Annotated in this window: 61 protein-coding genes and 1 tRNA gene; 42 read left to right on the top strand and 20 right to left on the bottom strand. The window is 30.2% G+C overall.

Going from position 1 to position 53959, the window contains the following annotated elements; translation table 4 throughout:
* Positions 1-61: 61 nt before the first annotated feature.
* Genes A6V39_RS05245 through A6V39_RS05200 form a run of 10 tightly spaced genes read left to right on the top strand, consistent with a single transcriptional unit; the run spans position 62 to position 15658 of the window.
* The gene (locus A6V39_RS05245; protein ID WP_222702670.1) at positions 62-6208 is read left to right on the top strand and encodes an ABC transporter permease; all 6147 of its coding nucleotides are present in this window, start codon (positions 62-64) and stop codon (positions 6206-6208) included.
* The gene (locus A6V39_RS05240; RefSeq protein ID WP_187150619.1) at positions 6201-7031 is read left to right on the top strand and encodes an ATP-binding cassette domain-containing protein; all 831 of its coding nucleotides are present in this window, start codon (positions 6201-6203) and stop codon (positions 7029-7031) included. The genes A6V39_RS05245 and A6V39_RS05240 overlap by 8 nt, the downstream gene beginning before the upstream one ends.
* A complete protein-coding gene (locus A6V39_RS05235; RefSeq protein ID WP_187150618.1) occupies positions 7021-7926 on the top strand; it encodes an ATP-binding cassette domain-containing protein in 906 nt (301 codons plus the stop codon). The genes A6V39_RS05240 and A6V39_RS05235 overlap by 11 nt, the downstream gene beginning before the upstream one ends.
* Positions 7910-9046, top strand: a complete 1137-nt coding sequence (locus A6V39_RS05230; RefSeq protein WP_187150617.1) for an energy-coupling factor transporter transmembrane component T family protein — start codon at positions 7910-7912, stop codon at positions 9044-9046. The genes A6V39_RS05235 and A6V39_RS05230 overlap by 17 nt, the downstream gene beginning before the upstream one ends.
* Positions 9046-12123, top strand: coding sequence for a hypothetical protein (locus A6V39_RS05225; RefSeq protein ID WP_187150616.1), 3078 nt, complete (start codon positions 9046-9048; stop codon positions 12121-12123). Before A6V39_RS05230 ends, A6V39_RS05225 begins: the two co-directional genes overlap by 1 nt.
* A 13-nt stretch (positions 12124-12136) precedes the next feature.
* Entirely contained in the window at positions 12137-12334 is a 198-nt protein-coding gene (locus A6V39_RS05220) for a large ribosomal subunit protein bL28 (protein ID WP_187150615.1), read from the top strand.
* Positions 12334-12948, top strand: a complete 615-nt coding sequence (gene rpsD, locus A6V39_RS05215; RefSeq protein ID WP_187150614.1) for a 30S ribosomal protein S4 — start codon at positions 12334-12336, stop codon at positions 12946-12948. The genes A6V39_RS05220 and rpsD overlap by 1 nt, the downstream gene beginning before the upstream one ends.
* A complete protein-coding gene (locus tag A6V39_RS05210) occupies positions 12948-13604 on the top strand; it encodes a tRNA (adenine(22)-N(1))-methyltransferase TrmK (protein ID WP_187150613.1) in 657 nt (218 codons plus the stop codon). The genes rpsD and A6V39_RS05210 overlap by 1 nt, the downstream gene beginning before the upstream one ends.
* Positions 13597-15060: an iron-containing alcohol dehydrogenase gene (locus tag A6V39_RS05205; protein WP_187150612.1), complete on the top strand. Its 1464-nt coding sequence runs from the start codon at positions 13597-13599 to the stop codon at positions 15058-15060. The genes A6V39_RS05210 and A6V39_RS05205 overlap by 8 nt, the downstream gene beginning before the upstream one ends.
* Position 15061: 1 nt before the next feature.
* Positions 15062-15658, top strand: coding sequence for a hypothetical protein (locus A6V39_RS05200; RefSeq protein WP_187150611.1), 597 nt, complete (start codon positions 15062-15064; stop codon positions 15656-15658).
* An 18-nt stretch (positions 15659-15676) separates the two neighbouring features.
* Here A6V39_RS05200 and A6V39_RS05195 read toward each other — a convergent pair whose 3' ends face one another.
* The 4 genes from A6V39_RS05195 to argS all read right to left on the bottom strand — a co-directional run bounded on the left by A6V39_RS05195 (position 15677) and on the right by argS (position 19188).
* Entirely contained in the window at positions 15677-15988 is a 312-nt protein-coding gene (locus A6V39_RS05195) for a hypothetical protein (RefSeq protein ID WP_187150610.1), read from the bottom strand.
* Positions 15989-16182: 194 nt separating this feature from the next.
* Positions 16183-16578: a hypothetical protein gene (locus A6V39_RS05190; protein ID WP_187150609.1), complete on the bottom strand. Its 396-nt coding sequence runs from the start codon at positions 16576-16578 to the stop codon at positions 16183-16185.
* A gap of 14 nt (positions 16579-16592) precedes the next feature.
* Positions 16593-17537: a ribonuclease HIII gene (locus A6V39_RS05185; RefSeq protein WP_187150608.1), complete on the bottom strand. Its 945-nt coding sequence runs from the start codon at positions 17535-17537 to the stop codon at positions 16593-16595.
* The gene (argS, locus tag A6V39_RS05180) at positions 17527-19188 is read right to left on the bottom strand and encodes an arginine--tRNA ligase (RefSeq protein WP_187150607.1); all 1662 of its coding nucleotides are present in this window, start codon (positions 19186-19188) and stop codon (positions 17527-17529) included. The genes A6V39_RS05185 and argS overlap by 11 nt, the downstream gene beginning before the upstream one ends.
* A gap of 26 nt (positions 19189-19214) precedes the next feature.
* On the opposite strand from argS, the gene A6V39_RS05175 reads away from it, so the two are divergent.
* The 27 genes from A6V39_RS05175 to A6V39_RS05045 all read left to right on the top strand — a co-directional run bounded on the left by A6V39_RS05175 (position 19215) and on the right by A6V39_RS05045 (position 41547).
* Positions 19215-19290 (top strand) — tRNA-Trp (locus tag A6V39_RS05175).
* An 8-nt stretch (positions 19291-19298) separates the two neighbouring features.
* The gene (locus tag A6V39_RS05170) at positions 19299-19508 is read left to right on the top strand and encodes a YneF family protein (RefSeq protein WP_187150606.1); all 210 of its coding nucleotides are present in this window, start codon (positions 19299-19301) and stop codon (positions 19506-19508) included.
* Positions 19501-20052, top strand: coding sequence for a ribosome biogenesis GTP-binding protein YihA/YsxC (gene yihA, locus A6V39_RS05165; RefSeq protein ID WP_187150605.1), 552 nt, complete (start codon positions 19501-19503; stop codon positions 20050-20052). Before A6V39_RS05170 ends, yihA begins: the two co-directional genes overlap by 8 nt.
* Positions 20052-22385: a valine--tRNA ligase gene (gene valS, locus A6V39_RS05160; protein WP_187150604.1), complete on the top strand. Its 2334-nt coding sequence runs from the start codon at positions 20052-20054 to the stop codon at positions 22383-22385. The genes yihA and valS overlap by 1 nt, the downstream gene beginning before the upstream one ends.
* Complete coding sequence (locus A6V39_RS05155; RefSeq protein ID WP_187150603.1) at positions 22375-22971, top strand: hypothetical protein; 597 nt, start codon at positions 22375-22377, stop codon at positions 22969-22971. Before valS ends, A6V39_RS05155 begins: the two co-directional genes overlap by 11 nt.
* Positions 22972-22992: 21 nt before the next feature.
* Positions 22993-24021, top strand: coding sequence for a ComEC/Rec2 family competence protein (locus tag A6V39_RS05150; RefSeq protein WP_187150602.1), 1029 nt, complete (start codon positions 22993-22995; stop codon positions 24019-24021).
* A complete protein-coding gene (locus A6V39_RS05145) occupies positions 24021-24935 on the top strand; it encodes a hypothetical protein (protein WP_187150601.1) in 915 nt (304 codons plus the stop codon). The genes A6V39_RS05150 and A6V39_RS05145 overlap by 1 nt, the downstream gene beginning before the upstream one ends.
* Positions 24935-25954, top strand: a complete 1020-nt coding sequence (locus A6V39_RS05140) for a hypothetical protein (RefSeq protein WP_187150600.1) — start codon at positions 24935-24937, stop codon at positions 25952-25954. Before A6V39_RS05145 ends, A6V39_RS05140 begins: the two co-directional genes overlap by 1 nt.
* On the top strand, positions 25954-26547 hold the full coding sequence (locus tag A6V39_RS05135; RefSeq protein ID WP_187150599.1) for a hypothetical protein: 594 nt from the start codon (positions 25954-25956) through the stop codon (positions 26545-26547). The genes A6V39_RS05140 and A6V39_RS05135 overlap by 1 nt, the downstream gene beginning before the upstream one ends.
* On the top strand, positions 26540-27106 hold the full coding sequence (locus A6V39_RS05130; RefSeq protein WP_187150598.1) for a hypothetical protein: 567 nt from the start codon (positions 26540-26542) through the stop codon (positions 27104-27106). The genes A6V39_RS05135 and A6V39_RS05130 overlap by 8 nt, the downstream gene beginning before the upstream one ends.
* 62 nt (positions 27107-27168) lie before the next feature.
* Complete coding sequence (locus tag A6V39_RS05125) at positions 27169-27654, top strand: hypothetical protein (RefSeq protein ID WP_187150597.1); 486 nt, start codon at positions 27169-27171, stop codon at positions 27652-27654.
* A gap of 74 nt (positions 27655-27728) precedes the next feature.
* Positions 27729-28445: a FoF1 ATP synthase subunit A gene (locus A6V39_RS05120; RefSeq protein WP_187150596.1), complete on the top strand. Its 717-nt coding sequence runs from the start codon at positions 27729-27731 to the stop codon at positions 28443-28445.
* 6 nt (positions 28446-28451) lie between these two features.
* Positions 28452-28709 carry an ATP synthase subunit c family protein gene (locus tag A6V39_RS05115; RefSeq protein ID WP_187150595.1) on the top strand — a complete coding sequence of 86 codons (258 nt, stop codon included), beginning with the start codon at positions 28452-28454 and terminating at the stop codon, positions 28707-28709.
* Between the two features lie 37 nt (positions 28710-28746).
* A complete protein-coding gene (atpE, locus tag A6V39_RS05110) occupies positions 28747-29004 on the top strand; it encodes an ATP synthase F0 subunit C (RefSeq protein ID WP_187150624.1) in 258 nt (85 codons plus the stop codon).
* Positions 29005-29046: 42 nt separating this feature from the next.
* Positions 29047-29313, top strand: a complete 267-nt coding sequence (gene atpE, locus A6V39_RS05105) for an ATP synthase F0 subunit C (protein ID WP_245633526.1) — start codon at positions 29047-29049, stop codon at positions 29311-29313.
* Between the two features lie 18 nt (positions 29314-29331).
* Positions 29332-29631, top strand: coding sequence for an ATP synthase F0 subunit C (atpE, locus tag A6V39_RS05100; RefSeq protein WP_187150594.1), 300 nt, complete (start codon positions 29332-29334; stop codon positions 29629-29631).
* Positions 29632-29636: 5 nt separating this feature from the next.
* Complete coding sequence (atpE, locus tag A6V39_RS05095) at positions 29637-29930, top strand: ATP synthase F0 subunit C (protein WP_187150593.1); 294 nt, start codon at positions 29637-29639, stop codon at positions 29928-29930.
* Between the two features lie 15 nt (positions 29931-29945).
* Positions 29946-30563 (top strand): ATP synthase subunit B family protein, encoded by a 618-nt coding sequence (locus A6V39_RS05090; RefSeq protein ID WP_187150592.1) that lies wholly within the window; start codon positions 29946-29948, stop codon positions 30561-30563.
* Positions 30564-30565: 2 nt separating this feature from the next.
* Positions 30566-31117 carry a F0F1 ATP synthase subunit delta gene (locus A6V39_RS05085; RefSeq protein ID WP_187150591.1) on the top strand — a complete coding sequence of 184 codons (552 nt, stop codon included), beginning with the start codon at positions 30566-30568 and terminating at the stop codon, positions 31115-31117.
* 2 nt (positions 31118-31119) lie between these two features.
* Positions 31120-32637, top strand: coding sequence for a F0F1 ATP synthase subunit alpha (atpA, locus tag A6V39_RS05080; protein WP_187150590.1), 1518 nt, complete (start codon positions 31120-31122; stop codon positions 32635-32637).
* The gene (locus A6V39_RS05075) at positions 32630-33496 is read left to right on the top strand and encodes a F0F1 ATP synthase subunit gamma (RefSeq protein ID WP_187150589.1); all 867 of its coding nucleotides are present in this window, start codon (positions 32630-32632) and stop codon (positions 33494-33496) included. The genes atpA and A6V39_RS05075 overlap by 8 nt, the downstream gene beginning before the upstream one ends.
* A gap of 6 nt (positions 33497-33502) precedes the next feature.
* The gene (gene atpD, locus A6V39_RS05070) at positions 33503-34930 is read left to right on the top strand and encodes a F0F1 ATP synthase subunit beta (RefSeq protein WP_187150588.1); all 1428 of its coding nucleotides are present in this window, start codon (positions 33503-33505) and stop codon (positions 34928-34930) included.
* The gene (locus A6V39_RS05065; RefSeq protein WP_187150587.1) at positions 34931-35386 is read left to right on the top strand and encodes a hypothetical protein; all 456 of its coding nucleotides are present in this window, start codon (positions 34931-34933) and stop codon (positions 35384-35386) included.
* Positions 35379-36086 carry a UMP kinase gene (pyrH, locus tag A6V39_RS05060; RefSeq protein WP_187150586.1) on the top strand — a complete coding sequence of 236 codons (708 nt, stop codon included), beginning with the start codon at positions 35379-35381 and terminating at the stop codon, positions 36084-36086. The genes A6V39_RS05065 and pyrH overlap by 8 nt, the downstream gene beginning before the upstream one ends.
* Positions 36086-36628, top strand: coding sequence for a ribosome-recycling factor (locus A6V39_RS05055; RefSeq protein ID WP_245633525.1), 543 nt, complete (start codon positions 36086-36088; stop codon positions 36626-36628). The genes pyrH and A6V39_RS05055 overlap by 1 nt, the downstream gene beginning before the upstream one ends.
* Position 36629: 1 nt before the next feature.
* Positions 36630-37451, top strand: coding sequence for a phosphatidate cytidylyltransferase (locus tag A6V39_RS05050; RefSeq protein WP_187150585.1), 822 nt, complete (start codon positions 36630-36632; stop codon positions 37449-37451).
* Positions 37438-41547, top strand: a complete 4110-nt coding sequence (locus A6V39_RS05045; RefSeq protein WP_245633524.1) for a PolC-type DNA polymerase III — start codon at positions 37438-37440, stop codon at positions 41545-41547. The genes A6V39_RS05050 and A6V39_RS05045 overlap by 14 nt, the downstream gene beginning before the upstream one ends.
* Positions 41548-41814: 267 nt before the next feature.
* On the opposite strand, the gene A6V39_RS05040 is transcribed toward A6V39_RS05045, so the two are convergent.
* The 11 genes from A6V39_RS05040 to A6V39_RS04990 form a co-directional block, all read right to left on the bottom strand.
* On the bottom strand, positions 41815-42192 hold the full coding sequence (locus A6V39_RS05040) for a hypothetical protein (protein ID WP_187150584.1): 378 nt from the start codon (positions 42190-42192) through the stop codon (positions 41815-41817).
* Between the two features lie 172 nt (positions 42193-42364).
* Positions 42365-42721, bottom strand: coding sequence for a hypothetical protein (locus tag A6V39_RS05035; protein WP_187150583.1), 357 nt, complete (start codon positions 42719-42721; stop codon positions 42365-42367).
* A 333-nt stretch (positions 42722-43054) separates the two neighbouring features.
* Positions 43055-43417: a hypothetical protein gene (locus tag A6V39_RS05030; protein ID WP_187150582.1), complete on the bottom strand. Its 363-nt coding sequence runs from the start codon at positions 43415-43417 to the stop codon at positions 43055-43057.
* Between the two features lie 9 nt (positions 43418-43426).
* Complete coding sequence (locus A6V39_RS05025) at positions 43427-43792, bottom strand: hypothetical protein (RefSeq protein WP_187150581.1); 366 nt, start codon at positions 43790-43792, stop codon at positions 43427-43429.
* A 28-nt stretch (positions 43793-43820) separates the two neighbouring features.
* Positions 43821-44171, bottom strand: coding sequence for a hypothetical protein (locus A6V39_RS05020; protein WP_187150580.1), 351 nt, complete (start codon positions 44169-44171; stop codon positions 43821-43823).
* A gap of 474 nt (positions 44172-44645) precedes the next feature.
* The gene (locus A6V39_RS05015) at positions 44646-45035 is read right to left on the bottom strand and encodes a hypothetical protein (protein WP_187150579.1); all 390 of its coding nucleotides are present in this window, start codon (positions 45033-45035) and stop codon (positions 44646-44648) included.
* 179 nt (positions 45036-45214) lie between these two features.
* The gene (locus tag A6V39_RS05010) at positions 45215-45574 is read right to left on the bottom strand and encodes a hypothetical protein (RefSeq protein ID WP_187150578.1); all 360 of its coding nucleotides are present in this window, start codon (positions 45572-45574) and stop codon (positions 45215-45217) included.
* Positions 45574-45945: a hypothetical protein gene (locus A6V39_RS05005; protein WP_187150577.1), complete on the bottom strand. Its 372-nt coding sequence runs from the start codon at positions 45943-45945 to the stop codon at positions 45574-45576. The genes A6V39_RS05010 and A6V39_RS05005 overlap by 1 nt, the downstream gene beginning before the upstream one ends.
* 6 nt (positions 45946-45951) lie before the next feature.
* Positions 45952-46320 carry a hypothetical protein gene (locus A6V39_RS05000; protein WP_187150576.1) on the bottom strand — a complete coding sequence of 123 codons (369 nt, stop codon included), beginning with the start codon at positions 46318-46320 and terminating at the stop codon, positions 45952-45954.
* Between the two features lie 3 nt (positions 46321-46323).
* Complete coding sequence (locus tag A6V39_RS04995; protein WP_187150575.1) at positions 46324-46641, bottom strand: hypothetical protein; 318 nt, start codon at positions 46639-46641, stop codon at positions 46324-46326.
* On the bottom strand, positions 46634-47032 hold the full coding sequence (locus A6V39_RS04990; protein WP_187150574.1) for a hypothetical protein: 399 nt from the start codon (positions 47030-47032) through the stop codon (positions 46634-46636). The genes A6V39_RS04995 and A6V39_RS04990 overlap by 8 nt, the downstream gene beginning before the upstream one ends.
* A 102-nt stretch (positions 47033-47134) precedes the next feature.
* Between A6V39_RS04990 and A6V39_RS04985 the strand changes: the two genes are divergently transcribed.
* From A6V39_RS04985 to A6V39_RS04965, 5 genes are all read left to right on the top strand, one after another.
* Positions 47135-47566 (top strand): hypothetical protein, encoded by a 432-nt coding sequence (locus A6V39_RS04985; RefSeq protein ID WP_187150573.1) that lies wholly within the window; start codon positions 47135-47137, stop codon positions 47564-47566.
* Positions 47567-47613: 47 nt separating this feature from the next.
* Positions 47614-48294 (top strand): hypothetical protein, encoded by a 681-nt coding sequence (locus A6V39_RS04980; protein ID WP_187150572.1) that lies wholly within the window; start codon positions 47614-47616, stop codon positions 48292-48294.
* Positions 48295-48331: 37 nt separating this feature from the next.
* Positions 48332-48967, top strand: a complete 636-nt coding sequence (locus tag A6V39_RS04975) for a hypothetical protein (protein ID WP_187150571.1) — start codon at positions 48332-48334, stop codon at positions 48965-48967.
* Between the two features lie 87 nt (positions 48968-49054).
* Positions 49055-49702: a hypothetical protein gene (locus A6V39_RS04970; RefSeq protein ID WP_187150570.1), complete on the top strand. Its 648-nt coding sequence runs from the start codon at positions 49055-49057 to the stop codon at positions 49700-49702.
* Positions 49692-50273, top strand: a complete 582-nt coding sequence (locus A6V39_RS04965; protein ID WP_187150569.1) for a hypothetical protein — start codon at positions 49692-49694, stop codon at positions 50271-50273. The genes A6V39_RS04970 and A6V39_RS04965 overlap by 11 nt, the downstream gene beginning before the upstream one ends.
* Positions 50274-50634: 361 nt before the next feature.
* On the opposite strand, the gene A6V39_RS04960 is transcribed toward A6V39_RS04965, so the two are convergent.
* The 5 genes from A6V39_RS04960 to A6V39_RS04940 form a co-directional block, all read right to left on the bottom strand.
* Entirely contained in the window at positions 50635-50877 is a 243-nt protein-coding gene (locus A6V39_RS04960; RefSeq protein ID WP_187150568.1) for a hypothetical protein, read from the bottom strand.
* A gap of 344 nt (positions 50878-51221) precedes the next feature.
* Entirely contained in the window at positions 51222-52397 is a 1176-nt protein-coding gene (locus A6V39_RS04955; protein WP_187150567.1) for a restriction endonuclease subunit S, read from the bottom strand.
* 13 nt (positions 52398-52410) lie between these two features.
* Complete coding sequence (locus A6V39_RS04950; protein ID WP_187150566.1) at positions 52411-52605, bottom strand: hypothetical protein; 195 nt, start codon at positions 52603-52605, stop codon at positions 52411-52413.
* Positions 52606-52733: 128 nt separating this feature from the next.
* Positions 52734-53153, bottom strand: a complete 420-nt coding sequence (locus A6V39_RS04945; protein ID WP_187150565.1) for a hypothetical protein — start codon at positions 53151-53153, stop codon at positions 52734-52736.
* Positions 53154-53177: 24 nt separating this feature from the next.
* Positions 53178-53959, bottom strand: a 782-nt coding sequence (locus tag A6V39_RS04940) for a restriction endonuclease subunit S (protein WP_187150564.1), incomplete at its 5' end; no start/stop codon positions are given.

The following is a 53959-nucleotide window of genomic DNA, read 5'->3' as shown; positions in this document are numbered from 1 at the left end:
ATCCTCATCCTCATCCTCATCCTCATCCTCATCAAAACTTGAAAAAATACCAAAAAGCTTATTGACCATACCTATAGGCGATGCTTCAGATCCTAAAAATTATGGATATGCCAATGCCAATGCCAATCTAATATGTTGAACATCTGATACTTTTCTTCAAAACTATACTAAAGAAGTTTCCTTTTTAGATAGGAATAAAGCTTCTTTAATACTTACTGGTAATCCAAGAGAGGATGTATTTGAAGAAGCAGATCTTAAATCTGTAAATATTCTTGAAAATTGTGGATATGACAAAACAGCCCACAAACACACTAATAATTTCAACACATATTTCGCCAACCTAGTTGGTTACTTTAAAGAGATAATAAGTACAGACAAAGACAAAGGAAACCAAGATCAGAACGGACGTATTTTAACAGCAGAAGAAATTTATGAGGCGCACGAAAAAAAGGCGTTTAATCCTAAATATTTTTTCAGATCACATCAAAATGGAGGCCGAGATGAAAAAGCAATTTTTAGTTTTCGACAGTTGTTTGAAAAAGATTATTTTTTGGAATTCAATATTTCTTTCAAAAATAAAATTGGAGCTAAAGAAATAACAAATGATTTTCAAATTCTTATTGATAGTATTAGGGCAACTCCTCAATACTACAAATTAGACGAACAAACTAGACAAAGTATAGACATCTTTAGGAGATCTGACATTTTTAAACAGATACCTACAAAATTTTATGTTTCTTCTTTCAGTAAAGTAGTTGATGAATTTGAAGCTTGGATACCTATGGTACCAGGGCTTTCTTATTCAGAATCACTTATTTTACTTATTAAATTGATGCTATGAGATCATATTAAGGACGCTACTTACAGCAAGGATTGATGAAAAAATAAGCAAGAGCCAACAAAAGAATTAAAGGAACTTTTTGATGAAGCCAAAGCCAAAGCCAAAGATAACCTTAATAAATTAATTGATTCAAACATTAAAGACATTAAACAACATGATCCGTTTAAGTTTCCAACAGAATCATCCACTTCCCAAGAATTAGGGGATTATTTATTTAGTACTGTAAGAGGAACTGATTCAATAAGTACCTTAAAAAATACCGATCAAGCCTGACAAAAATTATCGGGTTGTGATACTAATTTTGAAAGCGGAACATTAGCAAGTGTTTGAAAGAGTATTATTAATAAATGAATAGATGGCGATTACAACAAAGATAATAAATGTACTATTTCTGCTTATTCAAAAGATTCAGCCCCAACTAATTTTAAGCCTCAACCAGATAGCTTTGATCTAGTTTACCAAAAGCTTAAAGAAGCCCTCCAACAGGCTATTAAGCAACATTTAATATTGATTGAAATTAATAACTTATCAATAGTTAAGAAATTCATTAACAACTACAACTTATTTACCCTATCTTTCTTACTTTACAACTTTAAATATGAATATCCTTCAACAATACTTGATGACAGAAAAACATCAATTAGATTAGCTTCCGCTCCTACTTACAGTATTCAAACACAAAGGGCTGAAGAACAAGACTGAAGCATTTCATCTCAATATCACAAATCAGTAGTAGTTACTAACCCAGCCAATATTTCTTCCAAACTTAATGACACTTCAAAAACGGGCCATTCTTTTAAAGTAATCACTAGAGAAGTCAAAGACGACTCCTCTTTGAACAGAATGAAAATCATTAGTGGTAATGATTTATTTACTTCTCCTCAAGACAATATTGAAGTAATTAAGAGAATTAATACATTACAGAGCCCAGACCCTAACAAGATGGTAGTCTCTCATATGTATGCAGATACTTTCAAACTCTTAGCAAGAGCTAAGTATTCAAAACCAGAATATTCACATCTATTTCAGCAAGTATATAGATACTACTCTACTAGTATTCCAGATACTTGAAAGAAAGGTATTTTTTTCTCATGAAATGAGATGCAAAAAATTGAAAAATATATTTGACAATTAATGGCTTATGCTAGAGAACTTAAGACAGAAGGATCTAGAGCTATTCTTGAATTTACTGACTATGAAATTATTAACTTTACTAAGACTTGAAGATTGCAACATAATACATATACATTCCAATCACTTGGATATATAGACCAATTCACTTCTGCTTTTGGTTTAGTATCTCCCGAGTACGCTAAGAAGAATAATATAGTTCCTATTACTCAAGAGGATTACGATAAATTTAAAGACTTAATTCAAGATGAATTCTTGACACAAGAAGATTGAGAGAAAGAATACCATGCATTTTTGATGAATCCCAAAAATGCTGACAGCATAGTAAATATTAATGGTAATAAGATAATTGTTGTTGGTACCGCTCTTTCTCCTGACTTCTTATTACCTACTCATACTTTCCTTAATTTAGTACCAAATACAGATAGAGAAGGATTAATATACATGGACAATTATGGCTATCAAAATATAGCCTACAATTGTCTTTCTTCTTGAAATGAATATTACTTAAGTCTTGCTTATCCTCAAGCAGTTAAAGATTATGGCTTAGAGGAAGACTACTATAGACAATTAAGAGAATATATCGATAAATTCTTAACACCAAGCACTGAAATTAAAGTAAGTTCAGATACTTTAGATTATGAATTAAAGAAAGTAAGTGATACACCTAGCACTCCTTCATTAGTTTATTTAAGAAGTAATTATGTAAATGGCTTTACTAATGCTGTAGATTTAGTATCCTACATCCTTTTAGGAATAGTAGGATCCATAATCTTCTTTACAGTATGAACTTTAATTAAGAAATATATTAACTCTAGCTTAAATACCTTTGGTATATTTGTAGCTAATGGTATTCCTAGAAAAGAAATAGTAACTACTTCCTTTAGCTTTATTTTCTTCCCTGCCGTAGTAGGAGTAACATTAGGATATTTTGGATCTCTAATATTCCAGCCAGCTATCTTTTCTTTACTCTCAAATATTTGATATTTAGATCCAATCTTTAATTCCTTTAACTTATCTAAATTTATTAACTATTTAATTACTATTGTTGGAGTACTTATTCCTATCTCATTTATTCCTTCATTCAAATTACTAAGGCCTAATGTCGGTAATTTGATGAAGACAAGTTCAATGTTTAGATCTAACGCCTTTATTGATTTTTTTAATAGATTATTAAGACAAACTTCTTCTGTATGGAAATTTAGATTCTCTGTAATTCTTAATACTATTAATAGAGGTCTAATATTAGTGGTTGCCTCCGTTTTCTTATTCCTATTTAGTAGTTTCTTATTTAATAATATGGGACAATTCTCTAGAGTAAGCCAATATGAATTAGCAAGCAAGAATTATGGTTTTGAGATGGATTTTCAGACTCCTTCTGAGCAGTCTGGACAATTCTTCTTAAGTTCTTACAAAAACTTAGGCAATACTTTTTTAAATAGAATACCTCAAGTTAAGAGAGTAATACAGAAGATAAATGGATCAAGCCCAACCGATCCTAAATTTGAAATTAAAGAAATAAAGATAAGTAAGGATAACCCAGAAGTTATTTCATCTGGAATAGTATCTCCATTTCACTACAATGACCTAGCTGAATTCTTAGAGAAGTGTCCAAATGAAGATATTGAAGCACTTTACAAAAAACTAGGTGTTATGGATTTAGATTTCCCAAGTAAGCTCATAACAGAGAACGCTTACAACGTTTATTTATTAAAGAGCACTTTAAAGAGCAAAAATAATGGAGCTTCAAATACTTGCGACTTATCTCAATACACAACAGAGGGATTTGCCATGAGAAATGTCAAACATCTTGATGGTCAGATATTTTCAAGTTCTACTAAAGAAGCCATTGAAGCCATAAAGGATTTACAACAAGAGAAAGAGAAAGTATTTAATCCAACAGACGATTCCGAGAACTTGAAAGATTTTCAGTTATCTGATTATGTTCCTGTTGAAGGCGAAATATGAAATAAGTCTACAAAACCAGACGAACAACAACAACAACAACAACAAATGCTTAAATATGACAATGAGCCTTTATTTAAACCACTAATAGATGCTTACAAAGATAAGAAGGATTTTCCAACTATTAGTAAGAATTCAAAACATTCTGGAATTTCTGGGGCGCCACAATCTTGAAATTTTCATGATGTTTTCAACGGAACCAATACAGTAAGACCAAGCTCTGGCAATGTAAAAAATGAAAATTCTAAAGTTGAAGGAGATTTTAGGACTTTCCAAGACAAAGATTCACAAAAAAATTATCACCCAACGCTTTCAAGATTATTTAGAGATCACTCTAACTACTGATTGTTTACACACAAAGATGTTGAGTTTGTTCAAAAAGACCCATTTTTCTTTAAGAACAAAGTAGTTGTTTCTTTACTGCTTAATCACGATTGAAACTTCAATTTATTTGGTAAATCAGTTCAAATTAATCCTTGAAAAGAATTCAGCGATTACTTTTCTAAATACTCTCCAGAAATGGTTGATGCCATGGATAAGAACTATTTAGATTTTGTAGAGGCAATAATTAAATCAAGATATGGAGAATTCTTTGTTAAGAGATTTATGACTAGACATAAGCAGTTAGGCAATAATGCTAAGGATGATATAGTTCCAGGAACTGTAATTAGTGGAAAAAAATCATGATCAGTAAAGCACTCAAAAATGAAGCCAACCTTTAGAGACAAAGTAATTGAAGGAACTTATTATTTAGATCCATCCAAACTAATTTACTTCTACGACAAATTACAAATGAGTTCAGATGAAACAGCTGATGCATCCAAACAAACCGAAGAAGAGCGAAAGCACCCCGATAGATTAATTATCTTTAGACCAGACTTTCTTTATTTATTCTATGCCTTGCTTAATGACCCAGAGTTCTTAACGCCAGAAATAGCGCCAGTTAAGATTGCTTTCCACCAAAACCTATATGCAGTTGATTATAGTAAACAGTATACAGAGGATTGACAAGTAACTGGAGATGTACAAGCCGATTCAAAATATGGACTTACGTCTTCATCTACAAGTCCTAATTATGAAGCTACTCCAAATGGGGATCAAACTTATACTTACCTTCAAGGTAGTTTGAATGATCTAAAAGGTCTTAAAGTATATGGACTTAAACAAGATTCAAGAGGTAGCTATATTAAATTAACTAGAGACGGCGAGAATATTAATAAGAAACTGTACTTAGAAAAAGAAGGAGATATATACCCAGTAATTATTAACCATTACACAGCAAAACGTTCTAATTTAAGTGTAGGATCTACATTTAAATTTAAAGTTCAAAACACCTATGATAGATTCACTAAACAAATGAATGATAATAAAGAGCTTAAAGAAGTAACCTTTAAAGTAGTAGATATATTTGATTCTTATTACCAAACAGCTCTATATACAAGTCAACAATATGCTAATGAAATACTAGGATTAGATTCTGATTATGGATACAATGGAATAATTACTAAGAAGTTTACTGATTCAAAAGCTTTACCTTTCCAATTTACAAAAGGTGTATCAGGCTTCTCTCCTTCAGGTATTTACACAAAAATTAATATCAATAAATCAGGAGATAAATTCTTAACTTTCTTAAAGAATAATGGTTTTGATAATGCTAAATTAAGAGATAGTAAGTTTGTACAACCTCAAAATTATGAAGCATTCAAGCTTAAATACAACTTACAAAAAGTAAGTAAACCAGAAGATTTAGCTAACCAATTAGAGAAAGTTTATGGTAAGGGATTTTCACTACAACCAGCCATCTCTAATGTTAATAATATGAGTGTCTTTAATGACTTTGTATTTAGTACTGTAAGTGATTTAGTATTATCAGTGATAAATCTATTTATGTCCATACTAGCTCCATTACTAGTATGTTCATTATTAGTGATTACTATTCTTATTATTGAAGACTTAAAAAATTTGTTAACTATACTAAACTTACTTGGATTCTCATATGTAGAGAATTCAATGACTATTCTTCTTTACTTAGGTTTAATATTTGGATTCTCTGTATTAATAGCAGTACCAGTAACACAAGCTCTATTAGCTATGTATGTTGATAAAGTATTTAATGCAGTATCTATATTCTTACCTATTTACTTAAGACCAGATTATGCTATAGCTTCTTGCTTTATGTTATTAGGTATGTTTGGTTTTTCATACTTTAGATCTATGAAAAAAATAAAATCTCTTTACTTACCAGTGGCTATGAAATCTTTAAATGAGTAGAGGACAATACTCTATTGAATTAATAGATTTAAATTTTGGCTATACAGAAGGTAAACCTATACTAAAGAATCTAAATTTAAAGCTACCCTTTAATAAATATATATGTATAGTAGGTCATAACGGCTCAGGAAAGAGCACTCTTTCTAAACTCCTGATAGGATTAGTTAGAGCTTGATCTGGCATTATTAAAGTCTCAGATATAGAGTTAAACGATGAGAATTACAAGAAAGTATTACATAAATTAGGACTAGTATTCCAAAATCCTGATAGTCAATTTGTAGGTTTAACGGCTGAGGATGATATAGCTTTTGGATTAGAGAATAGGAATATACCTAGATTATTAATTAAGAAAATAATAGATCATGTTAGTAAGTTCTTAAATATTGAACACTTATTAAAGCTTAATTCTTCTTTACTTTCGGGAGGAGAGAAACAAAAAGTAGCTATTGCTTCTACTTTAGCTCTTAATCCTGAAATAATTATTTTTGATGAATCTACTTCAATGTTAGATATGAATAGTAAGAAAGATTTACTTAATATTATGAGGAGTTTAGTTAGAGAACAAAAAAAAACAGTAATATCAATAACACATGATATGGAAGAATTATTAGTGGCAGATGAAATGGTATTAGTTAAAGCAGGAACTATATTAGCACAAGGCTCTCCAAAAGAATTATTAAAGGATCTAGAGCTTCTTAAATCCTCTAATTTAGACTTACCCTTTACACATTGCTTAGCCCAAGCACTTAGAGAAAAAGGATTAGATTTACCTGTATTTGAGGATGAAGATGATTTAATTAAGAAATTAACTAGTGTTCTTTAAGAAGTATTTAGGCGAATACAGGAGAGTTAAAGGATATAGATTAGATCCTTGAAATGCTTTTGAAGTAGAGAATGTATTTTATGAAAGTAATAATAAGACAATAGTACATCCCTTTAATTTCAAATTCAGAAGAAAAAAAGTATATGGCATTATAGGACCTGCCGGCTCGGGAAAGAGTACATTAGCCGCTCACTTTAATGGCTTAATTAAATCTCCCAAAGGTAATATCTATTATTTCAATGGAGAAAATATTTATTTTTTTAAAAAAACTATTCCTAATTTCAGAAAAATAAGACGCAGTATAGGAATGGTATTACAGAATCCTGAATATCAACTCTTTAAGTCTACAGTACTAGAGGATGTTTGTTGCGGATTAGAGATGCTTAGTATAGATACTGATAATCCAGAGGAGAAAGCTAAAGAGAAATTAAGAGAGTTAGGAATATCAGATGAATTCTTTGATCGTAATCCTTTTATGCTTTCAGGAGGCCAAAAAAAGAAAGTAGCTCTTGCTGGTATATTAGTAATAGACTCTGAAATAATTATTTTTGATGAACCTGTATTAGGTTTAGACCCCACTTCAGTACAAAAAATAGTAGAGATAATTAAAGATCTTAAAGAACAGAATAAGACAATAATAGTTATCTCTAATAATATTGATTTAATTCTGGAGCTTTCTGAAGAATTATTAGTAATGGATAGAGGCAGATTAATAATGAGCGGAAAACCCTATAGAATTTTTAGAGATAAAAGATTAAATCTTGGAACTCCTAAAATTATTGAGTTTATTGAAAAGTTAGTTAAATCTTCTGAAAAATTTGCAAAGATATGAAATTATGAGCCAAAAAACTACTATGAGTTATCTGATGCCATTCTAAATGTTCTTAGAAAATAGTTATGAACCTAAGGATACTCCTGTTCATAAATTAAATCCCTTAATAAAGTTCTTAGTATTCTTATCAATAATCTTTCTCTTATTCTTGAGGATTACTTTATTAACACAATTAGTACTTATTGGTTTTGTATGAGTAGTAGTAAAGTATAGTGATTCACAAGAATTTGTAACTAAGCAGGCTTTACCTGCTTATGGTTTCTTAATATGCTTTTTATTAACAGTAAACTTCTTTTTTATGAAGTCTCCAGGCTTTTGAACTAGTAATGTACTAAGTACTTATTACGATATCTTAGGCTCAAAAACTTATCAAAAATTAGAGGGAGATATAGTACACCATGGATGGTATTGGGGAGGCGAAATACTTGGAGGCGATAGTTCAGTAAAGCTAGGAGATACAGCTGCCTGTATAGAGAGAGAAATAGGATGAAACAAGATGCATGATTGTGGTAATCATGGAGCTATTAAGACAGCCCTTACTGCTGTAACTCAAAGTCCTAAATGAAGAATTATGCCAATCAATGTTGGAGGCCAAACTAAATATGTAGCTTTCTTACCTGCTTGATACACTGTTTCCTCTTTCCAAATAATGAACGCCTTTAGCTTAGCTAACAAAATAATCCTAGTAATTATTCTTTCTGCTATCTTTACTATGACTTCCCCCTTAACTTCCTTTACTTATGCTCTTGAAGATTTATTTAGACCTCTTTCAATACTTAGACTTCCCACAAAACTAATGGCATTAACTGTCTCAATTGCATTAAGATTTGTGCCCTCACTAATCACTGAATCTTTTAGAATAATAAGAGCACAAGCAAGTAGAGGTATAGATTATAAAAATGGAAGATTAACTGATAAAATCAATGCACTCAGGTCTCTATTTATCCCCATATTTGTAATTTCATTTATTAAATCAGATGAGCTTGCGGCAGCCATGACCGCAAGAGGCTATAGGCCTCAAGAAAATAGAACTTCCTTTAGAGCGTATAAAACAGAAAACTGGGAGCTTCTTGTAATGGGAGCTTGTATGTTCGTAATTACTATCCTTTACTATTTATTCTTTAATAAATATTATTTAAGTAGTTTTGGTAATGCAGAAATGCTTATTTCTATAGCTAGGTAATGCCAAAAACCTTTACCTCCTCGTTACGTAAAGAGCTTTATTTATATTCCTCTAAATACGTTTTCTTAATTGCAGAAAAAGAAGTAAAGGCATTAAGAATTAAGAAATCTGTAACTAATATTGGTGGTCATAAATATCAAATATTTGATTGTCCTTGAGCTGAGAAAAAACATTTATTAGTAAAGGTTGAATATGACTACGATGATCCAACAATAGAGTATGAAGGAAATGAGCCTACTACAGTAAGAATTAATGGTATTGAATGAGAATTAAGAGTTCCTTCTCCTAAAGCCTCAAAAGAAGCTACTGATAAAGAATTAAAGGTAGCACAGAAAGAACATGAATTATTCTTAGAGAGAGAAGAACAAAGATTTAGCGCTCTTAGTTCTGTCCAAACAACAGTTAAAGTTCCTCCTGCTCAAGAAAAAGAGATATTTGAACCTATTACTGCTCCTAAGAAGGACTTGGAAGTAGTAGAGATACAAACAAAAGACTTATCAGATATTCCTTCAGTTACTGAAAATGTGATTTCTTCTTCTAAAGAGTCTGTAGGAGAAGAGACATTAATATATGAAAATAATCCTAATGAAGCTATATTCCAAAGGCCTACGGATTATTCAAGAACTCCTACTTTTTGATTTACACTTAATAGTAGTTTTAAAGATACTGACCTTTTTTGATCTGACTTAAGGGAATATTGATTTACTAATGTCAAGGACTTAAATAAGAAATTAAAGATACTCTCTCCTCAAAAACCACCAGTTTTTACTAGGAAAGAAGAGTCTTTAAATCTTGAAGCTCTTCATGAAACTTTTGATGTAAAGATTAGTAAAAAAATAGAGACTTTGAGAGGAAGATTTGAAGAAAGTATTTCAAATCTAAAAAATTTAGAAGAAGAACTATTAGATAAAGGTTTAGTTCCTGTTGATGATCCTCAATATCAAAAGAAAGCCAAAGAAAAGAATGAATTAGAGAAAGCTCTTAATAGAGCCAAGAATACATTAGATAACTTTAGTTATAGGATTAAAGAGTTAGATGAGAAACATGGAGATATTAAACAAAGAGCTTATTTAGATATCCATGGTAGTGAAAGCTTAATAGCTAAGATTGATGAAGAAGTTACAGCTAAATTAATTGATTTAAATCTTGAAGTTAATTCTTTACATGACAAACATTTAGAGTTAGAGAGCACTTTAATTAGACATTTAACTAATTTAAATAATGCCAAGTTTGCTAAGGCAGAAATACAGTTTCTTGAACAACAAGAATTAATAGAACAACAGCAAGAAGAAACTAATGCTTTCTTCGATGCTATTCAAGCCTCTAAGCGTAAAGAGGCTTTGATGCATATAGGCGACTTACATGAAGCTTCAGCTAATGTTCAAGAACAAATAGAGGCAGAAAAAAGAAGAGCTCAAGAATATATTGATAACTTAAAGAGTATTCCACTTTATGACAATTACAAACAAACGTTAATTGATCATAAGCAAGATAGAGAGGACTTTAGGAGAAGAAAACTTGAATTTAATAGATATTTCTTCAAATTAAAGAATTTAGTTAATGAAAAAGAGAGGAAGTTTAATGATTTCTTTGATTGAATTAGGACTACTTTAAATGAATTTCAAAATGAAGTATCGCAAGCTTATTCAAGAAATGACATTCTTTTGCAAGAATGTGTTCAAATTTGATGAGATAGATGAAATAATGAAGCTTTACCAGTAATAGATAAGTTATTTACTAGACAAAGAGAAGTAGTTGAAGCTTTTTCTTCTATACCTAGCACATGTGTAGCCAAGATTTATTTGCAGGCTAAGAAACTCCTAGGACAAGCTAATAAGAGACAGAAAGAGTGAGAAAGAATATTTGGGGATATTCAAGAGGAATTTAAGAAGTTAGGTTATGAATTAGCCATTCCTAAGGCTTCTGAATTAGAGGGAAAATATATTAAGCAATTAGATACTTCAAAATTAAAGCTTTCTGAACATAGCCAAAGAGTTTTATTCATACCTAAAGAATCTTTTGCTTTATCTGGTGAAAAAGATAATTTAATTGGATTAGATCCTAAGACTCTAGATGATGATCAATTTGAAATTATTGACCAAGTATGATCTAAATTAACTCCTGAACAAAATGCATTACTAAAGAGCAGAAGAGATAGAGAAGAAGCTATAGAGAGAAAGAAGGGCGAAGAAGTTGCTCTTAAAGATTTAAAAGAAAACCAATTAGATGCCATTAGTAGTAAGTATGAAACACAATTTGAGCCTTTTGAACAATACACTAGAGCTTTAACTTATGAAGAAAGAAGAGAGAGATATAGAACAGTTGAGGATCAAGAGTTACAACTTTGAAAAGATGAAAACTTTACTATTTCCAATGCAGAAGGAGAATTTAAAGATACTTTATTTAATCTTTCCAGAAGGCTCTTTAAGAATAAGTCAGTAAGAGTAGTAAATTCAGAAATTGTATTTAGTGATGATGGTTTTGTAGAGGACGGATACACAGAAATATTCTCAGAAAAAGATTACTTTATTAAGGCTCCAGATACTTATGACTTTGATGATCCTACTTTTGCAGCAGATCCAAGACTTGAAGATACTGATATTCATCAAGAGCCAGATGAAGAACTACTTGATATTATGGCTAATATTGAATATCCAGAAGAAAAAGAACCCCCAAAAAGACCAAGAAATATACCTACTTTAGAAGAATTAGCTCAAATAAGCATAAAAAAATATCGAGAACAGAGAAAGAATTATGAAATAGATTCACTGAAAGAAAAGATGTCCATTCTTAATGAAGAAGTGGAACGTCTTTCTTCATTCCACGCAACACAAGAAGAGCATTTAGAGAAATTAGTTGAAGATAGAGTAGAGATATTTGATTCAATTCAAAAAGACTTAGAAGAAATTAAACTTTTCTTGAAAGGTAAAGAGGAAGAGATGGAAAAGATTTTTGTTAACTTAGAAAATGAATTAAATATTAGTTTTGCAGAAATTGATAAACATCTTTACAAAGAAGTAGAAGAAAAAACACCTTCAAAACCAACTACTTCATTCTTTGATAAATGATTTAAATAAAATTAATAAAATAATGTCAAGAAAAGATAGATTTACAGGTAAAGTTTCTAGAACAGGTAATAGTAGGTCAAAGGCTCTTAATATTACTAAAAGAGATTGACACTTTAATGTTCAAACTGTTAGTGTAATAAATAAAGAAGGAAAAAAAGTAAAAATAACTGCTTCAGTAAAACAATTAAGAACTTTGAAGAAAAAAGGATTAATTAGATAGTGTCACGCTTTACTGGTTCAATTTTTAAGAAATCAAGAAAATTAGGTATTTCTTTACTTGAAAATAATAGAGAGTTTAATAAGTGAAAGCAAAGAACTACTCCCCCTGGTCAACATGGAGCTACAGCAGACAGAAGGAAACTGTCCATTTATGGTGAGCAGTTAAGAGAGAAGCAAAAAATAGTATTTATGTATGGAATACATGATACTCAGTTACGAAGATTCTTTAAACAAGCAAGAAAAATAGAGGGTTCTTTGGCTTACAATTTGTTAATTCTTCTAGAGAGAAGACTAGATAATGTTGTGTATAGAATGAACTTTGCTCCTACAAGAAGAGCAGCAAGGCAATTGGTATCTCATGGACATGTATTAGTTAATGGTAAGAAAGTAAATATTCCTTCAGCTTTAGTAAATATCAATGATGAAATATCAATAAAGCCTAAATGTCACCACTTACCTATAGTCAATGCTCTTAAAGATGATGATGTTTTGCCTTTTGTTTCAGTAGATGTAGAGAATAAGAAAGGAGTATATTTAAGATATCCAGAAAGAAAGGAATTAAATCAACAAATTAATGAAGTTTATGTAGTTGAATGATTTAAGAAATTAGTTTAATGCATGCACGTATATCGGGCATAGTATCTATCTTTCCTACTTCAAATTATTTAATAGATGTAGGTTCAGACCATGGCTATTTAGGGCTTGAACTTCTTAAGCAGCAAAAAATTAATAAAGTACTAAATATTGATTTATCTAAAGAAGCATTAGAGAATAGTAAGAAAATATATGGGCGTTTTGGTCTAGAAGAGCATGCTACTTTTGCAAATAATGATGGCTTTAAGAACTTAAATAATATACCTCACGATGCAGTGGCTGTAATAGCAGGAATGGGTTCTGCTCAAATACTAAAAATATTAGAGAATTTACCAGATAATATTACCAAATTAATATTCTTAAGTCATACTGATTATTACTCTTTAAGAAAATGAGCTGTAGCTCACTTTTTTAATATAGAGAAAGAAAAATATATAGATGATGGAGAGTTACAATACTTAACTCTTTTGCTCTCTAGAGAAATTAATATGGATCACTATTCAGAAGAAGAATTAATTTTTGGAAAGCTATCCTTCAGAGAAAACCAAATACCGCTATTCGAAAAGTATTGAAGATTTAGAGCTTCTAGAATACTTAATATACCAGCTAAATATAGATCAAATATAGAAACAGCTACAATTAATTATCTTAAATCTGAATCCATAATACATGAATAAGAAATTTACACTTGAAGATTTAACTAAGATTTCTGATGAAAATCTTAAGGATAATAAGGAGATCTTAAAGCACTATACAGACATAAGAACAGATATTACAGTAGATAGTAATTTACATCCCTCTTTATTAAGAAATATAATTGTAAGCCCAGGTTCTCATTTGCATATTAATGATCCAATAGATTTAAATAATCTTGATTTAAAAAAAGTATTAAGTACTCCTGAGAATAAGAAAAGTAGATTAGAACAAGCTCTTAAAGAGTTTAACCAAGATAAACCAGCAAGTCTAGAAAGAACAAAACTAAATAATGTATTTATTCAAAATTCAATTACAGATGGAGACTTCGAAGACTTAATAATTAAATCTAATATTAGATGTGTATTATTAATTACAGATGGAGCTTACACTAGAAATTTACAATTCTACAGAAGGGTAATTGAAATACTAAAGAAGCATAATATACCATTCATAGAGTACACTAATGTACAGCCTAATTTAGATCGTAAATTAGTATTTAGAATTTCTGAATATGCTAATGATCATGAAGTTAATGCTATTATTACGGTAGGCTCTTTATCTACTGTAGATTTAGCTAAGATAGTACTTCCTAAATTAGTTAAACCTCACTTAATAAGACTACATAAGACAAGATTATTCAAATCTTTCTTAGCTCCTAATTACTTACTAATAAGTATTCCTACTCTAGTAGTGCCAGATCCTAAAATAAATTCTAAGTCTGCCCTTAAAAATAATATATTATTCCCTAATTTAGATTACTTTGGAGATACTATTTTCTTAAATAATCCAATAGAGGACGCAGATGCTGTATTTTACTGTGTAGATTTATTTGAAGAATTAGATAATACTAAAGTATGAGAAATACTTCATGAAACATTCTTTAGATTAATACTTAATTTCTTTGATTTTTCTATTGATGCTAAAGTTAAAGCCTCTATAGTACATAATATTAAGACTATTGATTGATATTTAGCTTATTTTGATTTTGGAAATAAACTAAATACTTATGATAAATTTAAAATACTTGAAATAATAGCTTCTACTATGGATGGTAGTAGCTTTGTAGATATACCAGATATTTGAATTTGATATAAATTAGAGGCCTCTCTCTCTTATTTAGTTAATTCTAAAAAGTGTGATGGATTAGCTCTATTTTTACCTAATTTCTTAGAGGTATTATCTCAAAGTAATGTTGAATTTAGAGAAAGAGCTATAGAGTTAGGAAATAGTCTTTATGGTTCTCATTCGGTAGAAGGTTTTGTATACAAACTTATTCTACATATTAAGAAATATAGATTACCTATAAGCTTTTTAGATATTCCTCAAGTTAAACGAGTAAGTTACAAATTCTTATTATTCCTAATTAAGAAGTCATCAAATAATCCTTTCTATAATAGAGTAACTAAAACTATAGTAAATAACTTAACTATTTGGTAGTATGATTAAAGCTAAAGATCGTTCTAGAGTTATTCAGTATATTAAGAAGGCTGCTGAAATTCAGAAAGCTTTAAATGAATGTGAAAAGAATAGAAATCACGAAGAATATTCAAAATTATTAGCACAACAAGAAGAATTGAAGAATAAATTAAGAGAAATAGGAGCTACTGATGCATTTATTAATTCCACATTTAAATTACTTAAAAAGAGCGTTAAGTTTTCAACAATTATGGTAAAGACTTTTGAAGTTAAGCCAACGAACGCAAATAAGAGACCAAAGATGTTTTCAATAGAGTTTATTAAGTATTGGAAGCTTAGTGCATTTAAGCCTGAAGAACGCCCTAAATTAATTAGAATTCTAAGAACTATTGCTCTTGTTCAAGAAATAATAAGAAGTCTAGAAATGGTTGATAATTATGTCAAGAGTAAAGAAATGTTGTATGAAAAAAGAGAAAATCTTAAGAAGAGTTTAAAGAAATTAGGAGCTATTGATGAGTTTGTTGAAAAAACTATTGAACTACTTGAAATAGATCCTAGGTACTGTGTTGATATGGTTGAGATTATTAGAAAAGGTAATGTTAAAGCTAGACTTAATTAAAGATCGCAAAAATTTTAATTATCTTAAATAATAACCAGCCCCCACTCCTGCCAATAATATTATAAAAAATAAAAAAGCTAATATTATTAAGATAATTGCCATTATTAAACTACCACCTTTAGATTTTCGACCATTATTCTGTAATATTTCATGATTTCTTGTTACTACTACCTCTGATAACTCTTTGTATCCTTTGTAAAAAAAGTATTTAGCAATTAAAGGAATAATTAACGTAATACCTAAAAAAAATTCTATAGCTCAAACAGCAAGCAATATTCTCCTTTGTCTTCGAACAAAATAATCTTCTCCACCATTTAATAATAAACTCAAAGATAAGCAGACATTAATGATAAAACATATTATTATCATTGGTATTATTAGTAGAATTCCACCAGAACCAGCAATAACTATTGCAACAATAATTAATAAAGCCTGAAAAACTCAGAACTTTACTATACGGGAACAAACACTAACGGCCTTGTCCAGTACTGTCCAGTACGATTTTTTAAGTTATGCATTTAAATTTATTTTCTTGGCATTTTTCTGTAAGTTTTTCAGAAAAAGAACTTAGTTAATATTGCTAATGGAGTAAAGCAACAGAATAAATCAATTCATAGTAATTGTTTTTGGCCCTGTACTGTTTGCGTTATACCTAAAGATTTCTCTTTCTTAACACATTTAAAGTAGTTAAAGTTAATAAGTATATTAGCAACTATAAGAAATACCTTTAAGATAACAGAAACAGTAGCAGTAGATATAAAACCAGCTTTTTCAGTACCTCCATTTGACGCTGTTGTACTTAAACAAGTAACGGCAGCTATTCAAAAAGCTATTTGACCTAATCAAAGCCAAATTACTCTCTTAGACGCTTTCTTTCAATTATCTTCTGAATTGTAGAATAATTTAAATATTTTGGACACTATTATTAATTTTATTAAGAGTTTTTTATGTACTTACACTTAGGATAGGCAGAACAACCGATAAATGGTTCATTCTTACTATTAAATTTCTTAGTTAGTTGAGAAGAGCATTCAGGACACTTCTCTTCTAACAAATCTCCTTTATTAATTATATTTTCAGCATATTTACAAAGAGGAAAGCCAGAACAACCAATAAATTGCTTTCCTGTTTTTTTGGATAGTCTATATATTAACTCTCTGTTACACAATTCACATTTTCTTCCAACATTATTCTCTCCAATAAATTCACCTATTATTTCAATAGTCTTGAAATTAGTTTTGCAAAACTCTTCTGGATTATCTCTCTTTCTTAATGCTTTAAAGGCAGTTATTACTGAATGTCTACCAGAATAAGCATTACCTAAAGGAATTCTTGTGGAGTATTTAACACTCATTTCATCCATTTGTTTTAAGTAATAATATCTAGCAATTATGGAGGCTAAAGCACAAGCTAAATATTTTTCTTCAGCTCTGCAACACATATCATCTACTTTAAGTGGTTCAATATTTAAATTCTTTAAATATTCGTAATGCTTATCTAAAGTAGTTCATCCATCCATAACTCTAAATTCTTCTTCCTTTAATTTATTCTTAAGCTTCAAATGAACATCATTATGTAGTAAGCTAAAGATTACATTCATATTTTGGTATTTGGAATATAGTTCGTTGTATTCTTTAGGATTAGTAATAGAGTATTCAAAGTTTTGACCTAATACATTCATTATTTGAGGTGTACATTTGTAAATTCAATTATCTGTACACTTCTTTGAATCTCTTATTTGATCAAAAAACTCTTCTTTCTCTAATTTCTTTAGTATCTCTTTATTTAAATAAACAACAGCTACTACTGGCCCTCCATAAAAGTCTCCTTTACCTGATTCATCAGAAGCATAACAAGATTTTTCCCAACTAGAGGACACTTTTTGGAGTTATTTTCATGATGCTTAAGCCGCTTTTAATGGTGTACTGAACAGCATTCAGAATAGCTAATCTATCATTTAGTCAAGTACCTTTTTCTTTATTTAATAATTGAGTTTCTTCATAATAAGAGTGAAATTCTTTAGCTAATTTGTAAAGATATTGAGGAATTTTGTGAGGAGAAAGCGTCTCTATAGCGCTATTTAAAGTCATTTCTCATGCTAGCAACGTATTTAGCAACTCTTTCTCTTTTCCTTCTTTAATAGTATCAAAAGTTATATTTTCAGAATAATCTTTGGGAACACCATGCTTTCTTAATAGCTGAGATATTCTAGAATAAGCATAAAGTACATAATAAGCAGGATTATTGTAGTCCTGCATTTTTAATTTTTTTAGTTCTATCTCTAAAGGACTATCAGTATGCTGAGATATTAAGAATCATCTTACTTCTTCATAACTCATAAATTCAGAAAGACTTCTTAAATAAATAATTTTTGAATCTCTTTTTGATATCTTTACTGCAGTACTATGCTCAATTAATTTAACTAATTGCATACATATGAATTTAACTTGTTCTTCTCTCTCTAGAAATACAAGAAAAGATTTAAGTCTATCCACATGTCCATAATGATCTGCCCCTAATACATTAATTATTTTTCCTTTTTCACCAATCATTCTTAATTTATGTAAGTGATAAATTAAGTCTTGACAGAAATAAGTATGTAAACCATCTTTCTTAACTAATACTTCATCTTTACAGTTCTCTAAGAAGTCTCCTGCCCTAAATCAAACAGCCCCATCTTTAAGATTTATGTGTTCTCTTAGAGAATTTAACAAATCATCTATAGTACTATCATTAACAAAACTACGCTCTGATTTCCAAACATTAACACCTATTTGATAAGCATTTAAATCTTTCTCTATTTCATTTAAGAAGTACTTAATTACTTCTGACTCTAGTTCTGAATATAGTTTAGATTTAAAGATATCATTATCTTGAAGTCATTTATTTTGATGTTTAGAGATTAAATAAGTTGCACATTCATCTATTTCAGGAGAATCATATTTGAGATTCATATTTTCAACAGAATAATAAGTACCAATAATCTTTGCTTTGTACTTATTTCAAACGGATGAAATAAGTTCTTTAATTTGATTTCCCATATCATTAATCAAGTATTCTCTATGAACATAGTAGCCACCATACTCTAATAAATTAGCTAAAGTATCACAAAAAATACCATTTCTTGCATGTCCTATATGTAATAATCCAGTAGGATTAGCAGAAACAATTTCAACAAAACATCAAATATTGTTTGGTTCTTTTTTGTAAAGATGTTCTTTGTTACTTAATACTTCTGCATAGTATTCTTTAAAGGCTTCAGTATTAAAAAATAAATTAATAAATCCATTTTTTTCTGCTCTTATTTCTTGGATGTATTTAAGCTTTCCTAATTTCTTTACTATTATTTCTGCTATTTCTTTAGGAGCTTTTTTTACTTTAGAACTAATTTGACAAGCTATATTAGTAGATAAGTCGCCAAAAGAGATATTCTTAGGAAATTCAAAAAATATATTCTCTTCTTCTTGATAATCTAAAGCCTTTAATGCTTTCTTAAATTCTTCAATTAAATAATTATTTATTTTTGGCAAGGCAATAAAAAATACAATTTTATTCTAGGAGTGTAGTTCAATTGGCAGAACGATAGTCTCCAAAACTATATGCTGCGGGTTCGAGTCCTGCCACTCCTGCCATTTTTAAAATGTGGTACTTAGCCATTGTAATACCTTTTTGTTTAGTAATTGGTTTTTTAGCTGGTTGAATATTAGCTATTAAATATTGTCGTAAGCAAATGACTGATAATCCACCCATTAGTGAACATCAAATAAGAGAATTATATAGGCAAGCAGGAAGAACATTATCCGAAAAGCAAATGCTTCAAATTATGAATAACTTGAGGCGTAATGGCTAGATTTATTACTAGTGCTATTAATCCTAAGCATTACCCCCCCTCCAATTTACCAGAATTCTCATTGGCAGGGGCTTCAAATGCAGGTAAATCTACTTTAATTAATGCATTAGCTAAAGAGAAAATAGCAAAAACTTCAAAACAACAAGGAAAAACAAGAACAATTAATTTCTATGACTTTAATTCTTTTTACTTAACTGATACGCCTGGTTATGGTTATGATAAGCATAGTAAAGAAGATAAGCTCTTAAAGATAATTAATGATTATTTAATAGAAAGACCCAATTTAATAGGCGTATTACATTTATGTTCTCCGCATGGCTTATCGGAACAAGATTTAGAAATTAAGAATTATTTATCCACCCGTTTTGATAACTATTTATTACTACTTAATAAAGTAGATAAGTTATCCAATGCTCAGAGAGAAAAAATTAAAGCAGATGTCTTAAAGGCAACCAATTTACCTGAAGATAAGCTCTTATTAGTTAGCGGCAAGAAAGGAGTCAATGTATTACAGCTGCTTAAGAAAATAAAGAGTTGAATTTAATGAAATATTTTTCGGCACTACTTCCCCCCCCTAATTTAACAGGCATTTTACATTTAGGACATATGTGAAATGCTATTCTTCAAGATGTATTAGTACGATTTAATAAACAGGAAGGTAAAGAAGTATATTGGGGTTATGGTTTAGATCATGCTGGTATTTCTTTGCAAACTAAAGTAGAATCAGAATTAAAGAAACAGGGTATTCAAAAAAGTAGTCTTACTAAAGAGGAATTTCAAACTAAGCTATGAGAATGGAAAGAGATACATGCTCAAAAAATAAGAGAGCAATATAGAGAATTAGAGTTTGATTTACCTTTTGAAGATGAAAGATTTACTTTAGATGCAGAATCAAAAAAATTAGTTCTTGAAGTATTTAAGAAGCTTTATCAAGAGGGCTTTATTTATAGAGATGAGAGATTAGTTAATTGAGATCCTGTATTAAAGACAGCTATTTCAGATATTGAAGTAATTTACAAGAGTGAAAAAGCAAAGCTATATAGTCTTAAATACTTAATAGAGGGTACTAGTAATTACCTTACTGTAGCTACTACTAGACCTGAAACTATATTTGCAGATGTAGCGCTTTTTGTACACCCTGATGATGAGAGATATCAAGATTTAATAGGAAAGAGAGTTAAAGTACCCTTTACAGAAAGATATATCCCTATATTAAGCGACTTCTATGTAGATAAAGAGTTTGGTACTGGAGCAATGAAATGTACTCCGGCTCATGACTTTAATGATTGAAAATTAGGAAAGAAATATTCTTTGCCTTTAATTAAAGCTTATGGAGAAGAAGGAATACTATTATTAGGGAGATATGAAGGGCTAAGAAAAGAAGAAGTAAGGAAAGTAATAGAGAAGGAAGTAGAGTGGGAAGAGTATACAACTAATATTTCTTATTCAGAGAGGAGTGGGGCCAAAATAGAGCCCTTACTCTCTAAGCAATGATTTCTTAAAGCAGCTCCCTTAGCAAAAGAAGCTCTTATTTATTGAAAAAAGCACAAAGAAGAGATGAAAGTTAGTAGTGAGGAGAGATTAGTTGAGTATTTAGAAAATATGGAAGATTGATGTATTTCTAGACAGTTAGATTGAGGAATAAAGATACCTGTTTGAATTAAAGATGAAGAGCATTCTTTAGATAGATTTAAAGATGCTCTTCCTTCAGAAGATGTATTAGATACTTGATTTTCTTCTTCCCTTTGACCTTTAATAGTATTTGCAAAAAAAGAAGAGTTATTCCCTATTTCTCTCTTAGTTTCAGGAAGAGATATCTTACTCTTCTGAATATCAAGAATGGTCTTTATGACTTATTACTTAGAGCACAAACTACCCTTTAAGAATATTTATTTACATGGTTTAGTACTCGATTCTCAACATAGAAAAATGTCTAAATCTCTTAATAATGGTATTGATCCTTTAGAGCTTAAGAAAGAATATGGATTGGAAGCAATAAGACTCTTTTTTTTAGGAAATACACATCAGGAAAACAATATAGCTTTTTCTAAGAATAAATTAGATTACTACTCTAAATTCGTGCACAAATTAAAGAATGCTAGTATTTTTGTAGCTTCTGAGAGTACTCAAGAAGCCTTTAAAGCATTAAATTCAGCAGAAGAGTGATTACTCTTTAAACTTCAAGAAGTAGAGCAAGAAATAAAGCGGCATTACAATAATCTAAATTTTGCTTTCTTAACAGAAAGAGTTATTTCTTTTGCTTGAGATGAGTTCTGTAATAAGTATTTAGAGCTATTTAAATTAATTAAGAAAAGCAATAGCTTTGAAAATACTAAGGGCTTTTTATTTTATGCTTGAAATAGACTCCTATTATTACTAAATCCTTTAATTCCCAGCTTTAACATTCCTATTAAGCTACCTGTAATTACTCCCACTAAGAAGCCTCTAAATATGGAGTGATTTTTTAAATATTTAAATACTTACATTTCTATTAAGAAGCAGTTAGAGTTGGATTGAGATTTAAGAATAAATACTAGATTAGTTACAGAAAAGGAATATAGTGAAGAGTTACTAGATTACTTAAAGCTACTTAATCATGAGCTTATTGAAGTAGCTAAAGAGAGAAGTAAAGAAAGAACTTTAACTTTTTTTATTGAGGATGTAATGGTGGAACTTTTTTTACCAGAAGAAAAAGTACTTAAATATGAGAAATATATAGTTCAAGTCAAAGCTAAACTTAATGAAGAATTAAAGTTCTTAAAAAATAGACTTATTACTTTAGCTAAAGCTCCTGAACATTTAAGAAAAGAAGTACAAGAAAAGATTACTAAATATGAAAATGAACTTACTTCTTACACTACCCTTTATGGCCAATAATACTGTTCCTTACAACTCAGATATATATTGAATTAGATTTTTTGTAGTTCTTTGATTCTTAATATTTCCTTGCTTATTTACATGTATCTTTATTTTCTTAAGAGATTCCTTCAAAGAAAGAGCAGTAATTATTACTTACAGGTTCTTAAAGGACTTTAGAGAATACAGCTATTTCTTTCATAACTGTTTATTCATATTCTTTATGGGAGCTATGTTCTTTAATACTTGTTTCTTTATTTACTCTATCTTTGATACTTTCATATTAAAGCTAGAGCATTTCTATAGCTGACTATGAAGAATACCAGCCACTACAGACGAAGAACAAAAAATGAATTTCTTTAAAGCTATTACACTTCCAAGCTATATTTTTCATAGCATAGCTTTCTTTGTCTATATTTACCATAATCTATATAGAACTGATTCTTACTTCGGAGAAAAGTGAAGGGCTAATATACCAAGACTTTCTAGGAAGAAATTATTTACTAAATTAGAGAGCAAAAGACCAAAACTATATAGCTTTATTCATAAATGATTTTTTGATCTTTCGCAAATTTCGCAAACAGCTAAGTTAGTAGCCATTACTTAATTTTTTCATAATTAAAGCTATGTGCTTAGTTATGAAGAAAGGCAGAAGGAGTGAGAGCAAGACAAGTCTTATTTATTCTTTGCTTTAAATTTAATTTTCATTGTTTGATGCTTTAATTCTTATTACTCTTTAATATTCTTAATTCCTTTAGTTCTCTATATACATTTATTCAAAATTAAAGGGGAAGTAATATTATGAGCTACTTTAATAGGTACTGCATTAGCTTATTTACAGCCATTAAAGTGTCCTAACACTTACTTTAATTATTTATTTGACTTTCATAAGCCTTTAAATAATTTCTTAAGAAAATATTATTCAGAAAGAGATGCTTCTTTTATAGCCCTACTACTCTTTAATTCAGGTAAGAAAGAGTCAGATACATATGAAAGTTTTAAAGAATTAGGTATAGCCCACTTAATTTGCATAAGTGGATTACACTTTGTATTAATTAAGAAAGTACTTTATTACTTACTATTTAAGAAGGAAAAAGCTTCTAAAATAGTAACGCCTATAGTACTTATTATTTGATGGTGTTTCACTAATTTTTCTATTCCTTGTTTAAGAGTAATACTTACTACTTTTCTTAATACTAAATCAAAATTAAAGAATTGAAGTTTAGCTACTATATTAGTTCCTCTCTTTAATTTTGGAATATATACAAATTATTCTTTCTTATTAAGCTTTATTATTACTCTATTATTAATGCTAGTAGAGGGTAAACATAAAGCACAAAAATGCTTTATTCTTATCTTTATTTACAGCTCTTTAATAACTCTTCCTTGAACTAATAAGCTTTATTTATTATCCTTTATTAACTTAATTATTTTCTCGCCTATAGTAACATTATTCTTTATTTATTTCTTCTTAACTTTTCCTTTACTATTTCTTGCTACTTTAAATAGTAAATTAATTGACCTATTTTATTTCTTATTAAAGCATTCTTATTTAAATAAAGCTTCTCTTAACATTTCTTGAAGTTATGAAGCAAGTACTATAGCTCTCTTATTATTTACTACTGCTATAGTAATAAACTTAAGGAGAAATAAATAGTGTTACAGTTCTATTACTCTTCAGATTTAGGCTTATTAGATGATAAAGCAGAAGAGTTTAAGAAAGTATTTCCTAAAGCAAGAAGTATTAGGAGACCTACTATTGAAGAATTAAATATATTCTTATTACAAGTAGATTTATTTAATGATGATCAGAATTATATTATCGAAGATTTTGTTGAGTCTTGTATTAAATTAGAGAACTTTTTGCGCTCTATAAAGCACGAGAATTTAAATGTATTATTTCTTCATAAAGTAGATACAGAAATCTATTTAAACAATTCATTTAAAGAGTTATTTCATAATAAAGACTTCAAAGTAGTTAAATTAACTGAGAAAACTAAGAGAGGATATATAGATAGTAAGTTAAAGAAGCATTTAGTTAAGTTGCCTAAAGAGCAACTTAAATATATTAAAGATAAGTTGCCTCCTAGCGCTTCAGTAATAAGAGATTTTGTATTTAATCTTTCTTTATTAGGAGAAATAAATCAAGAGAATATAGAGACTTTATTGAAAGATCCTAGAGAAGATTTAAATTACTACAATTTCTTTGCTGTTTATTTAAGTGGTAAAGATTATGAGTGAATGCTATTCTTAAATAAATTACAAGATGATGAAATTAAGAAGTTTATTCATCCATTTGCACATAAATTACTTGATTTTAAGTCTTATTTAGAATTGAAAATAAAGGGATATAGTTTGGAAGAAATAGCACTTAAATTAGGAACTAAAGAATATTTCTTAAAGACTTATGAAAGAATTTATGATATGAGAGGCAGTAAGATCTTAGAGTGGTATAAGGACTTTATTATTGAGCTATATTCTTTACTCATAAGTCTTAAGTATTCTTTCAATACTAATCTAAGTTTGCTTAAATTTTTTTTAATTAAAAAGAATTTAGAACTGGAGGAATAATGTACGCTAGAGCATATGTTCGTTTATTTAAATATTTAGATCAATTAGTACTTGGACGTAAATTCTTTGCAAGTGAAAGTACTAGAGCAGCTCTTAAAGATGCAATAGAGAGTTCTTTTTCACTATTAATTTGAATAGCTAATAAGAGTAATAAGAGTAGTTCAGAGGTTTATGCACTATTTGATAAGTACAAAGAGAATTACTTTGCTAACGAAGCAAAGATAGTTAATGAGAAGTATGAAATTAATAGTGATGAAGAGTTAAATGACTATGTTAATTATTTAAGAATATGTGTACAGAATGTATGTGATCTTGATTTAGATAATCTTTCTGAAGAAGAGTTAGCTAAAGAGCCTTATGAAGAGAAGCCTAATGCTACAGTAGTATACAAAAACTTCTTTAATACTTTAGATGTTAATGCTCCAGTAGGTAAAGTAGTAGATGATTTAATACTAAGAAGTCATGCTTGAGAGAGATTAAAGGAGGATATTAGGAGTGGAGCTATTTACATATACAAAACAAAGCCGAAGAGGAATGTAATAATCAAAATAATACTTAGTTATTTATTATTTTTTGGAGCTATTACTGCTTTAACTTTATTAGTATCTTGCGCTCTTACAGGAGCACAAGATAAAGCACAATTAATAATTGTGTCTTCTTTGGCAGTAATTTATTTCTTATTTGGATTGCACTATTCTAGGAAGACTTTTGCTAATGATAATTTAAAGTATTCTTTCCAGAGAACTGAGTTCTATTACACATTCTTCTTTTCATTATTCTTCACTTTTGCTTTATCTACTAATTCAGAGGGGGGAGTAGGCTCTCAAATAATTACTAAGAATTTAGATGGATGGAACAAAGGTCTATGAATAGGTCTAATAACTATCATTATTCTTATTGGTTTAATATACTTAGTTTCTTACCTTTATTTTCAACCAGAAGAGGATAAGAAATTAATGGAAAGTACTCTTGAAAAACATTTAGCTGATATTTCTAAGACTTCTACTTTAAATAGTTAATGTTGCAGAGGAAGCTATATCTGCACTTTCCTCTGCAGAAACACTTAGTTTTCTTATTATTCTCAGCTATAGCTTTAGATTGCCTTTACGTTTATTTACCTATATTTGAAATGAAATTATCTTTTGTAAGTATTCCCCTAATAGCAATAGGATGAATATATGGAACTCCTATAGGGTTCTTATCTGGGTTAGTAGTAGATCTTATTTCTTTGAGCTGAGAAAGCTCCTTTTCTTGATTATTTTTATTACAGCCTGCTTTAATTGGTTCATTAGGGGGCATAATGAAATATTTTCATTATGCTTCTTTAGCTTGACTTAATGTGTTATTACACTGCATAGCAATTTATTTTTTTAATCCTTTCTTTGTCTTAATTAGTTTACTAATAAGTTCTTTATTAGCTATTAAATACAAAGAAGCTTTCAATGTACTATTACTTAATGCAGTAATAGTATCTTTAATATATGGTACTTACTGTGCTTCACAATATTCTTTAGTGCCATACTCTACACTATTAAGCGTTAGGATGGCTAAAGAAAGTGTGAAAATTATACTTGCTACTATTCCGCTCACTTATTTATTAAGAAATGAATAAGCCTTTTCATTTTTTTAAATCTATAGCAGATGCTGTATTCATTTCTTTAATTGGATGTTTCTTAACTTTATTCCTAATATTCTTATCTTTATCTATGGTATTTCTTAGCGCTCTCTATAACCAGTTTTGTTTATTTTTGGCTTTTGGAGGAATAGCTTTTGCTATTTCCTACAAGCAATATTTAAATAAGTATCAGAAGATTTTAAAAAACTTAAGCTATGATGCATTTATTACTACAAGAAATGAGCTTGTTGTATGGTTATTATGAACCTTTAATTATTATTTAATGGCCTGTTGGTTTACTTTAATACTTATCGGATCTACAAATGGTTTCGGCTTTCAATTTCCTACTAGAGATGGCAAAGCATCTCTAGTGCATACAGATACATTTACTACTAAGATATTAGGACTTGTATTGTGAATAGTACATGTATTTGTATTAGTAGTAATTAAGACAGTGGCTTATTACTGGACTAATATCATTCTTTTTGCTCATAAAGAATTTGAAAAAAGAAGAAGGAATTTAGAAATGGTGAGAAATAGAGCAGCCATAGAGTAATGGTATTAGGTAGTTATTACAGATTGTATTTGTGGGTATTTTTTTATAGTTTTTTTGCATTGATGTTTGCGGCCATAATAGGAGATTCTATAAGTAGTGGTAGTGGTAAAAAATTTACTAGATTTATTTCATGTTTAATGTGTTTTGCATGTAGTACATTATCTTTATGAATACATCACAAATTAACTACTAGAGCAGTTAATGTTGATTATTTAAATACAGAAACTAAAGGATGATTAGCAAAATATACTAAACCTAGCAAGAGTAAGAAAAAGAAGAGAAAAGTTAAGTCATCTGTAAAGATTACTTTATTTTTGAGTCATTTTTTTTCAAATTTTGTTAATCTAATTCCGGTAACTGCAGTTGCCATATGTATGTTAATTGGTAGTTCAGCTAGTTCATGATGCAATGGCTCAAATGGCTCATACATAGATAAGTATTTTTTTAGTATAGCAACTGTATTGCGTTATGCAGCTTGGTACCCTACGATGATTATTGCGCATCTATTCCTCTTCCCTAGAAGGCAAAGGTTAAAAATGGTGATCTAATGAACTTAATTTCTGTTCTAAGTAGTGATTTTTTTAAGACCAATTGAAGTTTTACTGGGCACGCTGTTACACTTTTGGTACTAACTATTCTATTAGTACTCACTGCAAACTATTACTATGACGCTATTAGAGCCGCAAAAGACTATGGAGATTTACCTAGGTTAGCTTTCTTGATATTTTTAGTAATTCAATGAATTAAGCGTAATGCTTATCAAATAGTAGGGAAATCCTATCATAAGGCAGTGCCATTTTTCATATACATAATGGCACTGTTTTGGTTTTCAAATATTATTTCGATAATAGGATTTGACTCTATTGGTAATTCATTAGTAGTACCAACTTCGATTGCTATAGTAGTTTTTTTAGGTACTGTAGTAATTGGAATAATTAACAGAGGATTTAGATATTTTGGTGATTACTTATTTTGAATTAAATACAAAAAGAAAAAAATATTTGGTATTCCTGATCCACTAAAGATTCTTGGTGAATTAAGTAAAGTAGTTTCTTTGGCTTGTAGATTATGGGGGAATACTTTGGCTGGTTCTTTAATATTGTTCTGTATTTATCATGCTACACAGGGATTATTTAAACATGGTAATGTTGAATATTTAGGGTTGTATTTGGCTCCTCTATTCCTATTTCCTTTTCATATATATTTTGATTTAGTAGATGGAACTATACAGCCAATGATATTTATGTTATTAACGATGTGTTATTGGGCTCTTGCCCAGCGGGCAGAAGGAGCGCCACCGGATGAGAAGCTACCTGAAGGTGAGGATTTTGTAGAGTAGTATAAAATGTTTTCAATAGTTCTTCTAAGCAGTTCAGAAGAGTGAAAGTGAGTTGGAATAGTATTTGTTTTCATACTTTCTTTTGTTTTTGCGATAAGTTCTGGATATATTAGAGGAAAAGGAATAGCAACTTTGGCTAGAAATCCAAGGAGTGAAGATTTAGTATTCAAAAAGTATATGATTATCTCAACTATTTGTGATTATTCAGTTTTCTTCTCTCCTATTCTTGGTATATTCTTGGCTTTGTTAGCGGCAGGAGTTTAATATGGAAGACCTCTTAAAAGATTTATTAAATCATATAATGTGAGTTTTTCAAGGACATTTACATTTAAATGAACAAAAGTTAGGACAAAATATTGGAGCAGGAATATCGCTTATTGCGGGCCTTGGTGCAGCAATAGGTCAAGGTTACATTGGAGGTAAAGCTGTAGAAGCTCTTGCTAGAAATCCTGAAGTAGAAGCATTAATATTTAGACAATACATCGTGGGCGCAGCGGTATGTGAATCTGTTGCTATATATGGATTGATTGTTGCATTGTTGTGTAAGTTTGGGAATTAAATTTACCGTTCAATAGCTATGCTTGATTTTTGAAAGGAGCTATTGAATCATATAATATGAGTTCTGCAGCAGCAGCAGCAAGCAAATAGTGATGATGTTGGTAAGAATGTTGGAGCAGGAGTGTCTTTGGTAGCTGGTTTGGGAGCTGCTATTGGACAGGGATATATTGGCGGTAAGGCAGTCGAGGCTTTAGCAAGAAATCCTGAAGTAGAAGCATTAATATTTAGACAATACATCGTGGGCGCAGCGGTATGTGAATCTGTTGCTATATATGGATTGATTGTTGCATTGTTGTGTAAGTTTGGTTAGTAGAATTATTGTTTAATAATGTTTGATGGTTTTTTGAAAGCACTATTTGAGCATATAGTTTGGGTTTTGCAACAACAGGCACAGGCACAAAAAGATGAACTGGGCAGTAATATTGGAGCAGGAATATCACTTATTGCAGGGTTAGGAGCGGCTATTGGTCAAGGGTATATAGGCGGTAAGGCGGTGGAAGCCTTAGCACGCAATCCAGAAGTGGAAGCTTTAATTTTCAGACAGTACATTGTTGGGGCTGCAGTTTGTGAGTCTGTGGCAATATATGGACTAATTGTAGCTTTACTTTGTAAGTTTGGGAGTAGTTAGTGATTATGAGTGATTTTTGAAAGGATATATTAAACCATATAATATGAGTTCTGCAGCAGCAGCAGTCAAATAGTGGCAATAACGATATTGGCAAGAAAGTGGGTGCTGGATTGGCTTTAGTGGGAGGCCTTGGTGCAGCAATAGGTCAAGGTTACATTGGAGGTAAAGCTGTAGAAGCTCTTGCTAGAAATCCTGAAGTAGAAGCATTAATATTTAGACAATACATCGTGGGCGCTGCAGTTTGTGAATCAGTTGCTATATATGGTTTAATTGTGGCTCTTCTATGCATGTATAGTTAGAGATATGAGCCAATTATGGAAGTTGACTTTTGAGAATGATTTAATAAGATATTCTGGATTGATGGTTTTGTCCTCAATGAGGATGGTATATCATTTTCACAAGAAGTTAAAAAATTTTTAAATGATCATTTAAGCGTGAATTTTTGAACTTTATTAATACACGTTTTGTGTGCTATAGTAATAATTGCTTGTATTACTGTATGGGTGTGAAAACCAACTAATGATTTTATAGATAAGAATAAGAAATTATTGGATAAGACTAAACAAGATTTAATAGTAAGCTCAAGAGAAACTAAATACTTCTTGAACTTACTTAAGAAAGAAAGGAATTATTTATTTAATTTAAGACGTAATACAGAAGAGGCTGCTAGACATGAAGCCTCTAGAATTCTTACAGAAGCTAATCGTAATGCAGATAAGATTACCGCCTCTGCTAAGGCAGAAGTAGATCATAGAATAAAAATAATAGAGCAAAAAGCTAAAGATGAGATTAAGGGTTCAGTAGTAAGATTGTCTATGGAATTAACTCAGAAGCTAATTGGAGCGCATATTAATGAAGAAAATTCAAGACATGTTATTGATGCCTATCTTAAAGATTTAGAGGATAAAAAAATTACTTCTAAACTTAATTAGTTATGGCTAGTGCTTTAGTAGCAATTAATAAAATCTCAGAAGCATTATTAAGTTTTTATAGCGAAAATCAAGAAAAACAATCTCTATTAGATCAAACAGAAAAGCTTATTGAATTCTTAGAAAAAGAAGAGGATATATTGGCTTTTTTTGCTGAATATGGTTTAGATAGAGATCATAAAAAAGAAGCATTGAAAGTTATGTGTGAAAAATTTAGCATTGATGAATTATTTAGTAATACTTTAAATATATTGATAGATAAGAATTTAATCTTTCATTTATCTTTATTTCTTTCTACTATTAAATCAACTATTAATAAAGTACTTAATGTTCAAAATGTATTTGTTTATTCTAGTTTTCCTATAATTCAAGAACAAAAAGATAGACTAGAGAAGCTGTGGTCTAAGAAAGTGTATAGGAAGTGTTTATTTCATTATTTAATTGATGAATCATTGGGATTAGGACTTAAAGTGCAAATGGATACTTACATAGAGGAGTTTTCATTAAGCTCAAATATGGCTAGATTAAAACTACAATTAGATTCTGTCTTTGGTTAATTATGGCGGAGGATATTAAGTTAGATCAATACACAGAAACTCTTAGGAGCTTAATTAAAAATTACAAAGCTTGTTCAGTATCTACTGAATATGGAAAAGTAATTACTAACTCTGATGGTATTCTTAATATTTCTGGACTTAAGAATGCGCAACTTAATGAGGTATTAATAATTAATGATTCTCTTTATGCATTAGTACTTTCACTAAGCTCTGATTTAGTAGGGGCAGTTATGCTTAGTGAATATTCTAGTGTGCAAGAGGGGGATGAAGTAAAGAGAACTAATAAGACTTTCTCTGCTCCTGTAGGGAATTCATTAGCGGGAAGAGTTATTAATGTATTGGGGAAAGCACAGGATGAAGAATTAGATATTCAAAATGTTGAGTGGGAGCAAGTTGAGAGAATAGCCCCTGGGGTTATGGAAAGGCAGTCTGTTGATCAGCCTTTGTATACTGGGGTATTAGCTGTAGATGCTCTTATTCCTATTGGCAAGGGGCAAAGAGAGCTAATTATTGGAGATAGGCAGACAGGTAAGACTTCTTTAGCTTTAGATGCTATTATTAATCAAAAAGGGAAGGATTGTTATTGTGTTTATGTTTCTATTGGACAAAAGAATTCAACTTTATTCCAGATTGTTAAGCGTCTTAAAGAAAAAGAAGCTATGGATTATACAGTTATTGTTAATGCTTCAGCTTCTGACTTACCTTCACTTAAATTCTTAGCTCCTTTTGTAGGTATTACTATTGCTGAGTATTGAATGAAGAAAGGGAAGGATGTATTAATAGTGTATGATGACTTGACACAGCACGCTATTGCTTATAGAACACTTTCTTTGTTACTTAACTTCTCTCCAGGTAGGGAAGCTTTCCCAGGGGATATTTTCTATTTACACTCTAGATTATTAGAGCGTTCTGGGAGACTTAGTGAAGAGTATGGCGGAGGATCTATAACAGCTTTACCTATTATTCAAACACAAGCAGATGATATTTCTGCTTACATTCCAACTAATGTTATTTCTATTACTGATGGTCAAATATTCTTAAAGACACTCTTATTTAACCAAGGACAAAGACCAGCTATTGATGTTACTCTTTCTGTTTCAAGGGTTGGTGGTGCTGCGCAAAAGAAGGCTATTAAAGATATGAGTAGTACTTTGAAGTTGGAGTTAGCTCAATATTTTGAATTATTAGAGTTTGCTAGATTTGGCTCAGAACTTAATGAGTCTACTAAATTTAATTTAAATTTAGGTTCAAGAATACTTAAGTGTTTAATTCAGAATTTGGGAGAGACTAGGTCGCCTACAGATGAGCTATTCTTATTATTCTTAATTAGGAATAGAGTTATTATGTCTATAGAGGATGTAGAGAAAATAATTCCTTTTGTTAGATTTGCACTTGAAGAATGAAATGCTTCACCTTTATTAGAGGAAGTAGATTTGAATGAGAAGGTTTCTCCAGAACTTAGTGAAAAGCTATTAGAGTTTGCTCAGAAATTACTAGCAGACTTTAGAAATAGTGGCTAATCTTCCCCAAATTAAGCGAAAGATTACTTCCACTAAGACTACAGCCAAGATAACTAATGCACTTAAAGTAGTTTCTTCAAACCAGTCTAATTTATACAAAGAGCTATTAAAGAAGTCTTCCCCTTATTTAAAGGGTGTATACAAGCTATTTTTTGAACTGTACAATAATCCAGATCACGATATTAGATCTACCAATAAAGAGTTAATTAAGTACTCTAGAGATAAATCAGAGTTATGAGTAGTTTTAGGTACTGATATTGGAATGTGCGGGGACTTTAATGATAAAGTCAAGAGATATTTAGACAGTGTATTTATTCCATCTACTGACGGAATAATAGTACTGGGCAAGAAGTTAAGAGCTTCTTTAGTAGCTTATGAAGGATATTTAGAGTATTTTAGGAATTCTGAAATTAATGTAAATATATTATCTCAAGAATTAAGGGATATTACAGGAAAGATATTTGATATCTTTTTTACTAAGCATTACAAAAAATTAACTTTTGTATATTTGAAAGATCCTAAAGAGGGAATAATAGAAAAAGTTAATATATTGCCGTTTACAGAAAAGTATTTTGCTAATAAAAAAAAGATATATGTGAAAACACTTAACACTGCATTAGCATATCCTCAAGTAATAATAGATTTATTTCCTAAGTATTTAGAGTGTATTGTGTTAGGTGGAGTTATGACATCTAAAATTTCTGAGCACAGTAGTAGAAGAGATTTAATGCATAATGCAACTAAAAATGCTAACGAATTATTAGATGAATATACATTAACATTTAATAAACTTAGACAAGCTAACATTACTCAGGAAATTACTGAGATTGTGGTGGCTGTACAATCTAAGAAGAAGTAGTAAAATATGGGAGTGCAACAAGAAGAAAGAGCAGAGGGACATATATTCCAAATATTTGGGCCTGTTGTGGATGTATTCTTTACAAAGTCTACGCAGCCAGCTATTAATGAGAAGTTAGTAGTTAAGAATATTGATGGGGAGCAGTTAGGTGTTCTTGAAGTGGCTCAGCTTATTGGGGATGGTGTTGTTAGATGTATTGCTATTACTCAAACTATTGGGTTAGCTAGGGGGACTCCTGTATTTAGAACTTTTGATCCAATAAAGGTACCTGTTGGGAGATCTATATTGGGAAGAATGTTTAATGTGTTGGGAGAGCCTATTGATAATAAAGAGTTACCTGAGAATTTAGAGTGGAAGCCAATACATGCTTTACCACCGCCTTTGAAACAACAATCTTCAAGAGTGGAAATTATGGAAACAGGAATAAAGATTATTGATTTATTAATTCCTTATGCTAAGGGTTCAAAAATTGGGTTATTTGGTGGTGCTGGTGTAGGTAAGACCGTTATTGTTACAGAATTAATTCATAACTGTGCTATGGGGCATGATGGGTTATCTATTTTTGTAGGTGTAGGGGAGCGTTCTAGGGAGGGTAATGACCTTTATTTTGAGATGGAACATAGTGGTGTTCTTAAGAATACTATATTACTATTTGGACAGATGAATGAGACGCCGGGGGCGAGAATGAGAGTGGCTTTGAGCGGTCTAACAATGGCAGAACACTTTAGAGATGAGTATTGTAGTGATGTTCTATTATTCATTGATAATATTTTCCGTTTTTCACAGGCTGGATCAGAAGTTTCTTCTCTATTAGGACGTACCCCTTCTTCTGTTGGTTATCAACCTACATTGGCTTATGAAATGGGTAGATTGCAAGAAAGAATTACTTCAACTAGAGATGGGTCTATTACTTCAATACAAGCTGTTTATGTGCCGGCTGATGATATTACTGACCCTGCTCCAGCTACGGTATTCGCACACTTGGATGCTAAAGTAGTATTGGATAGGAAGATTGCTTCTTTGGGCATTTATCCTGCTGTATCTCCTCTTCAAAGTTCCTCTAATTTATTAAATCCTGAGTATGTAGGAGAGAAGCATTATGAAGTAGCTAATAGAGTAGTAGAGATGTTACAGAAGTATGAAGAATTACAAGATATTATTGCTATTTTGGGTATTAATGAGCTTTCACAGGAAGATAGAGATACTGTTTTTAGAGCAAGAAAAATAAGGAACTTCTTTTCACAGCCTTTCTTTGTAGCTGAGAAGTTTACTAATATTCCTGGTAAGTATTTAAAGATAGATGATACTGTGGAGTCATTTAGAAAAATAGTGGATGGGGAGGTGGATGATTTACCTGAAGAAGCTTTCTTATATGTAGGGAATATAGATGAAGCTATAGAGAAGGCAGCTAGAATAAAGGAGCAACAAAAATAGTTGTTTAAAGAAGTAGTAAAGAAATATTACTTAAAGGAAATAATAAATTTAAATAATTCTAATGCGCTTTGAAGAGAAGAGTTATTACAAAGAATTAGTTCTTTAAGAGAGCTAATTAAGAAGCATTTTAAGTGAGATGGGGAAATAGCTTTGCTTCCTAATTTGTATTACGCTAATAAATTATTAGAGCATAATAAAGTTAAAGCTATTCATTTAAATTCCATACAAGAAGTAGCTAAGGAAGCTTCTTTTTTTACTTTTGTACCTAGAGCAGGCGTTGCTATTTTAGGTTATAAGGGGGATTTAGAACCTTTATACATAGGAGCTAATAGTATTAGTTCTTTAGGTCGAGAGAGCTATACTATCCGAAAGGATTACAGGTCTTTTGAGTGTGGTACGCAGAACTATCCTTTACTTTTTATACTTGAAAAATACTTTAGTAGTTTAAATGAGTAGGGAGCGTATCCTTTTGAAGTTAAGTGGTGGAAATTTAAAAAAACTTAATGAAACCTTTTTTTTTAATAATGAAATTATTAGTAATTTAGTAGATCAAATAGAAGAGTTATTACAAAAATACGATTTAGCTTTAGTAGTGGGAGGGGGGAATATATGAAGGGGGAGCGAGAATAAGTTAGATGCTCTTGAAGATCAGTCTTCACACTATATAGGAATGTTAGCCACTTTAATGAATAGTATTACTATACAGAATTACTTGAAAAAAAAGAATATTAAGAGCAGAATTTATTCTGCTCTTTCATGTCCAAGAGTGGCAGAAGAGTTAAATCAAGAAAATATCTCTAGAGCTTTAGATGCTCATGAAGTAGTAATATTTGGAGCTGGAACTGGGATGCCTTTTGTAAGTACTGATACTTGTGCTGCCATTAGAGCTATTGAGATAGGGGCTACTAAAGTATTAATAGGCAAGAATAGTGTTAAGGGTGTATATGATAAAGATCCAAATAAATATAAAGATGCAGTATTCTTACCAAAACTTTCATATGATGAAATATTATTTAGAAAGCTTAAAGTAATGGATCATACAGCTTTAGCATTATTAGCTCCTTACAAAGTAGAGTTATTAGTATTTAATCAAGATACTAAGGATTCTTTTGTTAAGGCTTTAAAGGGCGATATAGAGTATACCTCTATCAATTAATGAGTGCTATTTGAAGCTCTTTAGATAAGGAGTTTGGGGAGATTTTTGAGAGATTAGAGAATAACTTTAAGAAGTTGTATGTTTCTAGAGTGCATCCTGATTTAGTAGCTAATGTATTAGTCGTGGCTTATGGCTCAGAAATGAAGCTTAATGAGTTAGCTAATATTACTATTCCTTCTGCTAGGACTATTGAAATTAAACCTTATGATATTTCTTTAATTCAAGAAATAAATAAAGCCATTCAGAAACATAAGCCAGAGTTTAGTCCTATAGTACAGTCTGATTTAATAAGAATATCTTTATTGCCCCCTACTGAGGAAACTAGGAAGAGGTCAGTTAAAGAAGCTAAGGAGTATTTAGAGAAGGCAAAAGTAGCTTTGAGAGTAGTGAGGAAGGATTTTCAGGTGCTTATTAAAAAAGAAGAGCTTTCTGAGGATTTAGAGAAAAAAAATATGAATGAGTTGGATTCAAAAATTAAAGTAATGAATGGGAGATTAGAGGAAATTTATTCAAAAAAAGAGAAAGAGTTGATGACCATATAAGTTGCAGTTGCAGTCAAGAGCCGCTACAGCGCTTCTTGTAGTAGCTTCCCTCTCGTTATTTATTCTTTTAAATGCGATTCTTCCTAAGACTTTAGTACTTCCCTTTGAATTGCTTGCTCTTTCTTCTTTAGTATTTATTAGCTTTAAAGAAATAAATGCTTTAGAGTCTACAGATAACTACAAAGCAATTATTTTTTCATTTATTACTTTAGCACCTTTTTTATGGTTAGTGATAGCTCCTGAGGGATATTTAATATATTACTTATATTGATTACTTTTTCTTTATGTAATAGGGGTAGCTTCTTGGCGTTATTTTAAAAAAGATAAGTGAGTATTTCTTCAATTGAATGCATTAGCTTATTGCTTTTGGAATGCCTTTATTTTCTTGTCTTTAGTTGATATTTATTTAATGGCGTTATTACTAGGGGCAGTAATGATTAATGATACTTTGGCTTATTGGTTTGGGAGTAAGTATGGGCAAAGGAGAGTGTTTGAGTGGTCTCCTAATAAAACTCTGGAGGGATTTCTTTTTCCTATAGCGCCAGTTACTTTTTTGACTTTAGTAGTGACTTTAATAGGAAGGTGAAGTGTTAAGGGAGCTTTCTCTACAGTATGAATCACTCTTCTTATGCCTGTAATTTTATTGATGGCGAATATGGGAGATTTAGTCTTTAGTAAATATAAACGTTATTTTAATATTAAGGATTACAGTGCTTTATTAGGGGCACACGGAGGTTTTTGAGATAGATTTGATTCTCATACATTTGCATTAAATACTACTTTTTTTTTCTTATTTTTCTTTGTAGTTAATGGAAACCTATAGAAAAATATTTGTTGATTACTTTAAGCTTTTTTCCCCAAAAGAGTGGCGAGATGTAAGTGCTAAATTAGTCTGTAACTATGATGTAAATGCAAATGAGCGTGAAATAACAGTTACTTTTAAGTTCAAAGAGCCTTACATTAATGCTTCTTTCTTAAAGAATTTATGGGATTTTAGTAAGGATAGGACAGATGAGAAGCACGAAGGAGCTATTAGGTTAGTAGTAATTAATAGTATTGAGTCTAAAGAGCAAGCGGTTAATTTAATTAATCAATACTTTAATTTAATTGAGGTACCTATTACTTTAAGTCCGGAACAAACGGACTTGATGGATTACAGGTTAGAGATAAGAAAGGCTAATTTAATCGTTCCACATAAAGATAATTTACAACTATTTCTTAGATTTGCTATTAACAAAGCTTTTGAAATTGAGTTACCTGCGCCAAAGAAGGATCAACATCAGCTTTATTTATTTCATATTGAAGAAAAGTCAGATTTAAAGGGAAATAAGAAGTACAAGCTAGGGCTTACTGATTGAGAAGTATTTTATTGACTTGCTTTAAAGGCTGATTTTAAGGGAAAATTAGAGATTGGGAAGTGGTATGGGTGTAGTTATAGTTTATTTGCAGAGGGCTCTATATATTCAAACTTCTCAGACGGGAATATTACTTCATTAACTTTAGCTGATGTACAGGAAGAGCCAAAAAGAGATTTATGTGAAAAGAAGTTAGTGCCTTTATGTATACATACTAAGTATTCGGCTTTTGATGGGCTATATAAATTTAAGGACTTTGCACAGAAAGCTAAAGAATATGGACATAGCGCTTTAGGCGTTGCGGATTTAGCTTCTGTACAGTCTTTTGCAGAAGTAGAGTCTGTTTCTAAAGAGTTAGGAATAAAGCCTATATATGGTACAGAATTAGAGCTTTATGATGAGAATTATTATGCTTTTCTTAATACTGAGTTAAAGACAAGTAATACTTATTGTGTATTTGATATTGAGACTACTGGGTTAAATCCTTTATTTGATGAGATTACTGAGATAGCCATTCATAAATATATTGATTTACAGAAAGTGGATGAATATCACTCATATATCAAGATTAAGAAAACTTTAAGGGAAAGAATTATTAATTTAACTAGGATTACTGATGAGAAGTTAGAGCAGTACGGGAGAGAGTTACCTTTAGTACTTAGAGAAATAAAGGATTTTGTGGGAGATGGGATATTAGTAGCACATAATGGTATTGAGTTTGATTTGCCTTTTCTTAATGCTAAGTATGCACAGAATAATTTGGAAGGATTTAATGTGCCATTTATTGATACTATGAGATTATCACAAATATTATTCTTTGAAGAGAAATATAAATCACACTCTTTAGAGGCCATTTCTAAGAGGAATGGGGGTGATTATTCTCCTACTGAAGCTCACTCTGCTGGTTATGATGTTACTATATTATGAGAAGTATTTTCTAGATTATTAATACCTCAATTAGAGAGAGTAGGAATTGATATAGAGGATTCTTGGGAGGGATTAAATGAGAGATTAATTAATCCTAATATATTTAAATATGTACATGGACATAATGTATTAATTTATGCAAAGAATAAAGAGGGAATAAGAGATCTTTACGAAATACTTTCTATAGCTCATACTACTTCATTTCATGATAGAGCTATGATTAGTAAGAGCACTTTGAATAAATATAGAGAAAATTTATTAATTGTTTCTCCGCCTTTAAACTCAGAAATAATTGGATTACTTTTTAAGAATAATGAGAAAGAGTTGCTTGAGGTTGCTAAATTTTATGATTATTTAATACTGCCTCCTGTTTCTCACTTTGTTCATGATATAGATCGGGAAATAATAGAGGAGCAAGAGTTAGTAAAGGCCTTAAAGAGATTATTTGAATTACTGAATAGTAACAAGTTACTATTTAATACAGCTGTTAGGTATTTGAATAGTAGAGAGAGCGAGCAATATTTAGTATTAATACATACTAAAGCTATTTCTGGTAAGAGGCATTATTTATTTGATGGGAGAGAGAAGAATGATGTCTTTCCTTTGTTTTTCTATAGGAATACTGAGGAATTACTTAATGAATATGCTTTTTTGGGAAGAGAGGATTTAGGGGAGTTAGCATTTAATAATCAAGAGACTTTTTTGGCTGAAATAGAGGATAATTTAGAGGTAACTAAGAAGAAGTTACATCCGCCTTCTATTGAGGGATGTGAGTCTTTATTGAAGAAGCAGTGTAAGAAGAAGTTAAAGGAGCTTTACGGCAAGGAATTAAATAGTTACATTAAGAATAAGTTTGAATTTGAACTTAATAGTATTGTTAATAATAATTACACAGTAATATATTGAGTATCTCATTTATTAGTTACTGAGTCTATTAATAATGGTTTCTTAGTTGGGTCTAGGGGATCTGTAGGCTCTTCTTTTGTAGCTTTCTTATTAAATATTAGTGAGGTAAATCCTTTGCCTCCTCATTATAGGTGTGCTAATTGTTCTTATTTTGAGATATTAGAGGATTTTCCTGAGTCTGGATTTGATTTGCCTACGAAGATATGTGAAGGGTGTGGTAAGGAGCTAGCTAGGGATGGGCATAATATACCTTTTGAAACATTCTTGGGATTTGGGGGGAATAAAGTGCCGGATATCGATTTAAATTTTTCTGGGGAATATCAGAATAAAGCACATAATTTCTTAAGGAATTATTTTGGGAAGGAAAGGGTGTATAGGGCCGGCACTATTAGTGCTATGGCAGAAAAGACTGCTTTTGCTATTGTAAGGGATTATTTAGAGGAGACTGGGAAAAATTATAGTCAGGGAAGAATTAATTGATTAGTTAAGCAAATAATTGATGTTAAGAGAACTACTGGGCAACATCCGGGAGGGATATTGATAGTGCCTAATGATTACACTATTTACGATTTTTCTCCTATTAATTATCCAGCCAATGATATTACTAGTGATTGGTTAACTACACATTTAGAGTTCAATGATTTGCATGATGCTTTACTTAAGTTTGATATCTTAGGACATGATGATCCTACTACTTTAGCAAGGTTAAAGAAATTAACTGGCTTTGATCCTTTAAATGTACCAATTAGCGATCCTAATGTATTAGCACTTTATAGTTCTTGTCAAGTGTTGGGAGTGGAAGAAGGAGATTATGTTGATGGGGATAATACAGGGGCTATAGGACTACCAGAGTTTGGGACTTTGCTTACTAGAAAGATACTTAAGACTTGTAAGCCTAAGAGTTTTGCAGATTTAATAAGAATTTCCGGGTTTTCACATGGTACTGGGGTGTGGAAAGGGAATATAGATAAGTTTATTAAGGATGGGACACATAAGCTTAATGAGGTAATTACTTGTAGGGATGATATTATGCTTTATTTGTTATCTATGGGGCTAGAGAGAGAAGATGCCTTTAATATTACTGAGTCTATTAGGAAAGGGCATGGGGTTAGCGCTAAAGCAGAGAAAATATTAAAGAATCATAATATACCGGATTGGTATATTTCTTCTGCTAAGAAGATTAGTTATATTTTTCCTAAGGCACACGCTACAGCTTATGTATTAATGAGTTGAAGGATAGCTTACTACAAGTATTATTATCCTTTGCATTTTTATGCTGTATGGTTTACATTAAGGGCAGAGGACTTTGATTATTCTTTATTAATTAATAATAATATTGATGAAGTGAGGAGTAAATATCATGATATTTTTGAGAGAATGAAGTCTAATAAGTTTGCAGTAAAGAGCTCTGTTAAAAACAAAGAAAAGACTGCTTTTTATGTTTATGAGGCGGCTTTGGAATTTTTAAAAAGGGGATTTAAGTTTAGAACCATTAGTATAAATGAGTCTGATTATTCTGACTTTAAGCCTTTAGGGAAGGAGTTATTAGTGCCATTTATAGTTATTGAGGGATTAGGAGCTATTAAAGCACAGGCCTTAACTAAGGAGAGGGAAGAAGGGGGAGAGTATACTTCTTTAGAGGATTTAATTAAGAGAACTAAGTTAAATAAGACTGTTATTCAGAAATTAAAGGATTCAAAAATAATACCAGAAGAATGACTTTATTCTTAACAATTTTTTGCCGTTTTTTACAAAGTTAAAATAAATTTATTCCGAAATTTGATTAAGCTATTTAGAAAAAGGTTTATTAATTATGACAAAGATATTTGCGAGGCTTACAAAAGAAATATTTGTCCCAATTCAATAAATACCACAAGGTGCAAAGTAATTTTGCTAGGATTTATTTTTGTGAAATAAAAGTACTTTGATTGAGATTATTTTTCATTAAACAACCAACAACAGGAATTGATATTTTAAATAGTATAGCCTAGTATTTCATTATCCAAACAATCATCCCTTTTTTTGAGATTTTTTACAAAGTTCATCATATAATTCCTCGTGATCAACAGGTTTTTTACATCAAGCCTTTAATTTTTCTTTTGCTCTTTCTCTATCTGCAAAATCTGTTCTTTCCGCATTAAGATTAAAAGACGCAGGATTCCTACCACTTAAATCAATTTCTAGTTGACTCCTTTTAGGTGAATTTTCAAATTTATTTTTAAGAATATTTATTTTTTCATCTCATATGCCAGAATTAATCTCTTCATTTTCAATTTTTATTAATTTCTCCCTCTTAAATGCTCAATTAGACCCAATCAAACTTGCACTCCCAACTCCCAAAATACAAGGAATAACTATTTTTGATAAATAAGACATAAAATGACTTTTAAAAAGAATATTCTTGATTTTTAGTTCTTTGGCACAACTCCTGAATTAACTTTTCCTTACCTTAAGGATCTTTATTAAATCAAGTCTACAAAGCTCTTTTATAAATCATAAGCGTTAGTGCTTATTTTTGATTTTAAGGCTTTATTTTATTAAGTCTCCTTTACACACAATACATTTCTTTAGACAACGCTTCTTTGCTTTTTTTGGACTCGTCAGAACATCAATTTTTTAAAGCTTGTTTTGCTTTATCAAAATACTTAAATCCATCATTATTTCTATTTAATTCTAAAGCTAAATCAACATCTATCTCTCGAATAGAATCTTTTAAATCATTGAGTGAGGCATCTACTTTTCCATGCACAAAAACCACCTTCTCTTCTAGCTTTTTTGTGTTTGTGTTTCAAGCTTCTTCTTTGGCATTTGAAAGGTGTCTATTTAATGCAACAACTCCCCCAGATATGGCACCAATTCCTGAAATTCCTCCTAAAATCAGTAATTTGTAATTTACAGTTGACATTATTAAAATAATCAATCTTTTTTTTCGTTTTTACAAAATTCATTAATTAATTTTTTTATCTCTAAATCTTTGTTTCATCAAGTTTGTGGTGCTTTTTAGTTTTTGGTTCCTCTAATATCAATTTTATTTGTGTCTATTACTTTATTATTCGACAAATAGCTTAACTTTAATAAACAATGAATTATCGACTTTTAATAATAGGTTTTTGAAAGAAACGTTAATTTGGAATTGTTAAGCAAAATATTTTACATTTGCACTATTAAATGATAGACTAACCATAATTCCTAATTTTTATTTCTTTAAATTAATAATAACTTCGTTTGCTAAGTTCTACTAAAACAACCAGCCTTTTTGTTCTTGTACGTGACACAAAGATCTTGAGTGTTCTTTTGCTTCTGTTTTATCTTTTTTTGCACATCATTCTTGCAATGCTTCTTTAGCTTCGTCACGGTTAGTAAAATCATTTCCATTTTTTGCTAATCTTCTTGCATTCAATGTCTTGTCTATCTTTCTTGCCAAATGAAAATCTTTCTCTATCTTTTTCAAAAGTTCATTTAATTTTTCATTTCATCTCTCGTCAACTTTGCTCGGAATATCAATCCACCTCATTCTCTTAAATAAGTAATTACTACCCACCAAACTCCCACCAGAAACAAACAATGTACTTGGTAGTACCATTTTTAAAAATAATGACACAATTTTTAATTAACCAAACAATCACTCTTTTTTAACAGATTCTTTACATAATTCTTCTTCATGCTCTTTTTCTCCTGTTTGTTTATTTTCTTTTTTGCACCAAGCTTTTAAAGAAGCTTTTGCATCATTTTTATTGCTAAATTCTTCACTTCCAGAAGCGCCTGTTTTAGCTAAATTGCTAGAATGCTTTTGCGGATCAATCTTGACACTTAAACCGCTATTTGCAATAATTTTTTTAAGTAATATAGGTAATTTTTCTTCTCATTTATTTTCTGCTCCGTCTTGAGGAATATCTACAAGTCGCTCTATTTTAAATATATAATTACTCCCCACTAAACTTCCGCCAGCAGCTGCATAACAAATACCCGCAACCAAAACCTTAATTGGGAATAATAACCCGAGCTTAAAAGATTAAATTTTTATATTCAACTTTTTTACACAGTTTGTCAAAGTATTCTTTTTCGTGATTTTTTCCATTACATCATTTTTTTAAAGTAACCTTAGCATTAGCTACATCAGTGAATCCGCTATTATTGGAATTTAAAGCAAGATTAGTTTTTTCTCCTCCGCCAATGCTTTGTGCAATTTCATCTCTAGTATTTGAAGGTGTTAACATTTTTTTAAGCTCTTCTAGCTTTTGGTCCCAAACTCCTTCTTCTGAATCTTTTACTTTTATTAGATATTTCTTTTTAAATATTCAATTAGATCCAACTACACCTGTGCCACCTGCCACCAAAAAGCAAGGAATAGTCATTTTTCAAAAACCTGTCATAATTTAAAATAACCAACCTATCTCTTTTGATATTTTACACAATTCATTCTCATGCAATTTTTCATACTCCTCTTTTTCTCTTTTTAAACACCATTTCTTTAAATCATTTCTTGCATTATCTTTTTGGGCAAAATCCTCAGGAGCGGAGCTGTTAATAGCTAAATTATTAACACTTTCACCTCCTGAATTTATTTTTACACTTAACTGAGTATTTGAAGTTAATTTTGGTATTAATAATTTAAGTTTTAAATCTCATTGTTAATTACCACCATTTTATTCCAAATCCACATTTATGATTTTTTTAAATAAATAATTACTACCAATTAATCTACCACTTACTGTTGTTAATCCTAAAATAGGTAAAATCAACAGTTTGATCATAAAAACGTCCCCTTAATTATCTATTACGATATTCTTAAAAATTAATAATGTTAACAGTATCTAAAAATAATGCAACTATCCCATTCGATTACCAAACAATCAGCCAGTTCATTGTTTCTCTTTGCATAGTTCTGTAACTATATCCTCGTTTGAATCCCTTTTACTTTGGCATCAAGCTATTAAAGAATCCCTTGCTTTTGCTGGTTCTTTAAAGTTATTATTATTACTATCTTCTATTTCTAGGCTTTTCGCATGTTCACTAGTTCCAGCAATTTGTGATTTTAAATTAGTATCTCCATTTTTAATTTTTTTAAACAAGTCTTTAACCTTTTGGTCTCAATCCTCTTTGTCTTCGCTATCTATTAGTAACACCTCTTCTTTTTTAAATATTCAATTAGATCCAACTACACCTGCACTCCCAACTCCCAAAAAACAAGGCATTCCAAATTTAACTAAACTTAACATGTGAAAAAACTAACTTTTACTTACTTTTAAATAATTAGTTGATTTTTAGTAATATTTCATTATTTTTAAATTTCTGCTCAAAATAACTAGACCTTTAACGAAAGTAATAATTAACCCTAAAGATATTTTTTAAATACATTAATTACTACTAAGTAGTATGTAGTTTATGCAAGGAATTGTTATTTTTTAAATTTACAAACAGTAGTATCAAGATTGATATTGTTATATGTTCTTTCCTTTATTTCACTATTTTGGCATCATTCTTTTAATTCTTCCTTTGCTTTTTTTGGATCTTTAAATTTGTCGTTTTCGATTTTAAAAATGCTTTCTTCCTCTTCTTTACCAGTAATAACCGCAACTAGCTTTTTTCAATTATTGCTTTCGGCTTTTATTTTCTTAGCCAGTTCATCAGTTCTTGCTGTTCATAGTGCGTCTTCAGCAATATTAGCTTTATGATTTATTATTGCTACGGTGCTTGCTGTTGCGGCACTGACCCCTCCTATTCCTAAAGCAACTCACTTTATTAAAGATACTGACATTATTTTGACATTCAACCTACTTGATCTTTAACTTTACATAATTCTTCAACTAATTTTTGATCATATTTGTTATTTTTTTTACATCAGTTTTGTAAAGCTTCTTTAGCTTTAGCACTATTAGAGAATTTTCCAGAAGTAGTTATCAAAATTCCAGGATTGTTTTGGGAAATTTTGTCTATTATTTCTCTATTGTTAACAGTACTAATAATTTTGTTTAGTAATAATGTAATTTTGGTGTCTCAAGCTTTACTATTTTTGTCTTTAATATCTACTAATTTTTCTTTTGTAAATACGTAATTACTTCCTAATAAACAACCACATACTGTTAAACCACCTAAGCATCCAACTGTGGTTTTTATTGGGAAGCTCACACCGCCCTAAAACATTCAGCCTTTAGTTTCCTCTACTTGACATAAATCTTTTTCATGGGTAGCTGTGTCACTTTTGTCACTACTTTTGCACCAGTCTTGCAAGGCTTTTTTGGCTTTATCGATGTGAGTAAATTTAGCGGGGTTTGTGGTTCTTACTAGCGTTTGGCTACTAGTTTGTTTATCTATTTTTGCATCTAATCCACTATTTTGATTTAATTTAGTAAGTAATAATTCTAATTTTTCGTTTCATCTTTCATCTTCAGGTTTTGTAAGAGTAACTATTCTTTTTGTTGTAAATATTCAATTAGACCCAACTACACCTGCACCAGCAGTTCCAATAACACAAGGCAATCCTACTTTAAGAAGTAAAGACATTAATTAGTGACAGAACTTATTGAATAGGTATTTATCTTTGTTATTAACACCAGTAACACATCAATCATTTAAAGTTTGTTTAGCTTTTTCTCTATCTATAAATTGATTGTTTTCAATTTTGAATTCATTATCCATTCCATCTTGTTTAATTTGGTTCACTATTCCCGCTTGTCTACCACTTTGGTTCTTAACATTTACTAATTCTTTAAGTAGCAAGTCAATAGCTTCTGTTCTTTGGTTAGCTAATAAAGATATTGATCCTGCTACTACTGTTCCAACACAACCAGCTCCAAAATAAAGAAATTTAATTAACTTAGACATCATTTCCAAATAATCATCCTTTTTTTACTTCTTTTTTGCATAACTTATCTTTTAGTTCTGCTTCTTGTGCATCAGTCCTTATACATCAAGCTTTAAGAGCATCTCTAGCACTTGTTTTATTTTTGAATTCTTTTGAATTTGCTGGAGTTTCCACAAAAGACAATGTAGTACTGTGATGAGCGCTATCTATCTTTGCTGCTAAACCATTATTACTAGTTTTTTTCAATTCGTCTGCTAATTCAAGCAGTTTATTTTCTCATTCTTTATTGTCAGTTGGTTCAATAGCTACGATTTCGGATTTCGGAAAAGCATAATTGGAGCCAACCAAACCAACACCACCTATTCCAACAGTTGTTGCTACTACTGTAACACCTTTAAGTAAGAATGTCATTTACTTTGTTTTTGCTTATATGTTTATTGGGCTTGGTTTGTTGTTTTGTTTATTAGATTGTAGATCTCTTTATTGTTTTTGTAGAACAAAAATTTACAGACGATGATACCGAAAGCTAATACTCCTGATAATTGAGGAAGAAGCATTAGTAATGGGAATATTGTTAAACAGATAATACTACTTAGTAATATTTTTGATTTCTTTAATACATTCTTTATTCTCTCTTCATTTATTACTCTAAGTATTTGATTAAAGGAATTTAAGACTTTGAAACTCTTAAATACACTTACTGCTATTAAGACAATAAGAACTATGAGAGTTACAACTACAACAACTAATAACGGTATTTCTTCAAACATTTTTGAAGTATTGATAGGTTCTTCAAGAGAAGGAATTGATCATTCTGTAGAGACTCCTACAATAACCGTTAAGAATGAAAAAGATATTAAGGTAACACCAAGTTCTAGTTTTCATCATTTAATGAGTTCTTCCGATTTCTTTAGTAGATCATCAAACATCTATTGGCTTAACTAATGAATTTTAAATATCTTTAGTTGTTGTATAAGTTAAATAATTAAAATTTGAGGTTAGTTACAAAAGTATTAAGTTTACTTTTCTTAGCAGGGTCATCAACAGCAACTTATTTATTAGTTTCAAAGTTTAATAATAATGATATTAATAGTAGCGATATTAAAGTTGAAGATAAATCGGAATTATCAAAAGATCGTACCACTCCTACTTGACAACAAGAATTAGTTAAAGAAGGATATACACTTGTATCTAAGAATGATAGTTGGCAAACGTTTCCAGGTTTGGCTGAAGCATATAGTGAAGAGAAGACTATACCATTCGGAGAAGCAGATAATAAATTAAGTGAATTGTGTGATAAGTTTAGAGAACAAGAACAATTAAGCCCAGAGGAACAAAAAGAGACAAAAAGATGATGTGTACAACCAAGAACACTAGATTCATTATTGCAACAGAAAGGAAAGAAATTACTTTATCAAGCAGAAGAAAGAGGCTTTGTATGAGATAGTGCTAAGGTAAATAAAAAAATAGAAGATTATTCAAAGAATCAGGATGAAAAATTAAAGTTGGAAGTTAGTTGAGAGAATAATAGTAAACTTAATATAGGTTCATCCTTTTCACCAAAAGATAAAGAGAATTTTCAAAATGCATGTTTAGATTTGTTAGCCGTTAAGAGTTTTGATAAAGATTTAGAAAGAAGAATGGAAAAAGCTGAAAAGTGGTGTGTAGATTAATAAATTGAAACTAGCATATAAATTACTTGGTTTAGTCTTGTCGTCCGGAACTTCTGTAGTTGCTTATTTACTAATTCCTTTTGCGACCGTTGAAACTACTGAAAGCGGTCTTAAACCTTCGTCAGAAATTAAAAGGAGTAATGCATCTTGGAAAATAGCTTTAACTAAACAGGGTTATATTCCTGTAGATTTAAGTACGCCCTTTGAAGAACATCCACGACTTTTAGAGACTTTTAAGAAAGCGAGGAATCTTGAGGATGGTAAAGAGGGAGAAGAATTAAGAAAGTTGTGTAATTCTTTTGAGAAAAAAGATTCTTTAAGTTCTGAAGAAGAAGTGGAAGCAAAAAGATGATGTGTTAATCCAAGAAAAGTTGGTGATATTTTGAAGGGCCGAGGCAGGAAGTATATTTATACTTTGGAACACGAGATAGAGGTTTGAGATAATGAAAAAACTAGAAATCTAGCAAGACAATATATGCAAAATAAAGTGGACAACTTGAAAATGGCAACTGCTTGAAATAATACCAATTTATTAACTATTACTGAAGAGAATTTTGATAAAGATTTAGAGACATTTAAAGGAGCTTGTTTAAATGCTTTAGATGCAAAAAGTTTTGAAGATGATTTAGAACAAAAAATCAAGAAAGCTGAGCAATGATGCACAGAAGAGTAGATTCTTCCAAGCAATTTAAAAATTTTTCGAAATTCTCAATAAATTTAAATTATTATTCTCAACAAGAATTATCCTTTTTAGGAGTTCTTGGATATTAAGAAATTTCTTACTACTTTATCTTTTGCTGGTGCAACTGGGTTAATTGTCTTTGAAATTTTCTCTAGTCTTTATAGAAAACCACTTCTTTATTTAGTAGTAAGATCACAAGGATTTAAAACTCTTCTAGAAATTAAGAAAGAACCATTTAATAAGTGAAAGAGAATTTTTGTTACTAATAGAGCAGACTTATTTAGAGAAAATTTTATTCCTTATTTAACTAATAAAGCTTCAGATGCAGAAGGAGCTTATTATTTAAATAGGTGATGTAGAGAAGCATTTAATAGTACAGATTGAGATAGTTTAACTTTATGAAGAACTAGGAGATATTGTACAGCTACATGGGCAATTGAGTTTCTTGAAGAGGATGGAGTTCATTTAGTAGAAGAATTAGATGAAGAACTTAGAGAAAAAGAATGGAATAAAGTCTTTAAGGAATTAAGGGGAAATATTGCAAGAGCAGGAGTAATTAATGAATTTAATGAAAGAGAGAATAATGCAGATAGGGCTATAGCATTACTTCAAGATTGATGTGGCTATAGATTAAATCAACACTCTACTAAAGAAAACTATTTAGATAAGAAATATGCTAGGTCTTGGTGTGTAACTTTAGATTCGCCAAGAAGAAATGAAGCATAAGAAGACTATATTTTCTCTAGGAATAGTAGCATTAGCAGTACTTTATGGAATTTATAGAGGCTCACCAATTATCTCTAATTCATTAGAGAGTGAAGGCTTCAAATTAGTATCAAGCGCTAAGGATAAAGAAGAGATTTACAAGAGAATATTAGTGAGACACAAGAATCAGATTGATAAGGATATTAAGTTAGATGAATTCTTAGTTGGAGAGAATAAGAAATGAGTAGCTTTAAGTTTTTGATGCGATAAAGAAACAAGTAATAGGAAATTCTTAGTTAGTGTAGATAATTACAAAAAGTACTGTGTAATGAGTGTGGTAGATTATTTGAAAGATGGACAATTAAAGGAACAAGACAGAGAAGTGGCGAATGAAGATGCTATGTATATTTCTGGAGTTTCTTTCTTTGAAAAGGAATTAATATACAAAGACTTATTTAAAGATCAGAGACTGGAATGAAAAAATGAATTAGTAGATAATTACAAAGCTTGAATTAATTGATGCAAAACAAGACCATTCAAAAAAGACGATGTTTCAATTAAAGAATTAGTTCAAACTAGGTGTTTAATTTAATCTTTTTTAACTACTTCTCTTAGAGAATGCTTATCTTAAAAGTGCATCATCGTCTCAAGCTGGTAAGTAATTTTCTTTCAATATTTCTGGTGGAGTTTTTTTGGAAAATTGATTATTGATATTCCTGTAATAACCAACTTTTTGGTTTCAACTTAAAGTATCATTTAATTTAACATCAAATGAGGATATAGAAAACTACTCCTCCAGCAATCCATCAATTACCTTTTTCTAATATTTAAATTTTATTAACCGTTATGAAAAACAATCTTTTATTGTTCTGCAAAAATTAAATTATTTTTGGATGGATCCAAAACGTTTATTAAGAAAAGTAATTCTTGAAATAAATATTAAAGACCTATAATTACCTGTTTTTTACTCCTTTTAAGCCTCTATATAGCCATCCACAAACACTTTCAGATTTTGCTTTAATATTTCCCTTTCCTTGTATACAATCTTTGTATGCTTGATTGGTTGGTTTAGGTCTAGGATTTACTACTGGTTTTGATAATCCGTTATCTTTTGTAATATAACCATATAAAGCACCGCCACTGCCCGCCACTAAACTACCTATTAAAACAGTTTTCACTTTGTTAATTAATTTCATTGTCTAATTCCTGAAATATCTTTTCAGCCTTATATAACTTAAAGCAGGAATAAAGTTAAAGAATTTGTGGTAATGAATGAAGATATTTAGAAAATATTATTAGGAATATTAGTTATTGTTGGAATAGCATCCGGTGTTGTGGGTGGCTTGGTTAATCTAAACCAGTAAAGTCTATTAGATCTCCTAAGTTTAAAAGTTTCTGCTCCTCTCAATAAGACAGTTGAAAGAATATTTAATACTTGAGAAAAATACAATAGATGTTTAAGTTACTCTACTAAGTGCGAGTCTTTAAGACCTAAAGAATTGAAATTTAATTAACAGGAATGGAATCTTTAACTTGATCATTATTGATTTAATAATTCATCCCTATAGTACTCATACTGTTGCTTCCTCATTAATATCTCTGTAGGCAATCCTTCTTTAATATTGTTAGACAATTCTCAAAATTTATCTAATAAATCAACAATTTCTTTTTGTTTTTCTAGTGAAGGTACAGGAATCTTAAGCCCTTTAATGGAATCAAAAGTAATATTGAATAAACAAGCTCACATACTCGATTTTGTTTTTTGTTTTTGAGCATTAGTAGTAGATAGAGCATAAGATAGATATTTAGGATTTTGATTATGCTTTATTACAATGCATACATCATCAATTAATGCTTGCTCTTTTCCTAGGTAAGCGCAAGCTTTACCTATTCCATTTTTGCTTTGGCTTGTAGCAGCTATCAAAACATCTCCATATTCGCAATATTTAGGGTTTTGAATCTTTGATTTATCTGTAAATAAAGTACAAATATCAAAATGTAGTCTATTCTCTTCAAATAATTGCGCATATCTTATGCAAGGGTCTCCAGATTCTAAAATAGAATTTTTTAAGAACCTCTTACCCCTGTAATGATCTGTAGTTATTTCTCTTAAAGTTAATCATTTGATCTTGTTATCTTGTTTGAATGAAAGTAGCTCATCCCTATAGTACTCATATTGTTGTTTTCTTAAACTTAGCTCTTCTTCAAGCTCTTCTGATAATTTTCAAAACTTATCTAGTAAATTAGCAACTTCTTTTTGTTTTTCTAGAGGCGGAACAGGGATTTTGAGTTCTTTGAATTTATTTAAATTTAAGTGTAGTATTGCAGATTTACCTGTTGTCATTTGTTCAATTTCTTTAGTTTTTGAAATAAGAAAGTGAAACAAGTACCTAGTGTGAATGTTATTTTTGGGTATTACTTTAATTAACTGAGAACTTAAATAAAAATTGCAATTTTTATTGTTGAAAGCAACTTTTCCTATAGTTCCATCTTTTGAAATAACTATTTCATTAGGGTATAGTATATGTTTTCCTAAATTTTTGGAATAATCTGAAGGGTAGAAAAATTTAAGTTGAGTATCATCTATTTTGTTATTTTTTAAACTCGTAACTCGTAAAATAGGTTCCCCGTTTTCTTTATATTTATGACTTTCAAAGCCATAACCAGCTTGTAAATCGCATATATCTTTGATAGTTAAATATTGAATATCAGACACGCGAAAAATTTAATTATCAAGTATATTTACCATTACCAAACTTTCTGCAATAAGAAGGAAGCCATTTACTTCTACAGCTATTGTATGCATCAAATTCGTTCACTGTTTTTTGAGCAACTTTATCTGGAGCTACGAAAGGTTTAACTGGAATTATTTCAACTTTTTTTTCGTGAATAGCAATTGAAGAAGATTGGTTTAAGGCTGACAAAGTAATTGCGGTGGCTGAAACTGCAATATATACAGAAGCGCAAGTTACGCTTCTTCAATTTATTATTTTGATATTAAGAGGAGATGATAACAGATTGTGATTATTAATAGTAGATAATTTGAGTTTTTTTATTTTTTTCGTTTTTGTTCAAAATCTCAAGAATTATCTCTAGCGCATTCCATACATCATCCTCTCGAATCGCTACACTCTTGATATCCTTCATCAGCTTTAGCATAACAATAATCTCTAAATGCTTCTCAATTTGTATGTTCTTTTACAAAGCCATTTCTTTTGGTTTGATCATTTGTATCTTTATTTTCATATCAATATTTTCAAATTTCATCATCTTTGTAATCTGGTAAATATCAAACCCCTTCTCCTCCGGTGCTTGTTAATCCAGATAGCCAAAACTGACTCGGTATTTTTGAATAACGAGTCATTTTTTTATTGTAAGCTATTGTGTCATTTATTTTAAGACCCCCAAAAGAAGCAATTAAAATCGTAGCCCCCCCTAATAAACTACCGATTAACTTTTTGTTGATAGCCAAATTAATAAATTAAATTATTAGGTCTTATAATTTTAATAATTCATCCCTATAGTACTCATACTGTTGCTTCCTCATTAATATCTCTGTAGGCAATCCTTCTTTAATATTGTTAGACAATTCTCAAAATTTATCTAATAAATCAACAATTTCTTTTTGTTTTTCTAAAGAAAGTAAAGGAATTTTGATTTTTTTAATTGAATCAAAAGTAATATTAAATAGTCCAGAAGAAATGCTTAACTTTATTTTTTGTTTTTGAATATTTGTAGTTGATAACGCATAAGCTAAATATTTAGGATTTTGATTGTGTTTAATTACCACGCATATGTTGTCAATTAACGCTTTTCCCCTTCCTAAATAAGCACAAGCTTTAGCTATATTTTTTCCAATATTGCTTGTGGCAGTTATCAAAACATCTCCATACTCGCAATATTTGGGGCTTTGAATCTTTGATTTATCTGTAAATAAAGTGCAACCATCCAATTGTAATTTATCTTCTTCATATAGTTGTGCATATCTTATGCAAGGTTCTCCTGATTCCTCAATTGAATTTTTAGGAAAGAAACTGCCTCTATAAATATCAGTTGCTATTTCTCCTAAAGTTAACCATTCAATCTTGTTATCTTGTTTGAATGACAGTAACTCATCCCTATAGTACTCATATTGTTTTTTTCTTAAATTTAGCTCCCCACAGAGCTCCCCAGATAGTTTTCAGAATTGATTTAGTTTGTTAGCTATTTTTGCTTGAGTAGCTAAATCAGGTAGAGATATTTTGATTTTCTTTAATCTATCAATATCTAATGCAGGAA

The sequence above is a fragment of the Candidatus Mycoplasma haematobovis genome (assembly GCF_001645765.1).
GTDB classification, from domain to species: Bacteria; Bacillota_I; Bacilli_A; order Mycoplasmatales; family Mycoplasmoidaceae; genus Eperythrozoon_B; species Eperythrozoon_B haematobovis.
Note: the sequence above shows the minus strand (reverse complement) of the source record. Positions and strands in the feature narration are given on the sequence as shown.